This is a genomic window from Rhodococcus sp. UYP9, assembly GCF_040547235.1.
Lineage (GTDB): Bacteria > Actinomycetota > Actinomycetes > Mycobacteriales > Mycobacteriaceae > Rhodococcoides.
The window spans coordinates 344,478-402,148 of sequence record NZ_JBEPPH010000004.1; the positions used below are offsets into that span (position 1 = coordinate 344,478).

The 57,671-nt window shown below is 62.3% G+C and carries 51 protein-coding genes and 1 riboswitch (2 of these 52 cut by a window edge); of the genes, 32 read left to right on the forward strand and 19 right to left on the reverse strand.

The window, feature by feature from the left end:
• On the reverse strand, nucleotides 1-916 hold the beginning of the coding sequence (asnB, locus tag ABIB36_RS14405; RefSeq protein ID WP_354562268.1) for an asparagine synthase (glutamine-hydrolyzing). 1,010 nt of this gene lie to the left of the window's left edge; 916 of the gene's 1,926 nt are visible here — the first part of the coding sequence; it begins with the start codon at nucleotides 914-916; the stop codon falls past the left edge of the window.
• A 226-nt stretch (nucleotides 917-1,142) separates the two neighbouring features.
• Between asnB and ctaC the strand changes: the two genes are divergently transcribed.
• The 3 genes from ctaC (at nucleotide 1,143) to ABIB36_RS14420 (ending at nucleotide 3,345) form a co-directional block, all read left to right on the forward strand.
• Nucleotides 1,143-2,222, forward strand: coding sequence for an aa3-type cytochrome oxidase subunit II (ctaC, locus tag ABIB36_RS14410; protein ID WP_084346781.1), 1,080 nt, complete (start codon nucleotides 1,143-1,145; stop codon nucleotides 2,220-2,222).
• 18 nt (nucleotides 2,223-2,240) lie between these two features.
• On the forward strand, nucleotides 2,241-2,657 hold the full coding sequence (locus ABIB36_RS14415) for a cytochrome c oxidase subunit 4 (RefSeq protein ID WP_084346647.1): 417 nt from the start codon (nucleotides 2,241-2,243) through the stop codon (nucleotides 2,655-2,657).
• A gap of 355 nt (nucleotides 2,658-3,012) precedes the next feature.
• Nucleotides 3,013-3,345, forward strand: coding sequence for a hypothetical protein (locus tag ABIB36_RS14420; protein WP_354562037.1), 333 nt, complete (start codon nucleotides 3,013-3,015; stop codon nucleotides 3,343-3,345).
• Nucleotides 3,346-3,921: 576 nt separating this feature from the next.
• Here the strand turns inward: ABIB36_RS14420 and qcrB are convergent.
• From qcrB to ctaE, 4 genes are all read right to left on the reverse strand, one after another.
• The gene (gene qcrB / locus ABIB36_RS14425; protein WP_354562039.1) at nucleotides 3,922-5,679 is read right to left on the reverse strand and encodes a cytochrome bc1 complex cytochrome b subunit; all 1,758 of its coding nucleotides are present in this window, start codon (nucleotides 5,677-5,679) and stop codon (nucleotides 3,922-3,924) included.
• Entirely contained in the window at nucleotides 5,676-6,860 is a 1,185-nt protein-coding gene (qcrA, locus tag ABIB36_RS14430) for a cytochrome bc1 complex Rieske iron-sulfur subunit (RefSeq protein ID WP_084346780.1), read from the reverse strand. Before qcrA ends, qcrB begins: the two co-directional genes overlap by 4 nt.
• Nucleotides 6,857-7,690 carry a cytochrome bc1 complex diheme cytochrome c subunit gene (gene qcrC, locus ABIB36_RS14435; RefSeq protein ID WP_256895602.1) on the reverse strand — a complete coding sequence of 278 codons (834 nt, stop codon included), beginning with the start codon at nucleotides 7,688-7,690 and terminating at the stop codon, nucleotides 6,857-6,859. Before qcrC ends, qcrA begins: the two co-directional genes overlap by 4 nt.
• 143 nt (nucleotides 7,691-7,833) lie before the next feature.
• Complete coding sequence (gene ctaE, locus ABIB36_RS14440; RefSeq protein ID WP_084346779.1) at nucleotides 7,834-8,445, reverse strand: aa3-type cytochrome oxidase subunit III; 612 nt, start codon at nucleotides 8,443-8,445, stop codon at nucleotides 7,834-7,836.
• A 151-nt stretch (nucleotides 8,446-8,596) separates the two neighbouring features.
• Here ctaE and ABIB36_RS14445 point away from each other — a divergent pair, with 151 nt between their 5' ends.
• Both ABIB36_RS14445 and trpD read left to right on the forward strand, forming a co-directional pair.
• Entirely contained in the window at nucleotides 8,597-9,082 is a 486-nt protein-coding gene (locus ABIB36_RS14445) for a hypothetical protein (protein ID WP_084346643.1), read from the forward strand.
• A gap of 109 nt (nucleotides 9,083-9,191) precedes the next feature.
• On the forward strand, nucleotides 9,192-10,265 hold the full coding sequence (gene trpD, locus ABIB36_RS14450) for an anthranilate phosphoribosyltransferase (RefSeq protein ID WP_084346642.1): 1,074 nt from the start codon (nucleotides 9,192-9,194) through the stop codon (nucleotides 10,263-10,265).
• A gap of 27 nt (nucleotides 10,266-10,292) precedes the next feature.
• On the opposite strand, the gene ABIB36_RS14455 is transcribed toward trpD, so the two are convergent.
• On the reverse strand, nucleotides 10,293-10,568 hold the full coding sequence (locus ABIB36_RS14455) for an Lrp/AsnC family transcriptional regulator (protein WP_084346641.1): 276 nt from the start codon (nucleotides 10,566-10,568) through the stop codon (nucleotides 10,293-10,295).
• A gap of 55 nt (nucleotides 10,569-10,623) precedes the next feature.
• Entirely contained in the window at nucleotides 10,624-12,354 is a 1,731-nt protein-coding gene (locus tag ABIB36_RS14460; protein ID WP_354562042.1) for a DEDD exonuclease domain-containing protein, read from the reverse strand.
• A gap of 533 nt (nucleotides 12,355-12,887) precedes the next feature.
• Nucleotides 12,888-13,049, forward strand: a riboswitch (cyclic di-AMP (ydaO/yuaA leader).
• A gap of 16 nt (nucleotides 13,050-13,065) precedes the next feature.
• On the opposite strand from ABIB36_RS14460, the gene ABIB36_RS14465 reads away from it, so the two are divergent.
• From ABIB36_RS14465 to ABIB36_RS14480, 4 genes are all read left to right on the forward strand, one after another.
• Complete coding sequence (locus ABIB36_RS14465) at nucleotides 13,066-13,623, forward strand: C40 family peptidase (RefSeq protein WP_502944938.1); 558 nt, start codon at nucleotides 13,066-13,068, stop codon at nucleotides 13,621-13,623.
• Nucleotides 13,624-13,965: 342 nt separating this feature from the next.
• Nucleotides 13,966-15,027: a C40 family peptidase gene (locus ABIB36_RS14470; protein ID WP_354562046.1), complete on the forward strand. Its 1,062-nt coding sequence runs from the start codon at nucleotides 13,966-13,968 to the stop codon at nucleotides 15,025-15,027.
• Between the two features lie 22 nt (nucleotides 15,028-15,049).
• Complete coding sequence (locus ABIB36_RS14475; RefSeq protein ID WP_354562049.1) at nucleotides 15,050-16,354, forward strand: peptidase MA family metallohydrolase; 1,305 nt, start codon at nucleotides 15,050-15,052, stop codon at nucleotides 16,352-16,354.
• A gap of 14 nt (nucleotides 16,355-16,368) precedes the next feature.
• Complete coding sequence (locus tag ABIB36_RS14480) at nucleotides 16,369-17,493, forward strand: glycosyltransferase family 4 protein (protein ID WP_354562051.1); 1,125 nt, start codon at nucleotides 16,369-16,371, stop codon at nucleotides 17,491-17,493.
• 53 nt (nucleotides 17,494-17,546) lie between these two features.
• Here ABIB36_RS14480 and ABIB36_RS14485 read toward each other — a convergent pair whose 3' ends face one another.
• The gene (locus ABIB36_RS14485) at nucleotides 17,547-19,355 is read right to left on the reverse strand and encodes an AMP-dependent synthetase/ligase (protein ID WP_084346636.1); all 1,809 of its coding nucleotides are present in this window, start codon (nucleotides 19,353-19,355) and stop codon (nucleotides 17,547-17,549) included.
• Between the two features lie 135 nt (nucleotides 19,356-19,490).
• On the opposite strand from ABIB36_RS14485, the gene ABIB36_RS14490 reads away from it, so the two are divergent.
• The 6 genes from ABIB36_RS14490 to ABIB36_RS14515 all read left to right on the forward strand — a co-directional run bounded on the left by ABIB36_RS14490 (nucleotide 19,491) and on the right by ABIB36_RS14515 (nucleotide 24,189).
• On the forward strand, nucleotides 19,491-19,883 hold the full coding sequence (locus tag ABIB36_RS14490; RefSeq protein ID WP_084346635.1) for a polyketide cyclase / dehydrase and lipid transport: 393 nt from the start codon (nucleotides 19,491-19,493) through the stop codon (nucleotides 19,881-19,883).
• 141 nt (nucleotides 19,884-20,024) lie between these two features.
• Nucleotides 20,025-20,462, forward strand: a complete 438-nt coding sequence (locus ABIB36_RS14495) for an SRPBCC family protein (RefSeq protein ID WP_084346634.1) — start codon at nucleotides 20,025-20,027, stop codon at nucleotides 20,460-20,462.
• A 26-nt stretch (nucleotides 20,463-20,488) separates the two neighbouring features.
• On the forward strand, nucleotides 20,489-21,820 hold the full coding sequence (locus ABIB36_RS14500) for an ArsA family ATPase (protein ID WP_354562055.1): 1,332 nt from the start codon (nucleotides 20,489-20,491) through the stop codon (nucleotides 21,818-21,820).
• Nucleotides 21,821-21,835: 15 nt separating this feature from the next.
• Complete coding sequence (locus ABIB36_RS14505; protein WP_354562057.1) at nucleotides 21,836-22,270, forward strand: hypothetical protein; 435 nt, start codon at nucleotides 21,836-21,838, stop codon at nucleotides 22,268-22,270.
• Nucleotides 22,271-22,377: 107 nt separating this feature from the next.
• Complete coding sequence (locus tag ABIB36_RS14510) at nucleotides 22,378-23,352, forward strand: ROK family protein (protein ID WP_354562059.1); 975 nt, start codon at nucleotides 22,378-22,380, stop codon at nucleotides 23,350-23,352.
• Between the two features lie 108 nt (nucleotides 23,353-23,460).
• Nucleotides 23,461-24,189, forward strand: a complete 729-nt coding sequence (locus ABIB36_RS14515; RefSeq protein WP_084346630.1) for a lysophospholipid acyltransferase family protein — start codon at nucleotides 23,461-23,463, stop codon at nucleotides 24,187-24,189.
• A gap of 11 nt (nucleotides 24,190-24,200) precedes the next feature.
• On the opposite strand, the gene ABIB36_RS14520 is transcribed toward ABIB36_RS14515, so the two are convergent.
• Nucleotides 24,201-25,442, reverse strand: a complete 1,242-nt coding sequence (locus ABIB36_RS14520) for a glycosyltransferase 87 family protein (protein WP_143542109.1) — start codon at nucleotides 25,440-25,442, stop codon at nucleotides 24,201-24,203.
• Nucleotides 25,443-25,611: 169 nt separating this feature from the next.
• Between ABIB36_RS14520 and ABIB36_RS14525 the strand changes: the two genes are divergently transcribed.
• Complete coding sequence (locus tag ABIB36_RS14525; RefSeq protein WP_136172011.1) at nucleotides 25,612-26,097, forward strand: polyadenylate-specific 3'-exoribonuclease AS; 486 nt, start codon at nucleotides 25,612-25,614, stop codon at nucleotides 26,095-26,097.
• Nucleotides 26,098-26,179: 82 nt separating this feature from the next.
• The gene (locus ABIB36_RS14530; RefSeq protein WP_084346628.1) at nucleotides 26,180-27,565 is read left to right on the forward strand and encodes a class II 3-deoxy-7-phosphoheptulonate synthase; all 1,386 of its coding nucleotides are present in this window, start codon (nucleotides 26,180-26,182) and stop codon (nucleotides 27,563-27,565) included.
• A gap of 51 nt (nucleotides 27,566-27,616) precedes the next feature.
• Here ABIB36_RS14530 and pknB read toward each other — a convergent pair whose 3' ends face one another.
• Nucleotides 27,617-29,608 carry a Stk1 family PASTA domain-containing Ser/Thr kinase gene (gene pknB, locus ABIB36_RS14535; protein ID WP_084346775.1) on the reverse strand — a complete coding sequence of 664 codons (1,992 nt, stop codon included), beginning with the start codon at nucleotides 29,606-29,608 and terminating at the stop codon, nucleotides 27,617-27,619.
• Between the two features lie 170 nt (nucleotides 29,609-29,778).
• Here pknB and ABIB36_RS14540 point away from each other — a divergent pair, with 170 nt between their 5' ends.
• The gene (locus tag ABIB36_RS14540) at nucleotides 29,779-30,150 is read left to right on the forward strand and encodes an Rv2175c family DNA-binding protein (RefSeq protein WP_084346627.1); all 372 of its coding nucleotides are present in this window, start codon (nucleotides 29,779-29,781) and stop codon (nucleotides 30,148-30,150) included.
• Here the strand turns inward: ABIB36_RS14540 and ABIB36_RS14545 are convergent.
• The 4 genes from ABIB36_RS14545 to ABIB36_RS14560 all read right to left on the reverse strand — a co-directional run bounded on the left by ABIB36_RS14545 (nucleotide 30,122) and on the right by ABIB36_RS14560 (nucleotide 35,637).
• Nucleotides 30,122-31,156 (reverse strand): phytoene/squalene synthase family protein, encoded by a 1,035-nt coding sequence (locus ABIB36_RS14545; RefSeq protein ID WP_354562064.1) that lies wholly within the window; start codon nucleotides 31,154-31,156, stop codon nucleotides 30,122-30,124. The two genes, ABIB36_RS14540 and ABIB36_RS14545, sit on opposite strands and share 29 nt — an antisense overlap.
• Nucleotides 31,149-32,690, reverse strand: a complete 1,542-nt coding sequence (locus tag ABIB36_RS14550; RefSeq protein ID WP_256895601.1) for an alpha-(1->6)-mannopyranosyltransferase A — start codon at nucleotides 32,688-32,690, stop codon at nucleotides 31,149-31,151. Before ABIB36_RS14550 ends, ABIB36_RS14545 begins: the two co-directional genes overlap by 8 nt.
• Nucleotides 32,691-32,896: 206 nt before the next feature.
• Nucleotides 32,897-34,486, reverse strand: coding sequence for a phytoene desaturase family protein (gene crtI / locus ABIB36_RS14555; RefSeq protein ID WP_084346624.1), 1,590 nt, complete (start codon nucleotides 34,484-34,486; stop codon nucleotides 32,897-32,899).
• A gap of 80 nt (nucleotides 34,487-34,566) precedes the next feature.
• The gene (locus ABIB36_RS14560) at nucleotides 34,567-35,637 is read right to left on the reverse strand and encodes a polyprenyl synthetase family protein (protein WP_256895600.1); all 1,071 of its coding nucleotides are present in this window, start codon (nucleotides 35,635-35,637) and stop codon (nucleotides 34,567-34,569) included.
• A gap of 191 nt (nucleotides 35,638-35,828) precedes the next feature.
• Here ABIB36_RS14560 and metF point away from each other — a divergent pair, with 191 nt between their 5' ends.
• Entirely contained in the window at nucleotides 35,829-36,797 is a 969-nt protein-coding gene (metF, locus tag ABIB36_RS14565) for a methylenetetrahydrofolate reductase [NAD(P)H] (protein WP_084346774.1), read from the forward strand.
• Nucleotides 36,798-36,849: 52 nt separating this feature from the next.
• On the opposite strand, the gene ABIB36_RS14570 is transcribed toward metF, so the two are convergent.
• The 5 genes from ABIB36_RS14570 to ABIB36_RS14590 form a co-directional block, all read right to left on the reverse strand.
• Nucleotides 36,850-38,040, reverse strand: coding sequence for a glycosyltransferase family 2 protein (locus tag ABIB36_RS14570; protein WP_084346622.1), 1,191 nt, complete (start codon nucleotides 38,038-38,040; stop codon nucleotides 36,850-36,852).
• A 10-nt stretch (nucleotides 38,041-38,050) separates the two neighbouring features.
• Nucleotides 38,051-38,701, reverse strand: a complete 651-nt coding sequence (locus ABIB36_RS14575; protein ID WP_354562067.1) for an LppM family (lipo)protein — start codon at nucleotides 38,699-38,701, stop codon at nucleotides 38,051-38,053.
• 97 nt (nucleotides 38,702-38,798) lie between these two features.
• The gene (locus ABIB36_RS14580) at nucleotides 38,799-39,665 is read right to left on the reverse strand and encodes a carotenoid biosynthesis protein (RefSeq protein ID WP_084346621.1); all 867 of its coding nucleotides are present in this window, start codon (nucleotides 39,663-39,665) and stop codon (nucleotides 38,799-38,801) included.
• Nucleotides 39,662-41,272, reverse strand: a complete 1,611-nt coding sequence (locus ABIB36_RS14585; RefSeq protein WP_084346620.1) for a phytoene desaturase family protein — start codon at nucleotides 41,270-41,272, stop codon at nucleotides 39,662-39,664. Before ABIB36_RS14585 ends, ABIB36_RS14580 begins: the two co-directional genes overlap by 4 nt.
• A gap of 23 nt (nucleotides 41,273-41,295) precedes the next feature.
• A complete protein-coding gene (locus ABIB36_RS14590) occupies nucleotides 41,296-41,889 on the reverse strand; it encodes a GNAT family N-acetyltransferase (RefSeq protein ID WP_084346619.1) in 594 nt (197 codons plus the stop codon).
• A gap of 227 nt (nucleotides 41,890-42,116) precedes the next feature.
• Between ABIB36_RS14590 and ABIB36_RS14595 the strand changes: the two genes are divergently transcribed.
• The 13 genes from ABIB36_RS14595 to murC all read left to right on the forward strand — a co-directional run.
• Nucleotides 42,117-42,566 (forward strand): SAV_6107 family HEPN domain-containing protein, encoded by a 450-nt coding sequence (locus ABIB36_RS14595; protein WP_084346618.1) that lies wholly within the window; start codon nucleotides 42,117-42,119, stop codon nucleotides 42,564-42,566.
• Between the two features lie 241 nt (nucleotides 42,567-42,807).
• Nucleotides 42,808-43,248: an SCO2097 family morphological protein gene (locus ABIB36_RS14600; protein ID WP_084346617.1), complete on the forward strand. Its 441-nt coding sequence runs from the start codon at nucleotides 42,808-42,810 to the stop codon at nucleotides 43,246-43,248.
• Nucleotides 43,249-43,703: 455 nt separating this feature from the next.
• Nucleotides 43,704-44,135, forward strand: coding sequence for a division/cell wall cluster transcriptional repressor MraZ (gene mraZ, locus ABIB36_RS14605; protein WP_084346616.1), 432 nt, complete (start codon nucleotides 43,704-43,706; stop codon nucleotides 44,133-44,135).
• A 326-nt stretch (nucleotides 44,136-44,461) separates the two neighbouring features.
• Nucleotides 44,462-45,424 carry a 16S rRNA (cytosine(1402)-N(4))-methyltransferase RsmH gene (gene rsmH / locus ABIB36_RS14610; RefSeq protein WP_354562275.1) on the forward strand — a complete coding sequence of 321 codons (963 nt, stop codon included), beginning with the start codon at nucleotides 44,462-44,464 and terminating at the stop codon, nucleotides 45,422-45,424.
• Nucleotides 45,421-46,149, forward strand: coding sequence for a cell division protein FtsL (gene ftsL, locus ABIB36_RS14615; RefSeq protein ID WP_256895578.1), 729 nt, complete (start codon nucleotides 45,421-45,423; stop codon nucleotides 46,147-46,149). The genes rsmH and ftsL overlap by 4 nt, the downstream gene beginning before the upstream one ends.
• Nucleotides 46,150-46,259: 110 nt before the next feature.
• Complete coding sequence (locus tag ABIB36_RS14620) at nucleotides 46,260-48,095, forward strand: peptidoglycan D,D-transpeptidase FtsI family protein (RefSeq protein WP_354562277.1); 1,836 nt, start codon at nucleotides 46,260-46,262, stop codon at nucleotides 48,093-48,095.
• Nucleotides 48,096-48,283: 188 nt separating this feature from the next.
• Nucleotides 48,284-49,885 carry a UDP-N-acetylmuramoyl-L-alanyl-D-glutamate--2,6-diaminopimelate ligase gene (locus ABIB36_RS14625; RefSeq protein ID WP_354562074.1) on the forward strand — a complete coding sequence of 534 codons (1,602 nt, stop codon included), beginning with the start codon at nucleotides 48,284-48,286 and terminating at the stop codon, nucleotides 49,883-49,885.
• Nucleotides 49,882-51,411 carry a UDP-N-acetylmuramoyl-tripeptide--D-alanyl-D-alanine ligase gene (locus ABIB36_RS14630; protein ID WP_354562077.1) on the forward strand — a complete coding sequence of 510 codons (1,530 nt, stop codon included), beginning with the start codon at nucleotides 49,882-49,884 and terminating at the stop codon, nucleotides 51,409-51,411. The genes ABIB36_RS14625 and ABIB36_RS14630 overlap by 4 nt, the downstream gene beginning before the upstream one ends.
• A complete protein-coding gene (gene mraY, locus ABIB36_RS14635; protein WP_084346613.1) occupies nucleotides 51,408-52,487 on the forward strand; it encodes a phospho-N-acetylmuramoyl-pentapeptide-transferase in 1,080 nt (359 codons plus the stop codon). Before ABIB36_RS14630 ends, mraY begins: the two co-directional genes overlap by 4 nt.
• 6 nt (nucleotides 52,488-52,493) lie before the next feature.
• Entirely contained in the window at nucleotides 52,494-53,981 is a 1,488-nt protein-coding gene (gene murD / locus ABIB36_RS14640) for a UDP-N-acetylmuramoyl-L-alanine--D-glutamate ligase (protein ID WP_354562080.1), read from the forward strand.
• Nucleotides 53,982-54,055: 74 nt separating this feature from the next.
• Nucleotides 54,056-55,480, forward strand: a complete 1,425-nt coding sequence (ftsW, locus tag ABIB36_RS14645; RefSeq protein ID WP_354562082.1) for a putative lipid II flippase FtsW — start codon at nucleotides 54,056-54,058, stop codon at nucleotides 55,478-55,480.
• The gene (gene murG / locus ABIB36_RS14650; RefSeq protein WP_354562084.1) at nucleotides 55,477-56,646 is read left to right on the forward strand and encodes an undecaprenyldiphospho-muramoylpentapeptide beta-N-acetylglucosaminyltransferase; all 1,170 of its coding nucleotides are present in this window, start codon (nucleotides 55,477-55,479) and stop codon (nucleotides 56,644-56,646) included. Before ftsW ends, murG begins: the two co-directional genes overlap by 4 nt.
• 17 nt (nucleotides 56,647-56,663) lie before the next feature.
• Nucleotides 56,664-57,671: the 5' portion of a UDP-N-acetylmuramate--L-alanine ligase gene (murC, locus tag ABIB36_RS14655; RefSeq protein WP_354562086.1), read on the forward strand. It continues 477 nt past the right edge of the window; 1,008 of the gene's 1,485 nt are visible here — the first part of the coding sequence; it begins with the start codon at nucleotides 56,664-56,666; the stop codon falls past the right edge of the window.

Genomic DNA, 57,671 nt, shown 5'->3' on the forward strand with positions numbered 1-57,671 from the left:
AATAGCCGTCGCGCTCGAATCCGGTGGTGAAGGTGATCAGATTCGGATTGTGGCGTATCGCCAGTGCTGCGATCGCTGTCGAGTCGATCCCGCCGGACAGGAACGCGCCGACCGTGACATCCGCGCGCATGTGCTTGGCAACGGAATCCTCGAGTGCGTCGGTGATCTCCTGATACCTCGCCGTCTCCGAACCGGCTACGAACGGCTTCACCGGGAACTTCGGAGTGAAGTAACGAGTGATCTTCGGCTGTGTGCCGGGGGAGAAGGCAGCCGAGCAACCCGATTCGAGTCGCCGGATCTCTCGATGCAACGTCTCGGGCTCCGGAACGTATTGAAGAACGGTGTAGTGCTGGATCGCTCGCGGGTCGAGTTCGGTACCGATACCGATCAGATCGGTCAGTTCGAGAAGGCTCTTCTTCTCGCTCCCGAACGCAGTACCGCCTGGCCCGGTTGCGATGAACAGTGGCTTGATGCCGAACGGATCTCTGGCCAGGAACATCTCGCGAGTCTCGGTGTCCCAGATTGCGAAGGCGAACATTCCTCGCAATCGGCGCAGCGCATCGTGACCCCAGTAGTGGAATGCTGCGACGATCGACTCGCCGTCGCCCTCGGTGAAGAAGACAGCGTCGTGCTCGCGCGTCAACTCCTCACGTAGTTCCAGGTAGTTGTAGATCTCCCCGTTGAACGTCATCGCATAGCGCGTCGGATTGTCGGCGGGTCCCCAGCGAAGTGGCTGATGCGAATGCTCGATATCGATGATCGACAGTCGGTTGAATCCGAAAACTACGTCTTCGTCGTGCCAAGTGCCAGGTTCGTCAGGCCCGCGGTGACGCATGCAATGCATGGCGGAACCGACGAGGTCGACTCCTGCGTCGTCCGTGCCGGCCGACGTGAGCAGGCCTAGTAGTCCACACACAGAGTCCACTACCTCTTTTCCAATTAGGGATCGGTTCAACCGACACTCGCCCGACGGGGTCGGTAGTCGTAAGGCGAGCGCCCGGGTCCGAGTATGCCGCAGACGCGACGCGCTCGAAGGTAGCGACCCAACAGTGGTCTTGCGGCAGCTTTGGTCTACGCTGCGTAGTACTAGGGCAACTCCATGTGGAGGCCCTTATTCTTCAGTGGTGGGCGATCAGGAAGGCGTGAACGTGGCGCAGAGTCGGATCCTTCGGCGAGCCGGGCTGACAACAGTTCTTGGCTTAGCCGCTGTGCTGTTGTCGGGTTGTTCCATCGACAGTGAAGTTTTGCGCTTCGGTTTTCCGTCGGGCATCACTCCACAGAGCACACGTATTCGTGAATTGTGGACTTGGTCCGTGGTCGCGGCACTTGTCATGGGCATCATCGTCTGGGCATTGATCTTTTGGGTGGTCATCTTCCACCGTAAGAAGAAGGACTCTCCGGAGTTCCCTCGGCAGACGGCGTACAACGTGCCATTGGAGCTGTTCTACACAGCCGTGCCGTTCGTCATCATCGCCGTGCTCTTCTACTTCACCGTGGTCGTGCAGAACTACGTCGGTGACAAGCAGTCCGATCCCGACGTCACCGTCGACGTGACCGCATTCCAGTGGAACTGGAAGTTCGGATACCAGACCATCGACCTCAAGGACGGCGTCGTCAAGTACGAGGGCACCGACCTCGAGGCGCAGGCGGCCGCGGAAGCTGCAGCCTCCCCGCCCGAGGGCGAAGCTCAAGGCAGTGAAGACGGCGAGATCGTTCCGGGAGCCATCCACGGTGTGAGCCCACAGGATCTGTCGTACCTGCACTACAACAAGATCGAGACAGTCGGCACCAGCGACGAGATCCCTGTTCTCGTGCTTCCGACCGGCAAGCGTATCGAATTCGTACTGGCCTCGTCCGATGTCATTCACGGCTTCTGGGTCCCCGAGTTCCTGTTCAAGCGCGACGTGATGCCGAACCCGAAGGAAAACCACTCCGATAACGTCTTCCAGATCTCTGAGATCGAACGAGAAGGCTCCTTCGTCGGTCGATGCACCGAAATGTGCGGCACTTATCACGCCATGATGAACTTCGAAGTTCGTGCGGTATCCCCGGACGACTTCCAGCAGTACATCGAGTCGCGTAAGCCGAAGAGCGAAGGCGGCAAGGCTTTGACGAACGCGCAGGCGCTGGAGGCAATCGGGCAGTCGCCGGTCTCCACCAGCACCATCCCGTTCACGACCGACCGTACGCAGAAGTCTGAATCCGTTGCTGACGGCAACTGACCAAGGAAGAATGCTGATATGAAAATCGAAGCCAAGATCTTTGAGATCCTGACTGTCTTCTTCCTTCTCGTCGGGATTGTGTACGCGGTGTTCACCGGGTTCTCCCGAACCGGCGTCGAGTGGGCAGGCGTCACCGCAATTGCTCTGTCGTTCGGCCTGACCCTCATCATCGGTACGTACTTCCGATTCGTCGCTCGACGCTTGGACACACGTCCAGAGGACTTCGACGACGCTGAGATCAGCGACGGCGCCGGCGACTTGGGCTTCTTCAGCCCCGGTAGCTTCTGGCCGATCAGCCTTGCGGGAGCTGCAGCGGTCACGGCAGTTGGCTTTGCGTTCTTCATCCCGTGGCTGATGGCGTTGGGAATCGTGCTGGTTCTGGCCGCAGCGGCCGGACTGGTATTCGAGTACCACATCGGACCAGAAAAGCACTGACCTGCATGTAGTCGGTCTCTAGACTCCAGCCAAGGCGCTGATCGTCCCTACCGGGGCGGTCAGCGCCTTGCTTTGTATCGGCCTGCAGATGATCTGTGCCTAGAACCGAGCGTGGAGCGGCGAATCCCGTCCGCCGGTACCCACATGGACCCCTCTCGGTGGATCGTTGCTGCTCACGTTCCTGACGAACGTCGCTATGGTCGGTGGTCCGAAGACGGCATGAGTAGCTCCACGGCAGAAATCGACGACTGCAGGTCCTGTTGTCCCAGCACGGCGGCTCGGACGATGTAGCCCTGGCAGAAGGTGAGCGTAGCGCGGGCAGTGTCACGGGCCGCCTCGACAATCGTCGGTCTGAATGCACTCCTGGGGGCACCGGGCACCGGGCATCGGTGTGGGTGCGGTGATCACCATGCTGATCGGCAATCCGATCTCCGGCGCGGTACTCCCGTACCAGTTCATTGCGGGACCGTGGGGCGGGATCGGGCAGTACTTCGTACCAGGGGCGGCGGCGAGCCTAGTACGCGAGGTCAACTATTTCCCGGACGCCTCTTCGTTGCACGAATGGGTCGTGCTGCTGGCATGGATTCTCGCTGGTGTTGCACTCTCGGTGATCGGTCACTATCGCAGCACGACTCCCATCCATCTGCCGGAGAACGAGCTCGAGCAGCCAGTGGGCACTCTCTCGTAGTCGCGGCCAGAGCCCGGATGCCGACAGGTTCGTGCGAGTGGTGTTTTCGCGCAGACACCACTTGGAACGAGATGCCCAACTACCTACACGGTGACCGTTGATTTCGGAACGGCGTGCAGCGAGGGTACCCGACACCGCTGTGGCATCAGTAGTGGAGTCGATGATGTGGTCGGGGATAGTCGTCGACCTCCAAGAATCGGGTAGCAACGATGTCGTACTCGCGCCTCGGAACATCGCGAGGCGAGCCGCCGCGTTTGACCGCCAGCGGGTCGCCGTTTCAGGTCTTCCCGTTTCGCATGTCGCGTCGAAAGAACTGGAATAGTGCACTATCTGCGCTCGTCCCAACTCTGCGAGAACATGATGCGGAACCGCTGTCTTTCGTCCTCGACAGATGAAACGACCCTCTGCCGGACGACGCACAGGTGGACGCGCGCCCGGCGGGGGAGGGGAGGGGGCGTCTGATGGATGCGAGCCTGCGCGGATTTCGGGACCGGCTACTACGTACACGGCCGGCATTCAACGCGAAGAAGGGCGACACCCGATGGGTGCCGCCCTTCTTATGTTCGTCGAGAACCTCTAGGTCTCGCTCTCACTGTCTTCGCGGTCTACAGCATGTTTCGCGGAACCGTTGCCGTTGCCGTTGCCGTTGCCGTTCGAATGGCCGTTGGTTCCATGACCGTTGGTTCCATGACCGTTGGTTCCATTGCCGTTCGAGTGACCGTTGAGCTGTAGCTGATAGTTCTTCAGCATGTTCAACTGCTCGACCTCACCGTGGTGCAGAGCTTCTTCCAGAGCCTTGCTCTCGGCAACCGGATCTGGTCGGAACAGTGAACCTGATCCTGGCTTTCCAGCAGATCCGAGCTTGTTCATCTTCTTCGGAATCGCCGCACCCTGATATTCGAGTGGGATCGGGTGTCCGTGGCTGTCGACCGGCCCGAGTGGCTGGTGGACCTCGACGTACTGGCCGTGCGGCAGACGCTTGATGATTCCGGTCTCGATGCCGTGATCGAGAACAGTGCGGTCGCTGCGCTGCAGGCCGATGCAGAACCGGTACGCAACGAAGTACGCGATCGGAGGCAGAATCAGCATTCCGATTCGACCGATCCACGTCATCGCGTTGAGTGAGATATCGAATTTGTACGCGATGATGTCGTTGACGCACGAGATAGTCAGAACCAGGTAGAACGCCAGGACCATCGCGCCGATCGCAGTCCGGACCGGTACGTCGCGTGGGCGCTGAAGCAGGTTGTGGTGTGCCCGATCGCCCGTGAGGCGCTTCTCGATCCACGGATACATGATCATCACCGTGAAGACCAGACCCATGATCAGTGCGACAGCGAAGACTGCGGGGATCGTGTAGCGACCTGCGATGTAGATGTCCCACGCGGGCCACAGTCGAGCCAAGCCGTCCGTCCACATCATGTAGAAGTCGGGCTGAGAGCCGGCCGAGACCTGAGATGGGTTGTACGGTCCGATATTCCAGACCGGGTTCACCTGGACGAGGCCACCCATGAGCGCAAGGACACCGAACGTGACGGCGAAGAATGCACCGGACTTTACGGCGAAGACCGGCAAGATACGGACGCCGACGACGTTGGTCTCGGTGCGGCCGGGTCCGGGGAACTGCGTGTGCTTCTGGTACCAAACAAGTGCGAGGTGAGCTGCGATCAGCGCCAGGATGATGGCGGGTAGCAACAGCACGTGCGCAACGTACAAGCGCGGAATGATGATCGTGCCCGGGAAGTCGCCGTCGAACACCAACCAGTGCAACCACGTTCCGATGACGGGAACACTCATCGAAATGCCGGAGAACGCGGCACGAAGGCCGGTGCCGGACAGCAGGTCGTCGGGAAGCGTGTAGCCGAAGAAGCCCTCGAACATCGCCAAGATGAGAAGCAAGCAGCCGATGACCCAGTTGGCTTCACGTGGTCTGCGGAACGCACCGGTGAAGAAGATACGCATCATGTGAACGATGATCGAAGCAGCGAACATCAGTGCTGCCCAGTGGTGGATCTGTCGCATGAACAAACCGCCGCGCACCTCGAAAGAGATGTTCAACGCTGTTTCGTATGCCCGAGACATCGTGACGCCACGAAGAGGCTCGTAGATGCCGTTGTATTCGACCTCGCTCATCGACGGGTCGAAGAACAACGTCAAGAACGTGCCTGAGATCAACAGGATTACGAAGCTGTAGAGCGCGATCTCGCCGAGAAGAAATGACCAGTGGGTCGGGAAGACTTTGTTGATCTGTCGACGTATGCCAGGCGCCAGGTGGTAACGACTGTCGACGTCGTCGGCCTGCTTGGCAGCGAGGGCTTGCAGTGAAGGACTCATGAATCGGTCTCCGGTCTACGCTCCCAGAAGGCGGGTCCGAGAGCTTCGATGTAATCCCCGTCCGCTACTAAGAAACCTTCTTCGTTAACGGTGATAGGCAGCTGCGGCAGAGCGCGAGCAGCCGGTCCGAAGATCGGCTTGGCATACTCGAGTGCGTCGAACTGCGACTGGTGGCACGGGCACAGAATCCGGTTGGTCTGCTGCTCGTACAGCGACGTCGGGCAACCCAGGTGGGTACAGATCTTCGAGTAGGCGAAGTAGTCGCCGTAATTGAAGCTTTCCTGGTTCTTGCGCTTGATGACCTTGGCCGTGTCCTCAGAGCGGAGACGGATAAGCATGGTCGCGTTGCGAATTCCACGAAGTGATTTGAGCAAGGCGTGATCGTCGTCGCGGTCGGCCTCGCGGAATGGAAATACTGTTTCCATGGCTCCGGCATCCATATCCTCTGGGCGGACCAGAACGACGTCATGGGGACGACCGGTATCGCGCCGAAGGTAGATCGTTTCTCCAGGGTAGCGCGGAGTCCAACCGGAGACCCACAGAGGAGATTTGTCACCCTCGGCCCACGGGTTCTTGACCAGGCCCCCCAGGGGCAGAATGGCCATGATTCCGAGTGCGCCGCCGCCGAAGAACAATGATCGCTTGATCACCTTGCGTCGTCCGATGGTCGACGTGTCGAGCGAATCACTCAGCTGGGCAACGACAGTCTGTCGGTCCACCTCGGAAGAAGATCCATCGTGGCGGTCCTGAATGGAAACCTCTTCAGGAATGAACTTCTTGGTGAACTGGACTGCACCGACACCTACACCGAGGATCGCGAGACCCATGGTCAGGCCGATCAGCGGAGTGTAAAGGGTGTACTTCCAGTAGCTCTCTTCACCGAGTCCGGCATATTCCCAAGGCCAGAACAAATAGATCGCGATGAAAGCGACAGCAGAAACTCCCGAAAGCGCGAACCAGAACGCAACATTGCGTTCAGCGCGCTTCTCGGCGCGTGTGCCCTGTACTGCCCAACGATCTCTACGGAATGCAACATCGACGTGGTCGAGATTGGTGCCCAGCGTCACCAGCTGGTCACGCGTCATTCCGGCGAGTTCTTCGTCGGTGTACTTCCTGTTCACGTCCACATTGTTCCCGCCGGTCTGCCCGGCGTCCGCGCGTCCGGAATCACCGTCACTCATGACCTCGCTCCGATCCACAACGTTGCGCCGACGACGGCACCGATTCCGATGATCCAGATTGCCAGTGCCTCGGTACCCGGGCCGAAGCCGCCAAGTCCCCAGCCACCTGGCGCAGTCGTATCCTGCGCTGACTTCACGTAAGAGATGATGTCGATCTTTTCTTCTTGCGTAAGTTGACGGTCCGAGAACTTAGGCATGTTCTGCGGGCCCGTGACCATTGCCGTGTAGATCTCCTGCTCGGAAGCCGGTCCGAGCGAGGGTGCGTACTTGCCCGAGGACAAAGCGCCGCCCTGGCCGGTGAAGTTATGGCACGAGGCGCAGTTGAGACGGAAGAGTTCGCTGCCGCGGGCAATATCACCGTCGGAAAGCGAAGACTGCGCTACTTCGCCGTTGCTGTCGAGAAGCAGGGTGGGGCCGCCACCATTGGCCTGGATATATGCACCCAATGCGTCGATCTGCTTGTCGTCGAACTTCGCCGGCTTGCGTTCAGCCTGCGCTTCGTTGCGAACCGCAGGCATACGACCTGTTGAGACCTGGAAGTAGACAGCGGCTTCGCCGACACCGATCAGGCTGGGTCCACGGTCCTGCACGCCCTGCAGGTTCACTCCGTGGCAGGTGACACAGGACGTGTCGTACAACTGCTTACCCTCGCGGATCAACGCGGCTGAATCCTGATCGGCTGTCGCCACCTGGGGGGTGGGAGTCAAAGCCGACGCAAGAAATCCCGCGCTGATGAGACCCATCATGAGTACTACTGCGCCTGTCACACGGCGGCGAACCTTGCGCTGCCGACGACTCTTCACTGCTGAAGGAGAACCGGCTGACGTCATATCTGTGTTGTCGCCGGGTGATGCTGGGGGAGATGAGCTCATCTTCTATCCCTTGTCGTGTCGGGACGGACTGAACGCCAGGGGCTGATTCCTGACGTTCATTGTTGTCGACGAAGTCGAAACACTTGCTTCAACGATATTCATCAGCGGATGAAGTAGATGGTGGCGAACAACGCAATCCAGACGATGTCGACGAAGTGCCAGTAGTACGACACGACGATCGCAGCTGTTGCCTGAGCGGGCGTGAACTTACTGACCAGCGTTCGCGTGATCAGGAAGACGAAGGCGATGAGTCCACCGATCACATGGAGGCCGTGGAATCCGGTCGTGATGTAGAAGACCGAGCCATAGACGCTCGAGGAGATCGTGGTGCCCTCTTCTACCAGGTGGTAGTACTCGTACCCCTGGCCGAGGACGAACAACGTCCCCATGACCAATGTGATGATGTACCAGCGTCGCAGTCCGAAGACGTCACCGCGCTCAGCGGCGAATACGCCTAGCTGGCAGGTGAAGGAGGACGCGATCAGAACGGTTGTCACCGGTACCGCGAGACCGAGGTTCAGCTCGGTCGGTTCCGGTGGCCAGATGCCGTTTGCCTGCGCCCTCGCGACGAAGTACATCGCAAAAAGTCCAGCGAAAAACATTAGTTCGCTCGACAACCACACTATGGTGCCGACGCTGACCATATTAGGACGGTTCAGCGAGTGCACGCGTTGGGTGATTGCCGATCCTTGAGTCCCTACAGCGCTCGTCACAAAGAGAAGTATGACTGGCCGTAGTACCGATTGCATACCCGGGTCCTGTGTTGGCGCGTCGCGACCATCGACGTCGGCTCTCTCCCCTGTAGAGGCGCTGGTCGGCGGCACCAGTCACGCTCGGGTGAGTGCGTCGTGGAAGGGTTGCCTCATGTCAACGAACGGTAAGACGACTTGGTTCCGACGGTGGTTTTCTCGCGCTCGGTCGATCCCACTCGACCCCGCCAGAACCGATTTGATCGTCGTGGCATCGTCCTTCGACGACGCCGAGCCATGCTCTGCGGCGTTGCAACGCGGTAGACAACAGAATGCATGGGTCGAGGACGAAGAGATCGTCCTTCGGCACCATCTGTTCTTGCCGCCGGACATGATCGACGACGCGGCGGCGATCGCTGCCCAAGACGGTTACGAGCGGGCCCCCGGTTCGATGACGATGGAGTCACCCGAGATCAACGGCTACCAGCCCGCCGTCGATGGAGGCGTGCCGATAGTCCTGCAGCGGGTACAGGTGCTGGACGCGCTTCACTGCTCACAAGAGCGTTCTCGGATGGCTGGTCTTGCGCAACGCCGCGGCGGAATCGTGCTGGGCTGGGACGCCTTACAGCCTGCTTCCGACGCAGGCCGTGTCGCTGACTAAGCTTTCGCCACATTGCGAACCTATGACGTAGTGCAACCGCGTCATAGGTTCGGTCGGGCCACACCGGTGCCGAAGATATGGCCGTCAGTTCAGGAAGGCACGGGAAAAGATGACCGCACCGATCAACGACGAGTCGAGCAGGACCTGGAAGAGCATTCTCGGGGCATTGACGTCGTGGGTCGATTTATCGAGCGCCGATACAGCCTGGGCGATGGACGAGATCATGTCCGACCACGCCACAGCAGCGCAGATTGCTGCCTTCGGGGTGGCACTCAAGATGAAGGGGCCCACTCCCGCGGAGGTGGGAGGACTTGCCGACTCGATGCTCGCGCATGCTTCCCTCGTCGATAGTGAACCGAATTCGGTGGACGTCGTCGGTACCGGTGGCGACGGCGCAGACACGGTGAACATCTCGACTATGGCCGCGATCGTGGCGGCAGCAGCGGGTGCTCCGGTGGTCAAGCATGGGAATCGAGCGGCATCGTCACAGAGCGGTACGACCGATGTTCTGGAAGCGCTGGGGGTCAAGTTCGGTCTGGGACCGAGCGGAGTTGCCGAAAGCGTTCGCGATGTCGGTATCGGGTTCTGTTTCGCCCCGGTATTTCATCCCGCGCTGCGGTTCGCGGGCCCGCCGCGGAAGGAAATCGGGATTCCGACGGTCTTCAATATACTCGGCCCACTCACCAATCCCGGTCGGCCGCGATCAGGCTTGATCGGGTGCGCATTCGAGGCACTGGTGCCGGTCGTCGCGGGGGTATTCGCCGGCCGTGGCACGAGCGCTCTCGTGGTCCGCGGTGACGACGGCCTCGACGAGATAACGCTGTCCACCACTACCAGCGTGCACGTCGTCTCAGGAGGCACGGTCACTGCAACGACGATCGATCCGAAGGACTTCGGGTTCGACTACGTACCGCTGTCCGCGCTCAAAGGTGGTGACGCCGCGTTCAACGCGAGAGTGGTGCACGCTGTTCTAGCCGGAGAGACCGGCCCGGTGCGCGACGCGGTTCTACTGAACGCGGCAGCCGCGCTGACTGCTTACGCCGGAATATCCGAAGGAATCGATGCCGGCGATATCATCGGCGCTCTCTCTGCAGGGTTGGTGCGCGCAACGAAGGCTGTCGACTCCGGTGCGGCAGCCACACTACTGGCTCGATGGGTGAGCCGGTCGAACGAGCTGGATTGATCCGACCGGCTTAGGCGCGGAAGTGCCTCACTCGCCGATCGAAAACCCCGCGTCGATGTCGGCGCTGGAATACGACTGGAACGCGATGTGCGTCGCGGTATTCAGGACGCCGGCCACCTTGTTGATCCGTTGCGTCACAACCTCGGCGATCTGCTGATGATCGCGGACCTTGACGATGGCGATCAGGTCGACATCTCCCGCACACGAATAGACCTCGGACACACCGTCGACGTCCGCCACTGCTTGCGCGGTCTCGGGGATGGCACTTGCCTCGGCGTCGATCATGACAATGGCGTGGATCATGGGTCTCCCTCATTCGATGCGCGAACACGCGTGCGTTGCGACTCCCCCCGCGAGCTTAGAGGGCGTACCGGTCGGGGTACGGCGACGCGCTGTACTCGTGGCGGGACGCGGCGCGAGAGATACTGCACCATTCCTTCCACGCCCCAGCGCCATATGCCGGCTCGGCGTACCCGTCGGTGGTCCGCACTATGCGGACGCCGTCGGAGTCCAGCCACCGGGCAATGAGGCCCACCTCCTCGGGCGATGCGCCGCGCAACGGGGTGGTGTCCGGGATGACGGTCTCGGCGGCGGCGATGATGGCCTCCACGGCCGGCATCGGGTGCACGCGACGCGCGGTCGTAGCCGCGCCCGCCAGCCGCCCGTTGCGAATCACTGCGAGTTCCCATCCTCCTTCCGTAGTTCTCCTGGCGGCCACGAGTTCGGTGATGGCCGCGATCGCTGCGAGACGGTGCATTCTTCGGATCATGTCGGCGAGAACGGTGAGTCGATCACGCAGACGGGCGGCCGATTCGAAAAGTTCGGTGTCGGCGAGTTGGGTGACCCGCACTCGCGCCGCGTGCAACATTGCGTTGTCGACGCCGTCGATCAGAGCGTGGAATCGCGCGGGATATACCGAGTACTCGTCGGGTGACAGCACGCCTGCCGTCGCTGCAGCGCAACCGCCCACCGCGGTCGGTGGGCAGTTCTGTCCGTGTGTGCCGGTGCGCGGGATGCGATTGGAGCAGGTGCGGATCGAACCGAATTCGGAGATGAGCGCGGCGGCGTCCGCGGCATCACTTCGCGCTGTGAAGGGCCCGAGTGAGCTCGTCGTCGGCGTTCTGACGATGGAAAGCCGTGGAAACGCTTCGACCGTCGTAGTGATCCACCATCCCTTCTTGGGGAACTTCGATCGGCGGTTGTACGGCGGGATGTGCGCACTCAGCAAGCGGAGTTCGCGTACGCCGGCTTCGAGACCGTGAGCACACTCGACGTAGTCGACATCGACCGCAAGGCTGACCATCTCCTTCATCCGGCCGCGAGTTTCCGAACCGGTGAAGTAGTTCCGGACTCGACGTTGCAGATTGGTCGAGGTACCGACGTACAAGACCTCCTTGCCGGGGCCCTTGAACAGGTACACCCCCGGGGTGCGGGGGAGGTGGGCCGCGAGGGAACGCTTCGCACGCTGTCCGGCGGAGACGTTCGGGAGATAGTCGACGAGTTCGGCGTAGCTGTGCACACCCTGATTTCCGACGCGCTCGATCAGCGCGTGCAGCACGTCCACCGTCGCGCGGGCATCGTCCAGGGCGCGGTGAGTCGGAGTGGTGCCGACGTCGAACAACGATGCGAGAGCCGACAGCTTCACGGATGGGGCCTCGTCGCGGGTGAGTACACGACGCGCCAGCTTGACGGTGCACAGAACTTGGAACTTGGGCCACGCGATGTCCAGTCGACTGGCGGCGGCGCGGAGAAAACCGGTATCGAACCCAGCATTGTGCGCGACGAGCACTGCGCCCCGTGCGAATTCCAGGAAGCCGGGAAGTACACGCTCGATGCGCGGTGCGTCGATCAGCATCGCGGAGGTGATTCCGGTCAGCTCGACGATGAAAGGCGGAATCGCCCGACCTGGATCGACGAGAGTGGCGAACTCTCCGATCACCTCACCTCCACGGACTTTGACTGCCCCGATCTCGGTGATCGCTTCGGTATCGGCGCTGCCGCCCGTCGTCTCCAAATCGACGACCACGAAAGTCGTCTGATGCAACGGGGTGTCCAGTTCATCGAACGTCAGCTGGATCGGAAGGGTCACAGGACGGGACGGTAGATGGCGGTACCGACAGAATCCTGTGTTGCCGCTTTCGTGGAAGGCGTGTCGTACCTCGCCGATAAGTTCGCCCGAAACGAGTCGGAATTTCGGGCTGAAACACGAAAGAGACGAGGATCACATGATTGTGGATTGCAGTGATTGCAAGGTTCGAGACATCGCGTGCGGAGACTGCGTCGTAACCGTGCTTCTGGGGGCTCCGAGACTGGCAGGTTCGGCCGGTGTGGATGTCGGGTCCGCAGCGTCGAAAATAGACATCGACCAGGCGGAACTGGGTGCTATCGGGGTTCTGGCGGAGGGTGGTCTCATCCCACATTTGCGTTTGGTCGTGGCCGACGGCGACGCCCCTCGGAGTGCTTCGTTACCGTCCTGTGATTCAAGCGCGGATCTACGTGCGATGTAGTCCGGTCTTCAGATATTCGAGACTCTTCGGCGCGTCGGGGTCGACACGGAGGGATGCCATTTCGTAACCTTCCTGAGACCTTGCGGAGTCTCGCCAGTCCAGACAGGAGTGGCGTCGCAAGTCACCGCCTAATCGGGCACTCTTCGGAGTGGCCGTACCGGGAACCCGATTTCTACTGGGGTGAATCCCGCCGGATCGCTTATGCGAACGGTGGGTAGGGCTGATCTTCCCAGCCCGAACCCGTCAGCTAACTCGGTCGGCGGATGAGTGGAAGAAACGGAGCACAACCTCTCGTGGCGTCACATACTTCAACCCGTCAATTGCGTCGAATACTCGTAGCCGGTGCGATCACTGCCGGCGCGGTCATCCTGCCCGCTGCCCCCGCAATGGCGGCCCCCATCACGATCCCGGGTGTCGGTACGTTCGAAATACCAGAGATCCCGGGCATGCCCCCGCTGCCGACCGTCCCCGGACTGCCCGGCGCACCGGCACCCATCGCTCCCCAGGTCACTCCGGCTGCGAAGGCAGTGCAGGCTGCCGAGTCCAAGGTCGGGTCCCCGTACGTCTACGGCGCTTCCGGTCCTGACTCGTTCGATTGCTCGGGTCTGGTGCAGTGGGCGTACAAGCAGGCCGGCGTCAGCTTGCCCCGTACGAGCTACGACCAGGCGTCCGCTGGTGTTCCGGTATCCCAGTCCGATCTTCAGCCGGGAGATGTCGTCTCCTTCTATGGCGGATCGCATTCGGGTATCTACGCAGGCGGCGGCAACGTAATCCACGCGTCCACCTCAGGTGTTCCCGTCAAGGTTGCACCGGTGTCCTCGATGCCGTTCGACGGAGCTCGTCGATACTGACTCGTGTGATCGGTACGCAAACAGCATCAGGAACCGGTCGTATAGGCCACGGACCTGGTGCTGTTTCGTCGTTTCGCCGGGAAGAGGCATGCGTGTGGGCCCCTCGATCGGGTCGTGGTTGGACTCTGGCGTGACGATTCCGTAACCTTGCCGAGTCTCGATCGGTCGAATATTCCAGCAGTTCGGATAAATCCGAATTATCCGACGCGAATTCCGACCACTGGCTGATACTCATGGGTAGAGTTTGTTTTCAACCCCTGCACTGATGCAGCGACATCGCAGCGAAGGTCCGCTGTGCCATAGCTCCATCGACACACCTGCAAGAACGGAGAGTCACCTTCTGTGGCGACACCGACAGTCAAGAACGTTGCTCGATCCAAACGCAGCGTTCTCGCCGCTGCAGCTTGTGCGCTGTGTCTACTCGTGGCACCGGCCGCAACAGCCCAGGCGCAGCCGGGCATAGACAGTGCATCCGATGCGCAGACGCGGTTGTCGGACCTTGCTCGTGAGTCCGAGCAAACGACCGAGGCTCTGCACAACGCGCAGATAGATCTCGATGCCAAGACCGCAGTGCAGCGCGAAGCAGAGGCCGCCCTCGGGTCTCATCAGAGCGCGCTCGCGGACGCCGAAGCGGCGTTGGCCGAGCTGAAGCCCGCGGTGGACAAAGTAGCCAACGTCAACTATCAGGGTGGTCGGACAAACCGGTTGTTCGCTGTGATGGTCAGCGATTCACCGCAGCAACTGTTGGACCAGATGTCGGCCCTCGACATCATTTCCGCGGAAACGTCACGGCAGGTGGGTCAGTTCAAGCAGGCGACGTCCGATGCTGCTGCGGCCGAGGAGGCCTCACGTTCAGCTGCAGACGAGGCGCGCGCGGCTGCAGATCAGGCCAAAATGGTCAGCGACGATCTGCAGGCCAAGCAGAGCGAACTTCAAGGGCAAACGGCAGAGGTGATGGCGGCGTTCAGTGCGCTGTCCGGCGCCGAAAAGAGTGACTACGCAGGCAGCCCGCTACCTCCAGGATTCGACCTGTCGAAGATCATCGAGGGTCTGGTTCCGGGATCGGGGTCCGGTGCTCTGCAAGCAGGGTTGACGCAGATAGGTAAACCGTATGTGTGGGGCGCTACCGGGCCCGATGGCTTCGACTGCTCAGGGCTGGTCGTCTGGGCCTACAAGCAGGTGGGCAAGACGCTTCCGCGGTCCAGTCAGGCGCAGGCGGCCGGCGGAACCCCAGTCGATCAGAAGAGCCTTCAGCCAGGCGACGTCGTTCTGTTCTATCCGGATGCCTCGCATGTCGGCCTGTATGCCGGAAACGGCAACGTGCTGCATGCGTCGACGTTCGGTGTGCCGGTGAAGGTTCAGTCGATGGCGTCGTTCCCGTTCTACGGTGCGCGCCGGTACTGATAGCGCAAGCTTGGTTCACTCGATGACTGTCCGCCGCTCTATGTCGGCGGCAGTTCTCGTCGGCGCCCTCGTATGGGTGTCGGGGTGTACAGCGTCCGGCCCGCTGGTCGAGTCGACGCCGACATCGATGCCCTCGAATCCGTACGAGGATCAGCGTAAGGCGGGCGTCGAACAGCTTCTGGTGGATTGGGCGGATGCGGTCTCCTCCAACGACGATGCTGAACTGGAAGCTCTTGTCGACCCGGCAGCGTCGCCCGAATTTCTGCAATCGCTGATCCGCTCCGCATCGAACCTCTCGGAGGTACCGCTGTCCGAGTGGGGCTACGAGATCGTGGACGAGCCGGAAACGCCCGTCCCTTCCGAAATTGCCGAGCGCGTGGGGGCCGCCGACGTGTGGGCGCCATCGGTGGTTCTTCGGTATGGGGTCGACGGGCCGGATGACCTACCGACTCGCAGACCGATCTCGTTGCTGGTGGCCGAGCGCGACGATAGATGGCGACTGGTGTCCGACACAGACTTACCAGGTATCGACCGACATACCTGGCGGGGACCGTGGGACTTCGGGCCGGTAACGGCCACGCCGATCACGACCGCCGGGGGAACATCGATGGTGCTGGGCAAGCGAGAGCAGGACCTTTTCACCTCTCGGCTTTACACCGAGGTGCCGGCCGCGGTCGAGGCAGTTGCGGACTTCGTGGGCGACGACTGGCCGCGCAAGACGCTGATAGTGACGACGAGTTCCACAGATGAGTTCCTCGCGTCGGCAGGGGAAGTTGCAGGCCCGGACGTGGCGGCTGTGTCCGTCTCTGATGTCGTTGTACCCGGCGATCCGGTGACTGGGCAGCGTGTCGTCTTCTCGCCCTCCGCTGCCGAGCGATTGACCGAGTTCACTACCCGCTCGGTCCTGCGTCACGAGCTCACACACATCGCCGCTCGGGCGAACACCGTCGACGGATCGCCGACATGGATGCTCGAGGGGTTCGCGGATTATTCGGGATACCGCGGATCGGGTGTCGACTTCGCCACACTGGCTCCGACACTGAGTCGTGCAGTCGGGGTGGGCGGGCCGCCGACGGTGCTCCCGGCAGACTCGGATTTTTCGGCAGGCGGGCTCCGTTCGACCCTCGCGTACGAATCCGCATGGTCCTTGGCAGCATTCATCGCTGAGCGATACGGTGAGCCGGTGCTGCGAGATCTCTACGCGCAGTTGTCAACCGGTCCGCAAACAGACGCCGAGATCAGCGCGGGTCTCGAAACGACTGTCGGGCCTGGAACCGACGCTTTCATCGCGGACTGGGGGGCTTGGGTTACGCAGAATGCGAGCTGACCTACGGTAGTGCAATGGGTCGGACGCTCTTGGTAACGAATGACTTTCCCCCGCGTCCCGGAGGTATCCAGTCCTATCTCCAGAGCATCGCGGATAGATTCCCACCCGAAGAACTGGTGGTATATGCCCCCCGGTGGCGGGGAGATAGTCATCTCGCGTTCGATGCACGCCAGCCGTACGAAGTGGTCCGGCACCCCACGACGCTGATGCTACCGACGCCGCTGGTGGCGCGAAGAGCTGCGAGGCTTGTGAGGTCGCACGAGTGCGACAGTGTGTGGTTCGGGGCGGCAGCGCCGCTCGCTGTGATGGCTCCAGTGGTCAGACGCGCAGGGGTAGAGACGATCATCGCCAGCACCCATGGTCACGAAGTGGGATGGTCGATGATTCCAGGTGGTCGCGGAACGCTGCGAGCGATCGGCAACTCCGTCGACGCGGTGACCTACGTAAGCAAGTACACGCGAGGACGGTTCGCGTCGGCTTTCGGTCCACAGGCCGCGCTCGAGCACGTGCCGCCGGGTGTCGACACCGGCAAATTCAAGCCAGATTCCGCTGCGCGAGCAGAACTTCGGGCCCGCTACGGGTTGGGCGATCGACCGACGATTCTGTGTCTGTCACGCTTGGTACCGCGCAAGGGACAGGATTTTCTCATCCGGTCCATGCAGGGGATCAGAGAAGCGATCGACGGTGCGGTTCTGGTTATCGTCGGTGGCGGGCCGTACGAGGGCACCTTACGCGCGCTGGTCCGCAGCTGCGGCGTGGAGGAACACGTGATCTTCACTGGCACAGTCCCTTCGGCGGAGCTGGCCGCGCATCACACGATCGCGGATGTCTTCGCGATGCCCAGCAGAACTCGCGGCTGGGGGCTCGACGTCGAGGGTCTGGGGATCGTCTACCTGGAAGCGTCGGCGTGCGGCGTGCCGGTCGTCGCCGGCATGTCCGGTGGCGCGCCGGAAACTGTGCGGCAGAACGAAACCGGACTTGTAGTCGATGGTCGTTCGGTCGAGCAGATCACCGAGGCGATCGTCCGAATTCTGTCCGATGCGACGCTTGCCGCATCGATGGGTGCGGCCGGGCGTGAGTGGGTCGAAAAGAACTGGCGCTGGGATACTCTCGCGCACAGGCTGCGCAGCCTGCTCTGATCCGCGCCCTGTTCCCTTGTGTGTGGTTGGCACACAAGGGAACAGGCCGGTGACTACCTGGAGTAGATCGCTTCGACGTCGTCCGCGTAGGTCTTGGTGATCACATTGCGTTTGAGCTTCATCGTCGGTGTCACCTCGCCCGCCTCCTCGGTGAAGTCGTTCGGCAGGATCCGGTACTTCTTGATCCCCTCGGCGTGCGAGACCGACTTGTTTGCGTCAGCGATCGCCGCATCGATTTCTGCGATCAGGTCCGGGTCGGTGGCCAGGTCGGCAGCAGATGAATCTGCGGGTTTGGAGTTGCGCGCCTTCCATCCGGTCAGAGCGTCGGCATCGAGCGTCACCAAGGCGCCGATGAACGGCTTCTGATCGCCGACGACGATTGCTTGACTGATCAGGACATGTGCGCGCAGTTGATCTTCCAGACCTGCGGGCGAGACGTTCTTTCCGCCGGCGGTGACGATCAACTCTTTCTTGCGGCCGGTGATCGTGATGTACCCGTCGGCGTCGAGCGAACCGAGATCGCCGGTACAGAACCATCCATCATCCAGGGACTCGGCAGTCGCTTCTTCGTTACGCCAGTAGCCGGCGAACACAACAGGGCCGCGCAGCTGAATTTCGCCGTCGGGAGCGATACGGACGGTATTGCCGGGGAGAGGTCGACCGACACTGCCGACGTGTTGATAGCCGATGGTATTCACCGCAAAGGCTGCGCTGGTCTCGGTCAGTCCGTATCCCTCGTAGATCGGCACCCCGATTCCGCGATAGAAGTGGCCGAGTCGTGCGCCGAGCGGAGCGCCGCCGGAGATTGCCAGCTTGCAGTTACCGCCCAGGGCCACACGGAGTTTCGAGTACACGAGCTTGTCGAACACTGCATGCTTGACTCGAAGTACGATTCCGGTCGAACCGTCGTCCTTCGACTGGCTCCACGCGACAGCTGTGTCGGCGGCCGCGTCGAAGATCTTTCCCTTGCCGTCGGCATGTGCCTTCTGTCGTGCAGTGTTGAACACTTTCTCGAACACGCGGGGGACCGACAAGATGAAGTCCGGCTGGAACGACCCGAACGTGGAGACGAGGTTGGGGATGTCGTTGGTGTGGCCGACAGTCGCCCCCGCATCGAAGGCTGCAATCGTGACGGCGCGGGCCAACACGTGCGCGAGCGGCAGGAACATCAGGGTCCGCGTGCCACCTCTCAGCAGTGTCTTCAGCGTCGTCTCGCGGATTCCCTTGGACTCGGCGAGGAGATTGGCATGGGTGAGCTGCACCCCTTTGGGGCGGCCGGTGGTACCCGAGGTGTAGATGAGGGTCGCCGGATCGGACGAACGTAGCGCAGCGACACGTGCTTCGACCACGCCGTCGGTAGTGGCCGCACCGAGTTCGATCAATTCGTGGATCGCACCGGTATCGGCAGTTTCGCCGTCTACCTGGAACGTCCTACGTACCGTCTTCGACGCTTCGACGACGTCGGCGGTTTCGTCGCGGTGCTCCTTGTTTTCCAGCACGAGCAGAACTGGCTCGGCGTCGGACAGGATCCACTCGACCTGATTGGCAGATGATGTCTCGTACACGGGAACCGTAACGCCGCCTGCCGCCCAGATCGCGTAGTCGAGTACCGACCATTCGTAGCGCGTCGAGGACATCAGTGCAACGCGATCACCCTGCTCGACTCCGGAGGCAATCAGACCTTTGGCAACCGATACGACCTGAATCGCGAACTGCTCGGCAGTGACATCGGTCCAGCTGCCGTTCTCTTGGCGGAGAAACGCAACCGACTCGGGTGCCGTAGCCCGGCGGGTGAAAACGGAATCGACTGTCGATTCCCCGTCCTCGACTTTGAATCGGGCGGGCACAGTGAACTCACGCACGGGGGTACCTCCAACAACGGATCGGTTAGCTCTACTCACGAGTAGCTCGGATTGTTTGTACTGTAGTCCGGCTTTCTGGAGCAGTTCGACCGCCTCAGGTGCGGCGCCGCGAAAGATATATGTGAAGCTCTTTCGATGAGCAGTATCCAAGTAGCGGATCAAACCTTCATTGCTGTTCCGGGTGCGCGCGTCTCCGAGGCGATGGCGCCGAGAGATCGTTGGCGGTCGTGGTGGCCTGACCTGCGGATCGAGGTGTCCGAAGATCGTGCCGACAAAGGCATCCGTTGGACGATCGACGGAGCGCTGACGGGGACGATGGAAGTGTGGCTCGAGGAAATCCCGGTCCTCGACGGCGTCATCGTCCATTACTTCTTGCACGCAGAGCCACCAGCTGGGCGAGAGGGACTCGACCTTGTCGGCGAAAACCGCAGGCGAAGGATTGCCGGAAAGTCGATGGCTTTCGCGCTCAAGCGTGAATTGGAGGCAGGCCGCGCTGCGGGCGAGCGTCCGGATCACGCGCGAACCTGAGGCTGAGGCGCGCTCTCTTGCGGTCCCCGTTGTGCGGACCGTAGGCGATCGTGTGTGATGAGGGGCGTCGACGGCGAGCGCCGATGCCTGGGCGATACAAGCCCATCGACACCGAATGAGAGAGGAAGCGGACCAACAGCCATGGCCGAGAAAACTCAGAGGTCGATAACCGTCGACGCTCCGTCCGCACAGGTAATGGACGTGATCGCAGACTTCGACGCGTATCCGTCCTGGGTCTCGGCAGCGAAGTCCGTGGAGGTGCTCGCTACCGGCTCGAACGGTCGAGCAGACCGCGTCAAGTTCGTCCTCGATGCTGGAATGGTCAAGGACACCTACGAACTTCGTTACGACTGGGCACCGGATGGAATGGCGGTGGCATGGGAGCTCGTATCGGGTGAAATGCAGAAGTCGCAGTCGGGGTCGTACACGTTGAAGGACACCGGTGACGGACGGACCGATGTCGTCTACGAGTTGACGGTGGATCTGAACATTCCGATGATCGGGTTGTTCAAACGTAAAGCGGAGAAGGTCATTACCGATACCGCGCTCAAAGAGCTGAAGAAGCGGGTCGAAGGCTGAGCGAGCCTCGCACCGACGCCCGCACCATGGTCCGACTGTTCGTCGGAAAGGGCGGAGCGGGCAAGACGACGCTTGCTGCCAAGGCTGCGATCGAGGACGCCAGGTCGGGGCGTCGAGTGCTGGTGGTGTCATTCGATCAGGCGCATTCGCTGTTCGATGTTCTCGGACGCCCAGCCCTGGATCGTTCGACGTCCCCGGCCGGTAATGGGCCCCGATCCGTGGCCGAGGGACTCGATGTTCTCGAGTTGGACACCTTGGCGCTACTGGAGGCGAGTTACCGATCGATCTCGGCGATCGTGTCGTTGGCAGGAACGGGGCACGAACACGGCGTCCGTTTCGGCGGTATCGATCCTGAAGAGATTGTCGGTGCGCCCGGAGCCCAGGACCTCCTAGGGTTGCATCGGCTGGTCGAACTGGTGGACGAAAGAACCTGGGATACAGTATTCGTCGACCTTCCGGCAACCGCTGATGCATTGCGCACCCTGGCGCTTCCAGACCTGCTGTGTGGCTATCTGGAACGACTCTGGCCTCAACACGATCGGGTGGTCGCGGGGACCGGAACGGACCCACGTCTGACTGTTCTGGTCGCGGTGATGGAACGTGTCCTCGCCGACGCCGACGCAGTTCGTGAACTGTTGTTCGATCACCGGCGAACGACGGCGACAATCGTTCTGACGCCGGATTCGGTCGGGGTCGCGGAGGCCCGTCGGACTATGTCCGCGGCTGCATTGATGGGGTTGCCGGTCGCCGAGGTGATCGTCAACAAGGTTTTGCCCGAGCTGAATTCGTCGTCGATGGGGCTCGTAGGTGTACACCCAGCGGTATTCTGGTTCGAGAGTTGGCGGGCAGCCCAGCAGGCCCGCCTTGCCGACGTCGAGCTGCTTGCGCAGGGTTGTTCGTTGCTGGTCGTGGAACAAAGTGCAGACGAACCGGTAGGGTTGGCTTCTCTCGGCGCGCTGGAAACTCGGGTGGGTGTCGTCACAGTGTCCAATCAAGCGGGGTCCAACCAAGCAGTGTCCAACCAAGCGGAGTCCAACCAAGCGGGGTCGTGCCAAGTAGGGTCCAGCCGACCGGGTGGGGCAGGTGTCGCACGCCAGTTCGATAAACCAGTGGTGGCGCACGAGTCGGGATCGGGGTTGGAATCGGTGTACACGATGACGCTGCGTCTACCGGTAGTGGACCCGTCGACGGTCAGTCTCGGGCGAGTGGAGGACGACGTGATCATCGGTGCCGACGGAACCCGCAAGCGTGTTCGCCTGGCTTCGGTTCTGCGTCGTTGTGTAGTTCTCGGTGCCGAGTTCGAATCCGGTAATCTCGTGGTCCGTTTCCGGCCCGATCCGGCCCTGTGGCCGGCCTGAAAGGTGACGCTGTAGATGACCACCGAGCATTCCGACGTCGCAGCCGAGCTGTGGGCGTTGGCCGAAACTGTGCTCACACGCGTCGAGCCGATGCTTCGCCAAGCCGTCACCGATCAACAGGAGCGCCCACGCCAGGGATGCAGTTGGTGTCCGGTGTGTGCATTGTCTGCGTTGATCAGGGGCGAGCAGCACGATCTGCTCACGGTGCTCGCGACCGAGGGGGCCACTGTCATTGCCATGATCCGGCAACTGGTTGCCGAGCACATGGATGGTCCGGCTTCGCAAGCAACTCACGCATCGACCGAGACAGCCGAGGCCCCAGAAGCCGACACCGACACCCACCGTCCGGATCGGACGGAGAATCAGGCTCGTGCGCAGGACACGGAAGAACCGGTAGTTCGACGAGGGGGATTCGTACCGATTACCGTCACTGTCAAGGATCCGATGTAGTCCGATCGGCATAGTTGCGGGATTCGTGAACTGGAAGATCCGGTGAGAATCGGTAAAGAGCGTCGATGTCGTTTTTCGGGGGCTGGGCGGCACTGGAAAGGTCAGCAATGAAGCGGCATCGAGAATTGCTCACCATCGGCATCGATGTCGGTGGTACCAGCCTTCGTGCCTCCGTCGTCGACTCGTCCGGTCAGGTCATCGATTCCGCCCAGTCGCCGACGCCTCATACCGCTGCCGCTCTCGAGCACGGTCTGGATCGAGCTGTCCAGGAACTGGCCGCCCGACATCCTGTTTCCGCGGTGGGGCTTGCGGTCGCAGGGTTCATTGACTCCGACCGAACCTCGGTACGATTTGCACCGCATCTGCCGTGGATCGACACTCCGGTGGCCAGTCAGATGAGCGATCGCATCGGGTTGCCGGTTCTTCTCGAACACGATGCCAATTCGGCCGCATGGGCCGAATATCGTTTCGGTGCGGCCGCAGGCGGTCGAAACGTGGTGATGGTGTCGATAGGGACCGGAATCGGAGCCGCACTCCTGATCGATGGTCGCATCTATCGAGGTAGCTATGGTGTTGCACCGGAGCTGGGACATATCCAGGTCGTCCCCGACGGTCGTGCCTGCCCGTGCGGAAAGCGAGGATGTTGGGAACGCTATTGCAGCGGCACTGCGCTCGTCGACACTGCCGTCGAATTGCTCGCTGCCGACCAAGCGTCGTCCACGATCTTGGCGCGCGAGGTTTTTCTCGACCCGGGATCACTAACTGGCCGCCGCATCGCCTCCGCTGCGCAGGACGGCGACGAGATCGCGCGACGAACGATGGCCGACTTTGCTCGTTGGCTCGGGGTCGGTCTTGCGTTGGTCAGCGACGTCTACGATCCAGATTTGATCGTCATCGCGGGCGGAGTAGCGACTTCGTCGAGTCAGTTCTTGGATGAGGCGCGGGGCCACCATGCACGACTCACCACCGGTGCCGGTCATCGGCCGCTTGCGCGGATCGCGAGCACGCAACTCGGTGAAGCCGCAGGCATGATCGGCGCAGCGGACCTTGCGCGTTCCGAATTTCTGATCGATGCGCGTTGATTGCATGTGACCTCTGTCGCGGCGTCCGAGTTGTTGTGGCTGGCGCCATAACGGGTAGGTAGAGTCAACGTCGAATCCGCAGCGAAGACTCGAATCAGGAAGGACGCCATGTGGTACTGGCTGTTCAAGTACGTATTCATCGGTCCTATCCTGATTGCGATGGGCAGACCGACAGTCGAAGGTGCCGAGAACATCCCGGCGCGGGGACCGGTAATCCTGGCGAGTAATCATCAGGCAGTTCTCGATTCGTTCTATCTGCCGTTGAAGGCGCAGCGAAGAATCACGTTCCTGGCGAAGAGCGAATACTTCACAGGTTCCGGACTCAAGGGCGCTTTCCAGAAGTGGTTCTTCACAGCGGTCGGTCAGGTGCCGATCGACCGAACGGGTGCCGATGCTGCACAAGATGCGCTCAATGCCGGCGCGCGGGTGATCGCCAAGGGCAAACTGCTCGGCATCTATCCGGAGGGCACACGCTCACCGGACGGAAGGCTGTACAAGGGCAAGACCGGTATGGCCCGACTGGCTTTGGAGACCGGAGTGCAGGTGGTGCCCGTGGCGATGATCGGAACCGACAAGATGAATCCCATCGGTTCGAAGATCTGGAAGCCGTCGAAAGTCACGATCAAGATCGGTAAGCCGATCGATTTTTCTCGCTTCGAAGGCATGGCGGGTAATCGGTTCGTCGAGCGAGCAGTGACCGACGAAGTGATGTACGACCTGATGTTGCTGTCCGGTCAAGAGTACGTCGATGTCTACGCCGCATCCCTGAAGAATGCCCCAGTAGCGCCCGTGGCCGGCGCCGACCCCGAGCGCGTCCCGGACTCCAAAGCGAGCTGAGCTCGCCGACGTCAGTCGGCCGGTGTCGGCTCGGTCGGCGAGAGTATTTGCGAGCTGCTCGTGGCCTTCTGCTGTGAGGTTTTCCACGTGATGAAAGTCACCGTGGCTATTGCCGCGACTCCCCACCAGACGTACGACGACGCTGCCAGCTGGTCCCATAATGGCCACCCGAGGCCGGAGGAGCGACCTGGCGCGAGGCGCCAGTGCGGCGCGAAATGGAACAGCACAAGGCCGATGCCGACCAGGAACACCAGCCAGGTGCTTCGCTGACGATAGGCAGCAGTCGCAAGTGCAACGAGGAACGGCACAACCCACACCCAGTGGTGTGACCACGAGATCGGCGAAACGAGTAGCCCGAGAACGGCGTTCACTCCGAGTGCGATGGCCGTGAGATCGGCCTCGAATGCCTTGCGCATGGCGAGCGCGCTGAGTGCAAGCGCACCGAAGGAAAGCGCGACCCACAACACCGACCTCATCGAGTCGTCGAGTCCGAGCCGTGCAAGAACTCCGGTGATGCTCTGGTTCGCTGGGTAGGCAGGTTTGCCGATTCGGTCGGAGTCGACGAGGGTGTGCGTCCAGTATTCGACCGAATCGGACATCGTTGCCAGGAAGCCGATGGCGGTGAACGCGGAAAAGCTCACGCCCGCGATGACGGCCGCCCGAAAGTCCTTGCGAAGCAAGAAGAAGAGGACAAATACAGCGGGCGTCAGTTTGACGGCCGCGACGAATCCGATGAGGACACCACGAGGCCATGGGGTCTTCTTCGGCAGACAATCCGCAGCAACGAACACCATCAGAATGATGTTGACTTGTCCGTAGTCGAGTGTGGAGAAGACTGGCTCGAGGATCATCGACACCGCGAAGATTGCGCCGGCTGTCCACAGCAACAAGGTTTTGGGTGAGTACCCGAGAGACACCAGCGTCAGCACGATTGTGGTCACCAGCAGCGCCAAAGACAGTGCAGTCACCACGATTCCGGCCCAGTAGAGCGAGATCATCGACAATGGGCTGAAGAGGACAGCCGCGATCGGGGGATAGGTGAAGGGGAGGGTGTTCCCCAGTGCGGTGGCGGGCATCTGACCGTACAGCGGCGAGCCCGAGGCGAAGATGCCGCCGCCGATCCGATAGACGTCCAGATCGATTCTGTAGTAGTCACCCAGAACGTCCAGCCCACGAAGGCCGGGTAGCGAAAACAAGTTGTAGGCGATGCCCGCAGCGATACCCACAACGACTGCGATGCACGAGATCACCACGGCTGTCGTTCGGGCAACCGAGGCAGTGGATCGGACTCCGTTCGCCGGCGTGGCGGTGTCGTCGACGCCGGTATCGATCGGGTTGGAGGTCTCGGGAGGTATCAACGGGAGTTCCTTCTGATGGCGGGCGATCTTTGTCGGCGCAACCGCCGGGGCTAGTGTGTCCTGCGTGCGCTACTTCTACGACACCGAGTTCATCGAGGATGGTCGCACAATCGAGCTCGTCTCGATCGCTGTGGTCTCCGAGGACGGCCGCGAGTTCTATGCAGTCTCCTCCGAGTTCGATCCCTCCCGCGCCGGCAAATGGGTCCGGCGGAACGTCCTGCCCAAGCTGCCACCGTACTCGTCGCCGCTGTGGATGGGCAGGTCCCGAATTCGCGACGAACTGCTCGAGTTCCTGGTGCCGTACCCGGGTGCCGAGGTGGAGTTGTGGGCCTGGGTGGCTGCGTACGACCACGTCGCATTGTGCCAACTCTGGGGATCGATGACCGAACTGCCGAGGTCGCTGCCGAGATTCAGCCGCGAACTCCGGCAGCATTGGGAAGATCGGGGCAGCCCGGCGTTGCCAGCGGTCCCCGATGACGCCCACGACGCACTCGCCGACGCGCGGCACAACCTGGCGAAGTTCATCGCTATCGAGGCCGCGTCGGCCTGATTCGGGCCGGATATGTGTTCCCAGCGGTCCGATGGGACAACCCGTCGGAGACCACGCTGGCGCCAGCGAATATCCTAGGCATGTGAACTGGACTGTCGACGTACCCATCGACCGCTTGCCCGAACTTCCTCCGTTGTCTCCGACGTTGCGCTCTCAGTTGGACGACGCGCTGGCCAAGCCCGCGGCGCAGCAGCCGCAGTGGGACCCGGAGCAGGCAGCCGACATGCGCAAGGTCCTCGAGAGCGTCCCACCGATCACGGTTGCGGGCGAGGTCGAGGCGTTGTCGGACAAGCTTGCCGCCGTCGCGCGTGGTGAGGCATTCTTGTTGCAGGGTGGCGACTGCGCGGAGACTTTCGCAGACAACACCGAACCGCATATCAAGGGCAATATCCGCACGCTTTTGCAGATGGCCGTGGTTCTTACCTACGGCGCGAGTATGCCCGTGGTCAAGGTGGCGCGAATTGCGGGGCAGTACGCAAAGCCGCGGTCGGCCAATACCGACGCACTCGGACTGCTGTCCTACCGCGGAGACATGGTGAACTCGTTGGTAGCCGACGAGGCAGTGCGAGGCCACGACCCATCGCGACTGGTCCGTGCGTACGCAAACGCAAGTGCTGCGATGAACCTCGTGCGAGCGTTGACCGGTGCCGGAATGGCGGATCTGCACAAGGTCCACGACTGGAACCGTGAATTCGTCGCCAATTCGCCTGCAGGTGCGCGCTATGAAGCCCTCGCAGGCGAGATCGATCGAGGCCTGCGCTTCATGGATGCGTGCGGCGTCAAAGACCCGAACCTGCACACCGCGCAGATCTATGCGAGTCACGAAGCACTGGTGCTCGACTACGAGCGCGCGATGCTGCGGCTCGACAACACCGACGATCACCCCAAGCTCTACGACCTGTCGGCACATTTCTTGTGGATCGGCGATCGCACGCGGCAACTCGACGGTGCCCACATCGCACTGGCCGAACTCATCTCGAACCCAATCGGCTTGAAGATCGGGCCGAGCACTACCCCCGAGATGGCCGTGGAATACGTCGAACGACTCGACCCCACGAACAAGCCGGGACGGCTGACTCTCATTTCGCGCATGGGCAACGGCAAAGTGCGGGATTTGCTGCCCCCGATCATCGAGAAGGTGCAAGCAACAGGGCACCAGGTCATCTGGCAGTGCGATCCGATGCATGGCAACACTCACGAGGCGTCGACCGGATACAAGACACGTCACTTCGACAGGATCGTCGACGAGGTCCAAGGATTCTTCGAGATCCACAACGGTCTCGGCACACATCCAGGCGGTATTCACGTCGAACTGACCGGTGACGACGTGACCGAATGCCTCGGTGGTGCACAGGATATCTCCGACCTCGACCTCTCCGGTCGTTACGAGACAGCATGTGATCCCCGGCTGAACACGCAGCAGTCGCTCGAGCTCGCGTTCCTGGTTGCGGAGATGTTGCGCGGCTGAGCCCTCGCTCGAGCGTCTCCATGATCACTGTGTGATCAGCTCACGGTGCGGTCAGGGGAGGGAGACGACGGACACCGACGAGCCCGGGGCCACTCTGGACCCTGGGCTCGGGTTCTGGGTGATGACCAGCGACCCGTCGGTGTCGACTACTTGCCGAACCTGGACGCCGAGTTCGAGCCGTTCGAGCGTGCCCCGAGCAGATCCCACCGAGCGTCCGAGTAGCGACGGCACGGTGATCGCATTGGATACCTTCAGGATCACCGTGCTGCCGGCGTTGACGGTTCCCCCGATCGCCGGGTCGGTGGCAATTACCTTCCCGCCGTCGGTCGACTTGTCGAAGGCCAACTGGGTCGCCGAGACGGATATACCGACGGTGGCCAGCTCGGCAGTTGCCTCCTCCGCAGACTTGCCGGCGACGTCCGGAATCGTCACTGGGGGAGCGCCTTTCGATCGCAATACCTTGACGGTGTCACCGACCGACAGGACGGTGCCGGGCGAGGGATCGAGCGCCGCGACGGCACCGACCGGCGCGGTGGTGCTGAACGTTTCGCCTCCGTCGACAGGCACGAAGGTGCGATCGCGGAGCTGGCGCTCGATATCGCCGACGGCGGTGTTCGGAGCGACGTCGGGAACGGTCGGCGCGCCGAGGGAGACGAGCAGGAAAACTTCCTCCCCCTTGGTGACGCGTGAGCCGGAGCCTGGATCTGTTCCGATGAGGGTGTCGAGCGGCGCACTGTCGGAATACGTGCTGCGAGTGGTGCTCGTCAATCCCGCGGATTCGAGCGTGTTCGCGGCGGCCGCGATGTCCAATCCCTCCACGACGGGTACCGAGGTGTACCGTCCGGAACCCATCCACCAACCGCCGAACCCGACCAGCACCGCCAGCAACGCCACGATGGTGAGCCAGATGACGATCGTTCTTCGTGACCGGTGCCTATCCGCGTCGAAATCCGGAAACTGGTAGTGGCGACGGCCTACCGCGGCGGGCTGCGGGGTGTCTTCGTAGTCGTACTCCGGCCTCGACGTCGGGGCCGTCTGGACGCGGGTGTGGTGGACACCGTCGGCCAGCGGGAGGGCTACTACCTCCGTGGCAGGGGCCTGCGGCTCGTGACGCGCGCCGGCGAATGTGGTTGGAGCGCCCATCGCGGCTGCGCTGCTGTGTTCGGCAGAGCGCCTGGGTGCCGGAACCCGATACGAAGGCAGTTCGAGCCGTGCGCAGACGCCGGCCAACGCGCGGGCCATCTCGTCGGCGTTCTGGAATCGGCCCGCCGGATCGCGGACCGTGGCGTGGCGGACCAGATCGTCGAATTCTTCGGGTACTCCGGCGATGATCTCGCTGGGGCGGGGGACGTCGTTGTCGATGCGTTGGTAGGCGATGGAGAGCGAGGTGTCTCCAGTGAAAGGCGTTCGGCCGGTCAGTAGCTCGAACAGCACCACCCCGACACCGAAGACGTCGCTGCCGGCATTGGCCGAACCGGTGGTCACCTGCTCGGGGGACAAGTAGGCCGCAGTGCCGAGAATGACACTGCTGGACGTCGTGTTCGACGCTGCGACGGCTCGAACGAGCCCGAAGTCGGCGATCTTGACGTCACCGGAGTCCGAGATGAGGATGTTCTCGGGCTTGACGTCGCGGTGGACGAGTCCGGCGCGATGCGCTGTTCCGAGCGCCTCGAGCACCGGCCGTACGACGGCAGCCGCGGCATGCGGGGGCATCGGGCCGCGTTCACGGAGCAATTCGCGCAGCGTTCCACCTTCGACCAACTCCATGACGAGAAATGCGAACTCGCCGTCGCGTCCGTGGTCGTAGACGGCGACGAGGCCTGGATTGGTCAGCCTGGCAACCGCTCGTGCCTCGAACTCGAAGCGTGCGACGAACTGAGGATCCGCGGCGAACGCGGGATCCATTATCTTCACCGCCACCGGCCGATCCAAGCGTGTATCGAGCGCTCGGTACACCGTCGACATGCCACCGCGGGCGATCGGTGCGTCGATTCGGTAGCGCCGGTCCAGCAACGAACCTACCGACACGGACCCTCCGGTCATCACCGTGGAGCACCTCATTTCACTTTTCTTCAAGACGGAATCGATGATAAACAGCGTAGATATCGACACTGTCTCGCCGCACGACGTGTCGCCTAGCGGGATTCTCTGCGGGCGCCAGTCCCGCAGCAGTGCTTTTCGTATACGAGCTCGAACCCGTTAACGTTACCGGAGTGAGCACAATCCCTTATTCCGACGATGTCCTCGACCCGTCCGTCTCCCTGCTGCAGCTGGCGGATGTCAGCAAGGTTCTCGAAGTGCCGAAGGCCAGAGTCGAGCAGATGCTCCGCGACCGCCAGCTCCTCGCAGTCAAGCGGAACAGGGTTCCCGGTGTCCCCGAAGTGTTTCTCGACGCCCGTGGCGGTCAGATCGTCAAAGGTCTGCCCGGGCTCCTGGCGGTATTGCACGACGGCGGGTATCAGGACGAGGAAATTTTGAAGTGGCTGTTCGAGGAGGACCCGAGTCTTCCCGGAACTCCCGCCGAAGCACTGCACGGGGATTTGATGCGAGAGGTCATCAGGCGCGCTCAAGCGATGGCCTTCTGAGCCGTGCCCTTTCGCGAACCATGGTCCATCCGGTGGCGGCCAATCTCGGCGCCGCAACCGATACTCGACGCCATTGCGGAACCCGGGCGCGTTCGATGAGCACCCGGTAGCCGCCGTCTTCGACTTCACGAAGGATCCCTCCGTACAGCAGCAAGGCCGTGCGCATTCCTGGCTGGACGGAGGGTGCCAACATGTCAATTCCGGGTTCTGCGTCCCGATAGACCGCCCGGGTGTGCGCGATCAGGTGGGCCAACGCTCGATCTATTCGGGCGTCGGTTCGCCCTGATTGCCGACACGCTCGCAGTAGCTCCTCGTCGACGCCGAATGCTTCCAGTTCGTCTGTCGGAAGGTAGATCCGGTCGCGGTCGAGATCCTCGCCCATGTCGCGAATGAAGTTCGTCAGCTGGAAAGCTTCCCCGAGAGCTGCGGCAGGGCCTACTGCGTCGGCGATGTTCATCGAGGTGCCGAGGATCGGAAGCATCTCCAGACCGATGACTGCGGCGGAGCCGTACATGTATTCGTTCAGCTCGGCCATCGTCCGGTAGCGGGACTTGAACATCGGTGTGCCTGGGATGTCCATGCGCATGGAGTGGAGAAACGCAAAATAGTACTCGTGCGGGATGGAATATCGAGCTGTGGTGTCCGCCAACGCTTGTAGCACTCTGTCCGATCGGCTCGATCCCAAGACGGCGCCGCCGAGAGCGTTGCGGACCCGCTGTTCGAGGACGTCGAGTTTGGCGGCGGCATCGCGATCGGATTGTGACACCGTGGTCCCGATCGGAGCAGCGGTGGACGCCTCGAGCTCGACATCGGCCGAGTTCACGTCCACATCGACGATATCGTCGACCATTCGAGCAAAGCCGTACAGCGCGTGCACTCCTGCCCGCTTGTCGCTGGGAAGCAGGCGCGTTGCGAGGAAATACGTCTTTCCGTGCTGCGCGTTCAGGTCACGGCACAGGCGATATGCGTCGTGCAGGGCCGGGTCGATAGCGTCTAGTTCACCCATGGTCCGCTTTGCTCACTTCGGTGTTCTCGGCTGGAGTGTCCGATTCGATCGTGGGTGTGTGGTCGGTGTGTCCGGCACGCAGCCGCAGGGGGTCGACTCGGGTGAGTGAAAGCCCTGCCACGACGGCTGCGAACGTTGCGAGCACGACGTGAGCGAACGTGTAGAGGCCGATCGATCCGTCGGGCCTGAAGACGAGCATCAGCCACGTCGATAGACCGACAAGGATCATCAGGGTTCGTGTCGACAGTGCGAAACCAGCTGCAAGCGCCAGCGGCCACGAGTAATACCAGGGCAGTGCGGCAGGGGAGAGCACAACGATCGCAACCAGCGCGATGACGATTCCTTTGACGGCGTCACGCTCGGTCTTGCGGTACAGCCACCAGGTACCGACGATGATGACAGCAAGGGCGATGGCGCACAGCATGCGAGTCACGTCGAGTACAGGCCCGAGGCGAACATCGAGGAACCATGACGTGCTGACCGTGGTGAGATGAGCCAGAATCGTAGGCAGCGACAGCCAATTGATGATCTTCGCGGAACCGGACAGTGCGGTGAGCCAACCTATTCCAACGCCGGCGATGGCGGAGGTGATGACGAAGACTGCTGCAAAGACACCGGCACCGATGCCTGCAGTCTTTGCGAATGCAGCGATCGGTGACAGCGGTGTCCGATTCTCCTGGATCGCCCGCTCGCGCTCGTGAATCATCCAGATCCACACCATGAACGGCAATGCAAGACCTGCCGTGGCCTTGATGGCAACGGCCAAGGCGACAAGTGCAACACCACCGACGTGATGCCGCTCGAGAACCAGCACGATGCCGGCGGTCATCAAGCCGACCATCAGCAGCTCGTTGTGGACACCACCGATCAAGTGGACCAGAACGAGAGGATTGAGTACCGCCAACCACAGAGCCAGCGGTGCCGAGCCGCCGAGGTGCCGGGCGAGTCGCGGGACAGCCCACACCATCAATGCCAGACCAGGGAGCATCGTGATGCGGAGCAGCATCGTGCCGGCAATGACGTTGTCACCGGTGATGCTGGTGATCGCCTGACCGAGGAGGAGAAACAGCGGCCCATAAGGAGCGGTCGTCGTGGTCCAGACGTTACTGACGTTGTCCAGGAGAATGCCTGGGTTGGCTACGGGCCCAACGCCATAGGGGTCGAATCCGTCACGCAGAAGGGCGCCTTGCGCGAGGTAGGAAAATGCGTCTCGGCTGAACATCGGGACTGCGAAAAGAAGAGGGGCTGTCCAGGCGGGGACGATCCAGCGGAGCTCGCCCAAGGTGGTGCGACCGCCGAGTGTGGCACGTCCCAGACGGACCCACGCGATGATCATCAGCAGGACGCCGATCCAGACGATGATGCTCGACAGGACGAGGCCGTGGCCGAATCGAAGCCAAGACAGATGCATCGACTCGAGCAGTGGATCGCGTCTTCGCACGCTGCCTGCACCGAATCCACCGAACGTGATGAGCACGGAACCGACCAACCCGAGGAGAGCCGAGTGTCCTTCTGGACTCCGCAGGAACAGCATCACCGTCCGAAGGCGAGAAGTATGCAGTCCGGTGCCGACACGGACCGTGTCGGCTGAAGATTGCTCAGTTGCTGCGGGATCTTCTCCCGCGGTACCCGAGGCGGTGGAACTCGACGAGACCGAAGACATAAGTCGGGTCACGCTCCTCTCGGGGACGAAATTGCTGGTATGGCGGGTGCGAACGCTGAATCCGCGCTGGACCGGAGTCAGTTTAGAGCGTCGGCGGCTGTGCTCCGAACTACGGCCGATCCAGCCGACGCGTCGGCTGTGGTTCCCAGGATGCGTTCCGCCGCAAGTTTGCCTGAAACGAGAACCGTGGGCACTCCGACACCCGGGGTGGTTCCCGACCCGGCCAACACCACATTGTCGAGCCCTGCCACGAGATTCTTCCGTCGGAACGGGCCCGTCTGCCTGAACACGTGTGCCGAGGAGAACGGACTGCCGTGCAGCATTCCTTTATCGGCCCACGTCTGCGGAGTGTCGACATGGTCGATCGTCATATCTGCGGTGAGACCCCGGTAGCCACGTCGTTCCAGTTCGCTCTGCAATTCGCGCACATACGGCATAGCCAACGGGGCCCAGTCCAACGGCGCACCGTCGAGGTTCGGGCACGGCGCCAGTATCGACACCGGTTCGCACTGCACACCGTCACGGACCATCTGTAGTGATGGGTCGCTGACCCCCGGACGGGTGATGAGCAGGGACGGATCCTCCATCAGCTTTCCGCGTCCACTGCGCGCGGTGATTCGTTGGAACGTGCTCGCCCACTGGGCTCCGAAATCGATCGTGTGATGTGACCTACTCGGCCACGATTCGGTGGACGAGATCGGGACGGTGCCGTGGAAGACGACCGCCGAGGGTGACACGACACCGTAGCCGCGTGATCTTCCCTTGGAGGTAACTCCTGCTCGATCCAGCAGTGCGTCCACTACAGGTAGATCCGGTGTCAGAACCACGGCGTCGCACTCGTAGGTTTCGCCGTCCGCAGTCTCGACGCCGGTGACTCGACCACCGGCGACTATCAGAGCCGATACTTCTGCGCCGGTGCGAACCGAACCGCCGTTCCGGGAAAGTGCATCGGCCATCGACGCGGCGATCGTGGACATCCCGCCGACCGGGAAGTAGACGCCGAGCGAGGTATCCATATGTGCAATTGCGCCGTAGACAGCCAGAGCCTTCGCCGGAGCCATTCCTGCATAGAGTGCCTGGAAAGTGAACACCCGTCGAAGTCGCTCGTCTTTCAGGAACGATTCGACGCGGGGTCCGAGTCGACCGAAGCCACCGAGTCTGGTGAGGGTGGCCGTGTCTCGGAGTGCCGCTCTCGAGGACACCAGATCGAGCGGCGAATCGAAGTTGGAGTCGATGAACCGGTCGAACTCGGCCTCGAAGATGGAGGCGAGCCACTGTCGTAGTCGGAGATAGCCTGCCGCTTCCGTCGATCCGCACGTGCGCTCGACCTCTGCCGCCATCGCGCTCGGATCGGCAAACACGTCGATAGCGGTGCCATCGGCGTAGCGGGAGTGGTAGCTCGGAGACAGCGCGCTCAGCTGTATCGCAGGCGTTGTCGATTCGAAGGACTCACCGACTGCCGCCAACGCGTTCTCGATGAGGTTGGGCATCGTCAGGACACTCGCACCATTGTCGATGTCGTAGAGACGACTCCCGTCGGTGTCGCGGACCGTATAGGTCCCCACTCGGCCCCCGACCGAATCTTCGCGTTCCAAGACGATCACCTTTTTGCCTGCGCCGGCGAGATGCAGAGCAGCAGACAACCCCGCAAGTCCCGCGCCGACCACCACGACGGTCTCGACTGGGCCCGGTACGGTCCGGAGGCGATTTCGGTTGCGTGGCTGCTGAGACAATGTTCTCTACCGATCTAGTAGGTGCGCTGCGTGGCGGCTATGGACATTGCGCGTAATTGCGCGGCGGCGTGCGGTTCGACCGCACTCGTCTTCAGCGTGTCGAGTGCGCGGTTCGTCAGTTCGGATATTCGGCGTTCGACATCCGCGACTGCTCCCAGTTCGATCAGCACCGTACGGATGTTCTCGATAGTGTCCTCGGGCAGATCCACGACTCCGAGGCTCGACCTGAGCAGTGATCCCGCCTCCGGCCTGTCTCGGTCGGCGAGCTGTAAGGCCACTGCCATCAGGACTGTGCGTTTGCCTTCTCGGATGTCGTCGCCGGATGGCTTGCCGGTGACTGCAGGATCGCCGAAGACGCCGAGGAGGTCGTCACGAAGCTGGAAGGCGAGGCCGATGTCGGTGCCGAAGGATCGATATGCGTCGACGAGGCTCTCCGGTGCCCCGGCCAACACGGCACCCAGCTGGAGCGGGCGTTCGACGGTATAAGCCGCGGTTTTGTAGCGATTGACTTGCATCGCTGCCTCTACGGATTCATCGAGACCGGCTTCGGCTTCGATGTCGAGCAACTGACCGCCGAGCACTTCGGTGCGCATAGCCGACCACACCGGAGACACTCGCCCCATCGCGTCGTGTCCGATTCCGGATTCTCGAAGCATGTCGTCGGCCCAGCACAAGGCCAGATCGCCCAGCAGGATCGCGGCAGATTCACCGAAGCGCTCGGAGGAGCCGGACCAGCCCGCCGCACGATGCCTCTCGGTGAAACCGACGTGCACTGTGGGAAAGCCGCGGCGGGTGAGCGAAGCGTCGATGATGTCGTCGTGAATGAGCGCGCACGCTTGTATCAATTCCAGAGATGCGCAGGCGCGGAGCACAGACGCGGCCTGCGGGCTGCGGTGATCGCCGCCTGCTCCGAGCCAGGCCATCCAGCCGAACGAGGGCCGGATTCGCTTTCCACCACGCAATACGAAGGCTTCGAGGTCTGCGACGGCAGAACGGTAACCGCCGCCGACCCGGGCCACCTGGTCGCGTCGGGAATGGAAGAACTCGGCCAACGCGGACTCGACGAGTGCAACCGGCGCGGTGATCGCTTCTCGTAGGGCTGGGTCGGGGTCACTCGTTCGACGGGGCGCGGGAAGAGTCGAGTCTCTGGACAGGGGATCCTCCAGTCGAGTGCGGGGTGGGGATGTATCACTTTCACACTAGCCGTCACCGCTGATCGATCCCTCTATCGTGAGCCTCCTGTCACCGAAGTTTCCGACGAAACTATGATGTGCCCGTGACATCAGATGCCGTCAGGGGGCGGTCGAGTGAGGGGTGGGTCACCCGAACCCCATCGATAGTCGATCGTCTACGGGCATCGACGGAGTCGAAGATTCCATTTTCGGTCGAGTTTTCTCCACCGCGGGACGAGGCCGCGGAAGCGAGGCTGTGGCGTGCTGTCCGCGAATTCGAGCAGATGCAGCCGGCATTCGTGTCCATGACCTACGGCGCAGGCGGTTCGACCCGAGACCGTACCGTCCGAGTAACGGGAGAGATCTCCGAAAACACGACGCTGCTGCCGGTGGCGCACCTGACCGCGGTGTCTCACAGTATCGACGAACTTCGATCGATGGTCGGCGCTTACGCAGACCGTGGGATCTCCAACATTCTGGTGCTGCGCGGCGATCCCCCGGGTGATCCGCTCGGCGATTGGACAAAGCACCCCCAGGGTGTCGAATATGCAGAGGAGCTCGTCACCCTCGTTCGAGAGCTCGGGGATTTTCACGTCGGCGTCGCGTCGTTCCCCGAGGGGCACTACCGGGCAGTCGATCTCGAACAGGACACCCTTGTCCTGGTGAACAAACTTCGCGCCGGGGCCGAATACTCGATAACGCAGATGTTCTTCGACGTCGAAGACTATCTGCGGCTGCGCGATCGCGTTGCGGCGTTCGACCCCGAGCAGGCGTGCAAGCCCATCATTCCCGAGATCATGCCGATCACCTCGCTCCGTACGGTCCGTCGGGCTCTGTCCCTGTCGGGTTCGGCGCTTCCCAGCGATATCGACGATCGCTTCACCAGAGCGGCCGGGACCGGTGCCGAAGAAGACCGAGCTGCGGTTCGCGAAGTCGGAATCGAATTGGCGACGTCGATGTGCGAGCGTCTCATTGCCGAGGGCGCGCCGGCACTGCACTTCATCACTCTGAACTTCGCACGTGCGACGCGGGAAGTGCTGACCAATCTGGGACTGTGCGCAGCGCGCGTGTGATCTGGACCTGCAGCAGGTCGGCTTCTAGGTGACGGCCTTCGATCGTCGGGGATCATTCCTCAGCGATCAGTGGGCGCTGCTTCCACACCAGGTTTCCGCGCCTGTGCGACCGATGCGAATCGATAGTGAGCCAGAGATAGGTCGCCACGGACAGCGGATGGGCGCTCGACTCGACAGCACAGCGTATTACGTTGCCTGGCCGGCACGACATGTCTACGGATTCGACTTGCGCAGCAGCGAGTCTCGACACCACCCCTGCGCTGTAGCCGATCCGACCCCACCGTCGAACCGCACCCGCTCCCGCAAGTGCTGCGACGGCCGGAAGCAAGTACATCACCGAAACCACGGACAACACTGCGATCGAGCCCCCGGTACCGCCGAATGCGTTCCACAACCAGCGCGAATATCCTGAGCGTAGATCGTTCACGCCGTCGTACATACGGCATTCGACCAGCCCGGCCCCCGAGACGAGAATGGTGCCCCGTCCGCTGCGACGCAATGCGCGAGCAATATCGAGATCCTCCGTGACGCTTGCTGCCACCGCCTCGTGCCCGCCGATGTCGCGGTACGCAGCCGCGTCGAACATCATGAATTGTCCGCACGAGACGGCAGTCGACGGACGGAGTGAACCGTTGGCGAGTCGAATCGGTAGCGTCGACATCCACGAGAAGCCGAGTAGCGGTTGTACCAGATGTTCGACGACGCTTCCGCTGATCTGCTTCGGCCATGGACATACCAATGCAGCGTCGTGGCGGCGCAGTGTCGACGCTGCTGCTGCGATCGCGTTCTCGGTGAGACGAACGTCGGCATCGACGAACACGATCGCGTCGAGATGATCGTTCATCTCGAACGCGAGACCGGCAAGGGTCCGGCACGCTGCCGCCTTGCCCGTCCACCCAGGAGGTGGCTCGGCACACGATTCGACGACACTGACTCGGCCGTCGTCGCCGGCAGCAGCTCGGGCTGCCGCAAGCGTGTCATCCGACGAACCGTCGTCGAGTATCAGAATCCGAAGATCACGGCACCGACGCTGAGCCCGGAGGTCCGCAATGAGCAAGGGGAGTTGGTCTTGTTCGTTGCGGGCGGGAACGCAGACCACGATCGAGTCGTGGACGTCGGAATCGGTTGCGCGGGACAGGCGAGGCACTGTGACAGCGTTGAAAACCGAGATGGCCGCCGTCGATACCGATAGCACCGCGCCGGCAGCAGCCATGCCGGCGATCACTCGGCCGGCGGTAGTCATGAGCGATTCGCTACTTCTTCGACTCGACGAGGCGCACCGGAGGGTTTCTGGTCACCCAGGCCATGGCTCCGACGATCGCTGCGATGCCTACAGTGACGCCCCCGACGATGCCGGCCCAGCCCGCGAAACTGCGGGTGTTGGGATCGGGATAGTTGACCTCGGCCCGCATGCTCGTCACCTCGCCCGCGGGCAACTTCCAGGTGATGATGTTGTCCCCTTCACGGGTGCCGTTGGTCGTCCCGATTCGAGCGGGAAACGCGATGGTGAACTGAACATCGGTGCCCTGCTTGGGGACCGCCTGCAAATCCGCCTTGCCTTCGAGCGTCACGGTGTCGCCCGCTCGCTGCATCACCAGCTGGTAGCTCCCCGTCGCTTGATCCGACATGGAACCGAGGGTTTGAAGGTCGCCGAAGGAGAGATCGCTGAAACGTGCTTGGCTGCCGATGTATCCGTCCTGCTTGTATTCCGCGACACGGATCTTGCTCGCGAGCGAAGACGGAGGCGTGAGCACCGGGCCGGTATCGGTATCGGATGTCGGTATCGTCGCGGCCACGATCTGCCCCGACACGCGGTCGTCGGCAGAGACACCCATCGACACCTGTACCCGAAGGCAACCGGCCAACATCGGCGCTACGAACAGCGCTAATGCGAGGGCGGACATAATTCGACGGTTACGGGTACCTGCACGGAATGTCGACTGCACGTTCGACATCGTGCCAGACGTACGACGCCGTCTGCGCCAGGGAGCCGAAAGAACGTCACCGAGTCCGCGTGCGTCCTCGCGGTTCGGTGGTCGGTTTTCTCGAAGTTGCCCATCTCGACGTCGCCCATCCTGACGTCGCCCAAGTCCATGCGAGCGGAACTCCGACGACCCCCATCGCGAAAAATCCGTAGACGGCCGAGTATCGAAGTTCGGGTCCGGTCAGAAGCGCGGCGTGAGCAAGCGCCGAGCCGAGCCACGTCCAGGTGAACAGCACCAGGGGAGCGGTGTCGGAAATCGGTGTCAGCGTGGTGCGGTCAGCTTGGAACCGGCGACCCAGAGTATCGACGATCAGCGCCATGATGGCTGCCGTGACAAACCACCCCAGATAATTGCTCACGGGTATCGAGGGGATTCCGGGTAGTCCGGCGATCGGAGACGTCCAGGTCCACTGCCCATCGGTCACCATCTGTGTGTCGAGGTAGAGATCCCATCCGACCATCCCGACCGCGGTGATCACGACGCGGTGAATTCTTCGACGCGCAGGGGAGGCCGACGATCGTTGCAACACATAGGAGACCGCGCACCAGATCGGATAGAACCCGGCAGTCCACGCAAGTGGGACCACCGCGGGCACGCCCACGATGTCGGGGCCGAGTCGACCAGTTGCATATCCATAGCTTCCAAAAGGGAACCCCGTTGCGGTTCCTACTATTTCGGCGATCAGGCCGAGCCCGGCAGTAGTCGCGAACAGCATCAGAGCCCAACCGATACCGCGGGACACAGCGGCGTGTACGAGCGCACACGACGCGAGGAGGACGACGACGGCGACGGTGACGACATCGCGTCGCGACCCGGTCACGAGGGGGTACGAAATCTGGGCCATTATTGCGGCACCCGCGAGTGCCACGACGAACCTGTTCATCGTCTTCGGTTCCCGATCCAGCGGCGGAGTCTGCCGGCTCGTGCGTCGGCCAGGGCGATTCGGGCCGCACTCCGCCCGCTCGCCGCGGACACTCCGCCACCCGGGTGAGTAGAGGCACCCGTCAAATACATTCCTGGAGCTCCAGGCACTCGGTATCCGGCGAGCTGGGGGACCGGTCGCCACATCATCATCTGATCGAGTGACATCTCGACGTGCATGATGTTTCCCCCGATCAAACCGAGCTCCCTTTCGATATCGACGGGTGACTGGACATGTCGGTCGAGCACGGACGCACTGAAGCCCGGTGCGTAGGACTCGAGTTCGGCGACAATTCTGTCCGCCTCGAGCTCGGCGAGATCGTCGGCACGTACCTGGTCCGATTCTCGCCACTGGCGTCCTCCGGACAGGGTGTGGGGCTGCCACTGTGACCACAGCGAAATCTGATGTTGACCTGCGGGTGCAACGGTGGGATCGATCGCGGTGAACGACATGCCGAGTACCGCAGGCCTCGGTGGGAGTTCACCTGCAGACGCAGACCCATGGGCCAGACGCAGATGTGCACGGTCGCGAACCAACATCTGTAGACCCGTTGTCGCGTCGGACTCGGCCGCTGCGCTCGAATACTGTGGCAGCGAGTCGGTGGCGAGACGGACTGCCATCCCGATACCGGGGCCGACCCGAATGTGTCGGCGCCAGGCTTCGATCGCCCGAGGATCATGGCCGCCTGCCGCAAGAAGATCGAGAGTCGTCAGAATGTGACAGCCTGCGATGACCATTCGGCTACGGATCGATCGTCCAGAAGATGTCGTGGTCGTCCACTGCCCATCTCTCGGCGACACTGCCTCGACCGCGTCGCCGAGGGAAACCGACCCGCCCGTCGCCGTCAGCCGAGCAACGAGGGCCTCGGTGAGTGCGCCACTTCCACCGATCGCACGCCCGGGCGGAAGTGTGTGCATCAAGGCCGCGAAGCCGACCATGGGGGCAGTGCCGGGCTCGGACATAGGTGGTCCAGATTGCGCCCCGAACCACGCCAGCGCAGCTTTCAGGCGCTCACTGGTGAACAACGCATCGAGCAGAGCGTCACCGGTCGTGAGAAATTCTCGAGACAATGCGCTTCCACCGTCGGGGGCGTCGAGACCCCAGAAGGAGCGAAGCAACCCTGGGCCGGTGGGTGGGGAGGAGAACGCCCGCATGGTCCTCGCGCTTCGTGGTCCCCACACTGCAACGAACTGCCGATAGGCGATCGCGTCGGCGGTCCCGCAGGACCGAGCGATCGACTCGCATGTTCGGTCGAGGTCGCGATGGAAGACCAACGCTTCCTCATTGGAGTTCGGGGCTCCTGGAGCGAAAGCCCACGGATCGCACTCGGCGTAGCGCAGGCCGTAACTGCCGAGATCGAGTTCTTCGATTACTCCGGTATGACGCACCATGATGTGCGCAGACGACCCGCGGTCCACACGGTGTCCTGGGAATCGCTCCACGGACGACACCGCGCCGCCGGCGATCGTGTCTCGTTCGAGCACCTCGACGGACAGCCCAGCTGCAGCGAGATAGCAAGCCGAGGTCAAAGCATTATGGCCGGAGCCGACTACCACAGCGTCGATCACCGGTCCAGGCTATAGGTCGTCCTTCATTCGAACGGCAGTGCGTGACCGAGTACGGCGAACGGCCGTCGATCGCCAGAGAACGTGAAGTCGCGCAGCACATCCTCGAATCCGAGTCGCCGGTACAACTTCCAGGCGCGGTTGTCCTCTTGCTCGACCTCGGGGGTGGACAGCAGCACACTCTTTTCGGGTCGATTCTGGAGCAGCCTGCGAGTGAGTGCGCCGCCGAGCCCGTGGCCTTGAGCACTCGGTGTGACGTGCAGCTCCGTCAATTCGAAATAGTCGTCGAGTACTCCGTCGATGTATTCGCCGGTGTGCCCGGATCTGCGCAGCCCGTCGCGCACCTGCTGATGCCACCAATGATTCCGGGCACCGTGATAGCCGTACGCCACGGCGACCAAGGGCGCGTCGGGGGTGGGGAGGACTGCTCCGACTCCCCGCCAGCCTGGCCGCGACAGATGCTCGATCCACATGGGAGCGCGGTGATACTCGGTGCCCTGGGGGTAGCCCATGGCCGCTACGTAAATGGCCAGGGCTTCGGGGAGGCGGCGACGGATTTCCTGAGGGGAAAGGTCGACGAGATATGGGGTCGTTTCCGCATCGGTAGCGACTGTTCTCAACCTTTCCTTGACTACTTGTCGGTGGGCGCAGTTATATTGAATATGTCGAACGAATGTTCGATGTCGGCGATCCGGCGAAGAGCTCGAGGGAAGCGAGACTCGCCGGGTTCCGACCTTAGAGCTTCATCGTTGTCCGGGCGTGTCGGTAGTACCTAATCCGTGCCACCGAATCCGAGGTACCAGATCGGACGACCGCGTGAGGCGAATCGAACGGGAGGTGTTCGAGTATGGCTACCAAAGTTCTCCGTGTTGACGTACGGCCGCCGGTATCGCCTCGCGCGAGAGCGTTGCTCGGCCGAGCGGACGCTCTGCTGTCTGCATCGGTCGGCGCCGCGGACGCCGCTGAGATGTTTCTCGAGTGCTACATGGCGGCTCTGCGCGGCGCGGCAGCGGTTCTGGAGGCGACCCCGATCGCCGCGACGCGAGCGCGCTCGCGAAGTGCCTGGGTCTTGATGGCCAAGGCGGCGCCTGTGCTCGATTCCTGGGCCGAGTACTTCGCTGGCTTCTCGGCGACCAGAGCCGCGGTCCAGGCGGGCTTGTGCCGGTCGATCGACGAGAACGACACCGACGAGTTCTACCGCGAAGTAGGTCGATTTCTTCAGGTAGTGGAGGAGTACATCGGAGCCGATTCGCGACTCGACAGACAGGAAGTCCGTCCGCACTCGATGTCTGCTTGAGCGCGGTGTTCTTCGCTGGTCGATATCTGGCGCCTGCCGCAGCTACTGCAGATCAGCGACTTCCAAGCGTCGATTGTGGCGTTGGGCTGGGGAACTTCGAACATTCTCAGGAACACATATCGCGAGTAGGTGGTAAGCAGGCGATTCTGCTCGTATTATCGACAGTAGGTAGCCGCCAAGGTCAGCTTCCCGTCGTTTCGGACCCGAAATGACTTTCAATTTCTGTTCAGGGGGAGGTACCGTGCCACTCTCCGAGCACGAGCAGCGCATGCTCGATCAAATCGAGAGCGCTCTCTACGCCGAGGATCCCAAATTCGCCTCGCACGTACGAAGCGGACGCATGCGTACGGCATCGAGCAAACGCCGTTTTCAAGCGGCCGCATTGTTCGCGTTGGGGCTTGTTCTTCTGATCGCCGGGGTGGCACTGCCATTCAAGCCCGGCGGTTTTCCTGTGATAAGCCTCGTCGGCTTCGTCCTGATGTTCGGGGCAGGCGTGCTGTTTCTTCTCGGCGGATCACGCAAAGCTGCAACGCCGTCCGACGGCGACGCATCGAGTGTGAGCGGATCCAATTCCGGGTCCGGTCCGAGGAGCTCGGGGCAGAAGTCCAAGCCTGCCCGTAAAGGCGGAGGCTTCGCGTCGCGCATGGAAGATCGGTTCCGGCGGCGGTTCGAGCAGGAGTGAACACTGCGCGCGCGATCGCAGTCTGACGGACTCGATCGTCGCCCGCAGCGGTTGACGACACAGAACGCGCGGCACTAGAACGCGCGATGCTGAAGAACGCGAAAGCGGTGTTCCATCGAGAGATGGGGCGCCGCTTTTTTGCTGTCCACATCTCTTTCGCCCCGCGTGGCCGAGGCCGACCCGATGAATCCCCACTTGGACCCACCGCCGCTCGCTCGGCGATCTGTAGTGCGCGGGATGTGGATCCGAACTGCGGTTTCGGCGTCTCTGCTCACTTAGAAGAGCCCGGGATCCGAGCCAGGCGCGCCGATGACATAAATCCTCCCCACAGCCCTCCATTGCTTTGAGCTGCGCTTTTGTGCAGAAGATTACAAATCAATCCTCGTCAGGGATTGATAGTGGGGGGAAGTGGGGTAAAGTGGTGGACAGCGAAGGGTTGAGGTAGGAGGTGTCGAGTGTTCCTCGGTACCTACACGCCAAAGCTCGACGACAAGGGTCGGTTGACGTTGCCGGCGAAGTTCCGCGAAGCGCTTTCTGGAGGTGTGATGGTGAGCAAAGGGCAGGATCACAGCCTCGCTGTCTACACCCCGGAGGAGTTCGCCGACCGGGTTCGCAAGCTCACCGAAGCCTCGCGGTCGAATCCCGTCGCACGTGCGTACATCAGGCAGTTGGGTGCCGGCACCGACGAGCAGCAACTCGACGGGCAGGGGCGGATCATGATCAGCGCCGACCATCGGCGCTACGCGAATCTTGGGCGCGAAGTCGTCGTCAACGGTTCCATCGAGTTCATCGAGATCTGGAACAAAGATTCCTGGACTCGTTACTCGGAGGAAAGCGAGCAGAGCTTCTCCGACGCCTTCGACGAATCCCTCGGAGGGGTTATGTAGCGCCACCAAGTCACCGCCGAGTGCCGCGAGGCCTCTGCCCGATCAGAACCCTGACGTTCTTCCCCAACGCCAGGTTTCACAGATCAGGAACCTGACGTTCTTCCCCAACGCCAGGATCCCTATCGGACAGGGACCTCGAAGCATTCGGCACAGTTCATCTCTTCGATCCGCTCGCCGAGCACAAGGTGCGCCAAGCAAGACCGGGAGGAATCATTGTGGAAGGCGAGTCTCAGCCGCCCGCCCCGGACAACCCTCCTGGCGGCCCTGGAAATACTGCAGGACCGTCGCAGGGATCCAATGCATCGAATACCCCTCGTGCCAAGCATATTCCGGTTCGGTTAGGCCGAGCCGACGAACTGCTGGGTCCAGCGTTGACCGCAGTGGGCCCCGGTGGAGAAGGCAGCGTCATGATCGACGCCACCCTCGGACTCGGAGGCCACTCCGAACACTTTTTGCGCACCTATCCCGGTGTCCGTCTGATCGGTCTCGATCGGGATCCGGCCGCTCTCGAACTCGCGAGTCGGCGCCTATCGGAATTCTCCGACAGGACAACGTTCGTACATACGACGTACGACGGAATCGGTGCCGCGCTCGAAGAGGCAGGCCTTCCCGAGTACGAGTCGGTACATGCCATTCTCTTCGACCTTGGTGTTTCTTCCATGCAGTTGGACGAGGCCGATCGTGGATTCGCCTATTCGATAGACGCACCTCTGGACATGCGGATGGACTCGACGGTGGGAATTACGGCCGCGGACATCCTCAATACCTACAGTCATGGCGATATCGCGCGGGTGCTCAGTACCTATGGTGAAGAGCGGTTCGCGGGTCGTATCGCATCGGCGATCCTTCGTCGTCGGGCGATCACACCCTTCACCACGAGCGGTGCCCTGGTGGAACTTCTCTACGAGTCGATTCCGGCAGCTACGCGCCGCACGGGCGGGCATCCGGCCAAACGCACCTTTCAAGCTCTGCGCATCGAGGTGAACGGTGAGCTCGATTCGCTGGAGAAGGCAGTGCCTGCCGGTCTGGATGCTCTCTCGATCGGCGGACGAGTGGTGTTCATGTCCTACCAGTCGCTCGAGGATCGAGTAGTGAAGAAGGAGCTTGCTCCTCGGGTCAAATCTCGTAGCCCAGAGGGACTTCCTGTTGAGCTCCCAGGGATGGGTCCTGAGTTCGCACTGCTCACCCGAGGTGCCGAACGCGCCTCGGAAGAAGAAATCGAAGACAACCCGCGTTCGGCGCCTGTGCGCCTACGTGCAGCCGAGCGCATCGCAAGGAGAGCGGCATGACAATCACCGCGGGTTCGGCAGGAACTCGGCGTACGCGTCGAACACGAGCGACCTCGACGGAGACTGGTGCTGCACGCTCCGGTGCTGCACTGCGTGCCTACGAGCGTCGTCAGCAGCGAGCCACGGTGCACTCCGGGGACGCAACGACTACCAGTCACGGCGCTGCTCGCTCATCTCTGTCCGGGGCGTCGATGACGGCCCGGATTCCGTTCGTCGCTCTGATCATCGGACTGTTGTCGCTCGGGCTCGGTCTGACGCTGCTTCTGACGACTCGGTCGGCGGGGGATTCCTATGACCTTTCCGACGCCAAGGCGTACAACGAGGGACTCGTTCAGGAACGTGCCTCGCTTCAACGCGACGTCGAATTGGCGGACTCTGCACCAGAACTCGCGAGGCGTGCCGCTGAGATGGGGATGGTACCCGCGGGGAATGTTGCACGTCTCGTCGTGGCGCCCGATGGTTCCGTGCAGGTTATCGGGACGCCGGCTCCAGCGGAAGGCAAGCCGGTAGCGCCCCTTGATCCGCCGGATTCGCAGAGTGTTTCGCCTACACAGTCGCCCCCCTCGGTCACTCCGCGTTCGGCTTCTTCTCCCACACGTCCAACACCCGCCACGCCGAACACATCCATTGACGCTCGTGCCGGCGCTCTCGGTGAACAATTGGTTCCCATGAGTACCCAGTCGGAAAGTCCGTCGCCGGATAACGCGTCGGGTAGCCGGCAGTGACACGGCCGACCACCGGAACAGCTGGACGTCCACGGTCGACACGTCGAGCACCGGGGGTCGGCGCACGAGACGGCGCCAGGAGGCCCGCGACTCGATCCTCAGGATCGTCGCTGCCGCCTCGACACCCTCGCCGCGGACGGTTCGACGCGTCGTCCTTCGGTTTTCGGAGCGGGTTCGGTCGAGTTCTGATGTTCGGTGTGCTCGCACTCGTTGCGCTGCAGCTGTTGTGGATCATGGGGGTCGATGGGAGTCGGTTGTCGGCTGAGGCGGCTTCGCAACGCACGACGACGCTTGTCGATCCTGCGACCCGAGGCGCAATCACTGATCGCAACGGGAAGCCGATCGCGTTCACGATGGAGGCCAAAGCGCTGACGTTCCAGCCGGTTCGTGTTCGGAAGGAATTGGACGAGGCGCGAGCGAAGGATCCGACCAAGCCCGGAACCGACGATCGTCTGAAGGCCATTGCTGCCGGACTTCACGATGAACTCGGTGACATTGCGAGCGAGAAGGACATCCTCGCGAAGCTGAAGAGCAACGACACATTCACTTACCTCGTGCGTGGAGTCGATTCGACGGTCGCAACCAAGATCAGCAAGGAATTCGAAGAAGTAGGACTGGAAAGACAGGACATCCGCGAATACCCGGGTGGATCGCTCGCCGCGAACATGGTGGGGGCAACGGGTTACGACGGACACGGTCTGCTGGGGCTGGAAGATTCGCTCGATTCCACTCTCGCAGGAACCGACGGATCTCAAACGTACGACCGCGGGTCCGACGGCGCGGTCATTCCTGGTAGCTGGCGTGACAAGCAACCCGCCGTCAACGGCTCGAGCGTCGAGTTGACGATCGACGCCGATCTTCAGTACTACGTGCAGCAGCAGGTGCAGTTGGCGAAGGATCTGTCCGGTGCGAAGGATGCTTCCGCTTTTGTGCAGGATGTGCGCACCGGTGAGGTTCTCGCCATGTCGAACGACAACACCTTCAACCCAGGTATCGGGGTCGGCAACAACGACAAGAACAAGCAGATGGGCAATCTCCCGGTCACGACCCCCTTCGAGCCCGGTTCGGTGAACAAGATCATCACTGCGGCAGCTGCGATCGAATATGGTCTGACAACGCCGGATGAGGTTCTGCAAGTACCTGGAAATATCTTCATGTCCGGCGTCTCGGTCAAGGATGCGTGGGAGCACGGCGTGGCTCCGTACACGACGACGGGAGTGTTCGGGAAGTCTTCCAATGTCGGGACTTTGATTCTTGCGCAGCGTGTCGGTGAAGATCGATACGCGGACATGTTGTCCCGCTTCGGTCTGGGGCAACGTAGCAATGTCGGTCTACCGTACGAAAGTGCTGGCAGCGTCCCGAGCCGTGACCAATGGTCGGGCGGCACATTTGCCAACCTTCCTATTGGACAGGGTTTGTCCATGACACTGCTCCAGATGACGGCCATGTATCAGGCCATCGCCAATGACGGGGTGCGGATCCCACCACGAATCGTTCGTTCGACGACGGGTCCGAGCGGAGATACGGCCGAGACCGAGCAGCCAGAGGGCGTGTACGTCGTCAGTCCGCAGACGGCCTCGACCGTCCGTGACATGTTTCGCTCCGTCACACAGGACGATACCGGTAATCAACGGGGAACCGGGGTCGCGGCCGGTGTGCCCGGCTACCAGATCAGCGGCAAGACCGGTACGGCGCAGCAGGTCGACCCAGAGTGCAAGTGCTACTCGAACTCGAACTACTGGATCACGTTCGCGGGGATCGCGCCCGCCGACGATCCGCGGTACGTGATCGGAATCATGCTCGACGCACCGTCCCGGAGTGCGGACGGATCCGGTGGTCAGTCCGCCGCGCCGCTTTTCCACAACATCGCTAGCTGGATGCTTCAGCGAGACAGTGTGCCACTGTCGGCCGATCCCGGACGCAAACTGGTTCTGCAGGCCGACTGACATGATTACCTTCTGCTCTGTGATCGCGATCGACGAATCGGACCAACTCCCGATTCGGGTCCGGGTGCACTCGCCGGTAACCTGACTCGTCGGCCTCTTCCGCACATTCGGGGTTTTGGATATCCGTGTCGACGACCGCGCCCCCGGCGGACCCGAGACATCCTCGCAGCCGGGCAGAAAGGAGCACAGTGACTGTGCCAGAAGTGCCGCAGCCTGCTCCGACGGCGTTTCGCCCGTCGAAGCCGCCCCACACGTCGGTCGAAGACCTTGCCGACGTGTCGAACGCGGTGGTCGTAGACGATGAGGTGGCGCAGCGAAATGCTGTCACCGGCATCAACCTGCGTGCACAGGGCATCGAGCGCGGCGACCTTTTCGCAGCGCTCCCTGGATCGTCCGTACATGGTGCGACGTTCGTCGAGGATGCGCTGGATCGGGGTGCGGTCGCGATCCTCACCGATTCCGAGGGCATGGACATCGTCCGTGGCAAGTATCCGCAGTTGCCGGTGCCGGTTTTGCTGCACGAGAGCCCGAGGATGATTCTCGGCACCGTCTCGGCACTCGTCTACGGCAATCCTTCCGAGAACATGACCGTCATCGGCATTACCGGCACGTCCGGAAAGACGACGACGGCATATCTCCTCGAGGCTGCCTTGGTCGCTGCAGGCAGGGTGACGGGGTTGATCGGGACCATCGAGACGAAGATCGCTGGTTCCCGAGTCCCGAGTGCCCTCACCACTCCTGAAGCGCCTCAATTGCACGCATTGTTTGCGGTGATGCTCGAGCGCGGCATCGATACGGTCGTCATGGAGGTGTCCAGTCATGCTTTGGCGCTGGGCCGCGTCGACGGCACGGTGTTCTCGGTCGGCGCCTTCACCAACCTGTCACAAGATCATCTGGACTTCCACGGTTCCCTCGAGGACTACTTCCAGGCGAAGAGTCGACTGTTCACCGCGGAGTCGCGGGTCCGAAGCCGCTCGGCCGTCGTGTGTATCGACGACGATTGGGGAAAGCGGATGGCCGACATCGCTCGTGCGGCCGGAACGAGCGTCGTGACTGCCTCGGTCGCTGCGCACTCCGATTGGACGATCGCAGACTGGTCGAAGGAAGCCAACGGCACGCAGACTTTTTCGATCGTAGAAGCGGGCGGCGCAAGCTACCCGGCCGAGATTCGGCTACCCGGCCGATACAACGTTGCCAATGCGGTACTCGCTGCTGCAGCTTGTTCGGCGGCAGGGGTAGATGTCCGTCGCGCAATCCGCGGTATGGCCGAGGTCGACGTCCCCGGCCGGGTGCAGCGCATCGTTCGCGGCCAGGACTTTCTTGCCGTGGTCGATTACGCACACAAGCCTGCCGCAGTGGAAGCAGTCATCGAGACACTACGAGAACAGACCGCGGGACGGATTGCGGTGGTCCTCGGCGCAGGCGGTGACCGAGACAAAGCGAAGCGTCCGTTGATGGGTGCCGCCGGAGCGCGCGGGGCGGACCTGCTGGTGATCACTGACGACAATCCCCGCTCGGAGGATCCATCGGCGATCCGAGACGCGATGTACGAGGGGGCGTTGGCCGTCGACCCGCAGGCGCGCAGTGAGGTCCGAAATGTGGCCGGCCGAGAATCTGCCATCACCGAGGCTGTGAAATGGGCCAGTGCGGGCGATGTCGTTCTGGTCGCGGGAAAAGGCCACGAAACCGGACAGGACATCGCGGGTGTGAAGTATCCATTCGATGATCGGGTGGTTCTTGCGGCCGCCATCGACAGCAGGATCGACGCAGAAGCAGGAGATCCATCGTGAAAGCGTTGACACTCGCCCAGATCGCGAACATCGTCGGCGGAACCCTGCACGACGTGCCCGACCCGTCACGGATCGTCGACGGGTCGGTCGAGTTCGATTCCCGCAAGGTGACCCCGGGAGGTCTGTTCTTGGCGTTGCCGGGAGCAAAGGTCGATGGACACGACCACGCAGCCGCAGCAGTGACCGCTGGTGCCGTGGCCGTCCTTGCTGCCCGTCCCGTCGGGGTGCCGGCAATCGTCGTCGAACCCGTTCCGCACGACGGTCGAGCCATGGCTCTCGAGCACGATCGTGATGGATCGGGAGCCGCGGTTCTCGGGGCGTTGGCTGCATTGGCTCGTGCCTCTGTTGTCGACTTGGCGAATACGACGTCACTGACGGTCGTCGGCGTGACCGGATCCTCGGGAAAGACATCGACGAAGGATCTACTGGCCTCGGTACTGGCGCCGCTGGGTTCCGTTGTTGCGCCGCCCGGGTCGTTCAACAACGAACTGGGCCATCCCTGGACGGCCCTTCGGGCTGACGAAACCACGAAGTTCTTGGTTCTCGAGTTGTCGGCGCGAGGTGTGGGGCACGTGGCCGCTTTGGCCTCGATCGCGCCTCCGCGAATCGGCGTCGTCTTGAACGTCGGAACGGCCCATCTAGGGGAGTTCGGATCGAGAGAGAAGATCGCGCTTGCCAAGGGTGAATTGATCGAAGCGCTTCCGAATGCCGCGAACGGCGGGGTAGCGATTCTTAACGCCGACGATCCACTGGTGTTGTCGATGAGGTCACGGACGTCGGCTCGCGTGGTCACGGTCGGGCATTCGGTGGAAGCCGATGTTCGAGCAACGGACGTCGAGCTCGACGCCGACGCGCGTGCGAACTTCACTCTTGTCACCTCTGCCGGGAGCATCGGCATCGCTCTCGCCGTCCATGGTGAACATCAGGTAGGCAACGCGCTGGCCGCGGCTGCTGTGGCCCTCGAATGCGGGGCGAGCCTCGAGATGATCGCGATCGCGCTTGCCGGTTCCAATGCAACCTCGGTTCGTCGGATGGATGTTCGTACCCGTCCCGACGGGGTGACCGTTGTCAACGATTCGTACAACGCCAATCCAGATTCGATGCGTGCTGCGCTCAAAGCACTGGTGTCGATGTCGCGCTCGGGCAGTGGGCCGCGTCGGCGGACGTGGGCCGTATTGGGTGAAATGGGTGAACTGGGTCCAGAATCAGTCATCGAGCACGACGCGATCGGAAGGCTGGCTGTGCGACTCGATGTGAGTCGTCTGGTGATCGTCGACTCCGGTCGTCCGACACGAGCGCTCCACCAGGGCGCGGTGATGGAGGGGTCGTGGGGCGAGGAGTCGATGCTCGTGTCCGACGATGCAGAGGCAATCGCGGTTTTGCGACGCGAGGTGCTGCCCGGTGACATCGTCCTGGTGAAGGCTTCGCAGTCGGTCGCGTTGTGGTCGGTGGCCGACGCGTTGCTGGAAGCGCCTGAAGAGGCAGATGGAGAGAACGAGACGATGACACCGGAGGAATCGCAGTGAGACAGATCCTCTTCGCCGGAGGTATTGCACTCGCTGTGGCGATCCTGCTCACGCCTGTGCTGATCAAGGCGTTTTCGAAGCAAGGATTCGGGCAGGAGATTCGGGTCGAGGGGCCTGCAAGCCACCAGTCCAAACGCGGGACTCCCACCATGGGCGGTGTTGCGATCCTCGCCGGGCTGTGGGCCGGCTACTGGGGTTCGCATCTCATCGGTATCGGTTACGAAGCGGACGGGCCATCGGCTTCGGCCCTTCTGGTGCTGGGGTTGACCACGGTGCTGGGCCTGGTGGGTTTCCTCGACGACTTCATCAAGATTCGTAAGCAGAGAAATCTTGGCCTGAACAAGACCGCCAAGCTGGTGGGGCAGCTTTTCGCTGCGGTAATTTTCGGCGTCCTTGCCCTGCAGTTCCGAGGGCCGAACGGGCTCACCCCCGGCAGTACCCAACTGTCCTACGTCCGCGATATCGCCACCGTCAGCATGGGTTCGATCGTGTTCATCGTGTGGTGCTACTTCTTGGTGACTGCCTGGTCCAATGCGGTCAATCTGACCGACGGCCTCGACGGTCTGGCCGCGGGTTCGATGACGCTGGTGCTCGGTGCTTATACGGTCATCACCTTCTGGCAGTACCGCCAGGCGTGTTCGACGAACCCGGGGCCCGGTTGCTACGACGTTCGCGATCCGCTCGACCTTGCGCTGATCTGCGCGGCGGCGGCAGGTGCGTGTATCGGATTCCTGTGGTGGAATGCCGCGCCCGCAAAGATATTCATGGGCGACACCGGCTCCTTGGCGCTGGGTGGTCTGCTTGCCGGATTGTCGATCGTGACGAGAACCGAGCTGATCATGGTCGTGATTGCTGCACTGTTCGTTGCCGAGGCAGCGTCGGTCGTGATCCAGGTTGCGGTCTTCCGCTCCAGTCGACGACGAGTATTCCGAATGGCCCCGTTCCATCATCACTTCGAGCTCGCCGGGTGGGCGGAAACCACGGTAATCATCAGATTCTGGCTTCTGGCCGCCATCGCATCGGCCGTCGGGCTGGCGCTGTTCTACAGCGAGTATCTCGCTGCAATCGGAGGGTAGATACACGTGTCCGAGACTGCCGACGCAACCGGATACGACGAAGATCTGACGTGGCTTCGGGGACGGACCGTCCTTGTCGCAGGGGCTCGCGTGTCCGGCTTGGCGACGGTACAGCCGCTGCTCGACTTGGGAGCGGAGGTTCTGGTCACCGACTCGGATCCGGGTGCGCTGGACAACGCCCGCGCACTCGGGGCGGGCGTGGTGTTGCAGGACGAGTTACTCGCTGACACCGATCGAATCGGTGCAATCGCCCTGGTGGTGACGAGTCCTGGATTACGAGCTGGTTCACCGGTGTTGGCGGCGGCCGCGAACCACGGTGTTGCCATCTGGGGCGACGTCGAGTTGTCGTGGCGGATCGATCGTGCCGGCATCTACGGCCCGCCGACGAGATGGCTGGTCGTCACCGGTACCAACGGCAAAACCACGACCACCTCGATGCTGGCGTCGATATTGAAGTCCGCAGGGATCGATAGCGTCGCGTGCGGGAACATCGGTCTGCCGATACTCGATGCCCTTCGACTCTCGCCGCACCCGGAGGTATTGGCCGTCGAACTGTCGTCTTTCCAGTTGTTCTGGGCGCCCTCGGTGCGTCCCGCCGCGGGTGCTGTGCTCAATATCGCGGAAGACCATCTCGATTGGCACGGGGGTATGGATGGTTACGTCGAGTCCAAGGCTCGGGCGCTGAACGGTGATATCGCTGTGATCGGTCTCGACGACGCCCGCGCAGCCGCGCTCTCGGCGACATCGACGGCGGACCGCGTGATCGGATTCCGCTTGTCCGAGCCCGCGGCCGGCGACTTCGGCATCATCGGTGATCATCTGGTGGACAACGCGTTCGCCGATCGCGAGCAGATCGTGCCGGTGACGGCGGTGGTGCCCGCCGGTCCCGCCGGGTGGATGAACGCGCTTGCGGCCTCTGCTCTGGCTCGCGCGATCGGCGTCGATGCTGGCCATGTGGCCGAAGGCATCCGGACCTATCAGGTCGGGCCCCATCGAGGCGCCGTGGTTCGCACGACGAACGACGTGACGTTCGTGGACGACTCGAAGGCCACGAACCCGCATGCTGCGCGGTCTTCGCTCCTCGCATATCCCCGCGTCGTATGGATCGCAGGGGGACTGTTGAAGGGCGCTGCCATCGACGAACTCGTCGTCGAAATTGCTCCGCGTCTCGTCGCCGTACTTGTCATCGGCCGCGATGGGACGCAGATCGCAGAGGCAGTGGCGCGACACGCACCGGATGTTCCCGTTGTGCGGTATCCGGCGGGAGACGATGCTGATGTGACTCATGTTGCTGAAGATGCTGACGTAGTGATGCGGGCGGTCGTCCAAGAGGCAGCACGCCGAGCGCGGCCCGGCGACACCGTGTTGCTCGCCCCGGCCGCGGCGTCCCTGGACATGTTCGTCGACTATGGGCATCGCGGTCGCAGCTTCGCCGAGGCCGTAGTCGATCTCGACTCCGCGGATATCGGCCACGCCATCGGGCCGGTAACGTGAGTACCGCATCCGGTCGATCTCGACCCGTCGCTGGTCCAGCCACCAGCGGACCACGCACCAGAATCGGCTTGTGGATGCGCCGACCGCTTGCGTCGTTCCATCTGATCGTCACCATTGCGGCACTCCTGACCATCCTCGGGCTGGTCATGGTGCTGTCCTCTTCGGCCGCCGAGGCCTATGCGACGGACGGCTCCGCCTACTCACTCTTCACCCAGCAACTGATCGGCGTCGCCCTCGGTGTCGTAGCGTTCTACATCGCGCTGCGCATGTCGGTTCGGATGCTTCGAAAGCTGTCGTTCCCGCTGTTCTGCATCTCGGTGGTCATGCTGATGCTCGTCTTGATTCCGGGTGTGGGGTCGGAAGGCGCAGACGGCGCACGTCGATGGTTCAACGTCGCTGGGATCTCGTTCCAGCCCTCCGAACTCGCCAAAGTCACGCTCGTCTTGTGGGGCGCACATCTTCTGGCCTCGCGGCGTAGCGAGCACGCCAGCTTGAAGTCGCTCCTTATCCCGTTGGTACCTGCATCGTTGCTGATGTGCGCGCTGGTAGTGCTGCAGCCGAACTTGAGTACGGCCATCGCCATCGGCATCATCCTCGTCTCGCTTCTATGGTTCGCCGGGCTCAATGCTCGCTTGTTCGGAATTCTGGTCGTCGGCGGAATCGGCGCCGCAACCGTATTGGCATTCACCGCGGGGTATCGCTCGAACCGGATCAAGGGTTGGCTCAACCCGGGGGACGATCCGCAGGGTCTGGGATATCAGTCCAAGCAAGCGAGATACTCCTTGGCCGACGGCGGACCCTTCGGCGTCGGACTCGGTCAGAGCCGTGCCAAGTGGAGCTACCTTCCCAACGCGCACAACGACTTCATCTTCGCGATCATCGGCGAGGAACTCGGCTTCATCGGGTGCCTGGCAGTGTTGGGTCTTTTCGCCCTGTTCGTGTACACCGGCCTCCGCATTGCCATGCGATCCGTCGACCCGTTCCTTCGTCTGTTGGCCGCCGGTTCGACGACCTGGATCTTCGCCCAGGCAATGATCAATATCTGCTATGTCGTCGGGCTGCTTCCGGTGACGGGTCTGCAGTTGCCGCTGGTGTCCTACGGTGGATCATCGACCGCGATCACGCTCCTCATGTTCGGCATCATCGCCAATGCCGCGAGACACGAACCCGAAGCGATCGCGGCATTGCACGCCGGCAGGGACAGCAGGCTCGATCGAGTACTCCGGCTCCCGATGCCCGCGTCGTTCTCGCCTCTGCGCGCAGCCGCAGCTCGATCCAAATCGACCAGGCCTGCCCTCGATCAAGAGGCCCGCCGCCGGCTTGCGGCACGTGCGGAGAGCGGGCGTTCGGCCGCACGTGAACACGCACAGGTGGGCGGTGCATCGAATCGAGCACGTCGTGGGGCCCCAGGTGAGCAACGGTCCGATCCTCGCCGTCGAGTGCCGAGGCAACCCGGCGCGCGACGCAACCACCCCGATGGGCAAGGATATCGACGGTGAATGCACGAAGTCGACCGCCGGTCACCAGAGCACTGTCCGTCGTCGTAGCGGGCGGAGGGACTGCAGGACACATCGAGCCTGCCCTTGCCGTCGCCGACGCACTACGCGCTATCGATCCCGAAATTCGGATTACCGCGCTCGGAACCGAACGCGGCCTCGAGACCAGGCTCGTGCCGGCGCGCGGGTATCCACTTGCATTGATTCCTCCCGTTCCCCTGCCGCGCAAACCGACACTCGATCTGCTGCGATTGCCGGTAAAACTCGTTCGATCGGTGCATAGGACCAAGAAAGTGTTCTCCGAGACCGAAGCGGACGTACTCGTGGGATTCGGCGGATACGTCGCTCTCCCCGCCTACATCGCCGCGCGTTTCGCTCGTGACAGTCGACGCATACCGATCGTTCTGCACGAGGCCAACGCCAGTGCGGGGATTGCCAACAAGGTCGGCGCCCGTCTGGCGACTCGGGTGCTGGCGGCCGTGCCGGGCTCCGGCGTATCCGCTCGCGGTGCGCAGGATGCAGAGATAGTTGGAATACCCGTCCGACCTACGATCACCGGGCTGGACAGAGCTTCTCGACGTGACGAGGCGCGAGCCTATTTCGGGTTGCCTGCGGACGGCCCCGTGCTGCTGGTGTTCGGCGGATCACAAGGTGCACGCTCGCTGAACGACGCAGTGTCCGGCGCCGCAGCCGAACTCGCCGCCGCGGGGGTCTCGGTCCTGCACGCACACGGCCCGAAGAACACCGTCGATGTCGAGTCGATCGAAGGCGCAACGACTGCGTACATTGCTGTTCCGTACCTCAACCGCATGGATTTGGCCTATGCGGCCGCAGATCTGGCGATGTGTCGCTCCGGTGCCATGGCCGTCGCCGAGGTGTCTGCGACAGGGCTGCCCGCCGTGTATGTACCGTTGCCGCACGGCAACGGTGAGCAAGACTTGAACGCTCGGCCCGTCGTCGATGCGGGGGGCGGGATACTGGTGCAGGACGCGCAGATCGACGCGGCGTACGTCGGTAGCACGATCGTCGACTTGATCACCGATACCGAGCGCATCGCTGCTATGTCCATCGCAGCGGGGAGTGCGGGTCACCGCGACGCTGCAGCTACGGTTGCGGAGATCGTGGTAGACGTCGCCTCGGTTCGACCAAACGAAGCGTCACTGTCGTGACGGGTGAAAGGATGGACATGTCCGAGCTTCCAGCCGAGCTCGCGAGAGTGCACATGGTCGGCATCGGCGGTGCCGGTATGTCGGGCATTGCACGTATTCTGCTGGCTCGTGGTGGCCAGGTCTCCGGGTCGGATGCCAAGGAGAGCCGCGGTGTTCTTGCGCTTCGGGCACGTGGTGCCCAAGTCCGAGTAGGGCACGACAGTTCCGCTTTGGACATGCTGCCGGGTGGACCCACCGTCGTCGTCACGACGCTCGCCGCGATTCCGAAAGACAATCCCGAACTCGTCGCTGCCGAGGAACGCGGTATTCCGATCGTGCTGCGCCCTGCCGTGTTGTCCTCGTTGATGGACGGGTATCGCGCGCTGCTGGTGTCCGGAACCCATGGAAAGACCTCTACGACGTCGATGCTCGTGGTTGCGTTGCAGCACTGCGGATTCGACCCCTCGTTCGCCGTCGGTGGTGAGCTCAACGAGGCGGGCACCAACGCGCACCACGGCAGCGGCGACGTGTTCGTAGCGGAAGCCGATGAGAGCGACGGGTCCCTGCTGCAGTACAGCCCGAACGTCGTGATCGTCACCAATATCGAGGCCGATCATCTCGACTACTTCGGCACGACCGAGGCCTACGTGCAGGTATTCGACGATTTCGCGGCCTTGCTCGAGCCTGGCGGAGTGTTGGTCGCCTGCATGGACGACCCGGGGTCCGCCGCCCTCGCTCAGAGAATCCACGCACGCGCACTGCCAGGGGTTCGGGTGCTCGGTTATGGATCGGCGAACGTCGCTACAGGCGAGGTCGAGATGGCGGTCCGTCTTCTGAATTGGGAACCCGAGGATGTCGGGGGTGTGGCCCAATTGTTGGTCGAGGGTGAGGAGAAGCCGCGGACGTTGCGACTGGGGGTCCCCGGACGTCACACAGCGCTCAATGCTCTTGCCGCGTTCAGCGCAGGGCGTCAGGTAGGGGCCGGGGTCGACGAACTACTGGCCGGTGTCGCCGGTTTCGGTGGCGTTCATCGCCGGTTCCAGCTC

Bases quoted from the DNA above. Each gene is read 5' to 3' on its own strand.
- ABIB36_RS14415 (WP_084346647.1), top strand. From the start codon at position 2,241: ATGAAAATCGAAGCCAAGATCTTTGAGATCCTGACTGTCTTCTTCCTT.
- ABIB36_RS14420 (WP_354562037.1), top strand. From the start codon at position 3,013: ATGCACTCCTGGGGGCACCGGGCACCGGGCATCGGTGTGGGTGCGGTG.
- qcrB (WP_354562039.1), bottom strand. From the start codon at position 5,679: ATGAGTCCTTCACTGCAAGCCCTCGCTGCCAAGCAGGCCGACGACGTC.
- qcrA (WP_084346780.1), bottom strand. From the start codon at position 6,860: ATGAGTGACGGTGATTCCGGACGCGCGGACGCCGGGCAGACCGGCGGG.
- qcrC (WP_256895602.1), bottom strand. From the start codon at position 7,690: ATGACGTCAGCCGGTTCTCCTTCAGCAGTGAAGAGTCGTCGGCAGCGC.
- ABIB36_RS14445 (WP_084346643.1), top strand. From the start codon at position 8,597: ATGTCAACGAACGGTAAGACGACTTGGTTCCGACGGTGGTTTTCTCGC.
- trpD (WP_084346642.1), top strand. From the start codon at position 9,192: ATGACCGCACCGATCAACGACGAGTCGAGCAGGACCTGGAAGAGCATT.
- ABIB36_RS14455 (WP_084346641.1), bottom strand. From the start codon at position 10,568: ATGATCCACGCCATTGTCATGATCGACGCCGAGGCAAGTGCCATCCCC.
- ABIB36_RS14475 (WP_354562049.1), top strand. From the start codon at position 15,050: ATGACTGTCCGCCGCTCTATGTCGGCGGCAGTTCTCGTCGGCGCCCTC.
- ABIB36_RS14480 (WP_354562051.1), top strand. From the start codon at position 16,369: ATGGGTCGGACGCTCTTGGTAACGAATGACTTTCCCCCGCGTCCCGGA.
- ABIB36_RS14490 (WP_084346635.1), top strand. From the start codon at position 19,491: ATGAGCAGTATCCAAGTAGCGGATCAAACCTTCATTGCTGTTCCGGGT.
- ABIB36_RS14495 (WP_084346634.1), top strand. From the start codon at position 20,025: ATGGCCGAGAAAACTCAGAGGTCGATAACCGTCGACGCTCCGTCCGCA.
- ABIB36_RS14500 (WP_354562055.1), top strand. From the start codon at position 20,489: ATGGTCCGACTGTTCGTCGGAAAGGGCGGAGCGGGCAAGACGACGCTT.
- ABIB36_RS14505 (WP_354562057.1), top strand. From the start codon at position 21,836: ATGACCACCGAGCATTCCGACGTCGCAGCCGAGCTGTGGGCGTTGGCC.
- ABIB36_RS14510 (WP_354562059.1), top strand. From the start codon at position 22,378: ATGAAGCGGCATCGAGAATTGCTCACCATCGGCATCGATGTCGGTGGT.
- ABIB36_RS14515 (WP_084346630.1), top strand. From the start codon at position 23,461: ATGTGGTACTGGCTGTTCAAGTACGTATTCATCGGTCCTATCCTGATT.
- pknB (WP_084346775.1), bottom strand. From the start codon at position 29,608: ATGACCGGAGGGTCCGTGTCGGTAGGTTCGTTGCTGGACCGGCGCTAC.
- ABIB36_RS14545 (WP_354562064.1), bottom strand. From the start codon at position 31,156: ATGGGTGAACTAGACGCTATCGACCCGGCCCTGCACGACGCATATCGC.
- ABIB36_RS14550 (WP_256895601.1), bottom strand. From the start codon at position 32,690: ATGCTGTTCCTGCGGAGTCCAGAAGGACACTCGGCTCTCCTCGGGTTG.
- ABIB36_RS14570 (WP_084346622.1), bottom strand. From the start codon at position 38,040: ATGACTACCGCCGGCCGAGTGATCGCCGGCATGGCTGCTGCCGGCGCG.
- ABIB36_RS14575 (WP_354562067.1), bottom strand. From the start codon at position 38,701: ATGTCCGCCCTCGCATTAGCGCTGTTCGTAGCGCCGATGTTGGCCGGT.
- ABIB36_RS14580 (WP_084346621.1), bottom strand. From the start codon at position 39,665: ATGAACAGGTTCGTCGTGGCACTCGCGGGTGCCGCAATAATGGCCCAG.
- ABIB36_RS14595 (WP_084346618.1), top strand. From the start codon at position 42,117: ATGGCTACCAAAGTTCTCCGTGTTGACGTACGGCCGCCGGTATCGCCT.
- ftsL (WP_256895578.1), top strand. From the start codon at position 45,421: ATGACAATCACCGCGGGTTCGGCAGGAACTCGGCGTACGCGTCGAACA.
- ftsW (WP_354562082.1), top strand. From the start codon at position 54,056: ATGCGCCGACCGCTTGCGTCGTTCCATCTGATCGTCACCATTGCGGCA.